Source organism: Pseudomonas sp. PSE14, from assembly GCF_029203285.1.
Taxonomy (GTDB): domain Bacteria; phylum Pseudomonadota; class Gammaproteobacteria; order Pseudomonadales; family Pseudomonadaceae; genus Pseudomonas.
Genome location: NZ_CP115669.1, coordinates 2,941,155 through 2,997,797, shown reverse-complemented (window position 1 = coordinate 2,997,797; position 56,643 = coordinate 2,941,155). Strand labels below are relative to the sequence as shown.

Genomic DNA, 56,643 nt, shown 5'->3' with positions numbered 1-56,643 from the left:
GCCCCATTGGGCAGAACCAGGGGGTGCAGTTCCCCATCGCCGAAGCGCACATCGAAGTGGAAGCCGCCGACCTGATGCGCTGGAAGGCCTGCGCGGACTACGACGCCGGTCGCAATGCTGGGGCCGCGGCAAACATGGCCAAGTACCTGGCGGCCAAGGCCAGCTGGGAGGCGGCCAATGCCTGCCTGCAGACCCACGGTGGCTTCGGCTTCGCCTGCGAGTACGACGTCGAGCGCAAGTTCCGCGAGACGCGCCTCTACCAGGTGGCGCCCATCTCCACCAACCTGATCCTGTCCTACGTGGCCGAGCACCTGCTCGAACTGCCGCGTTCCTTCTGATGCCGGCGTGCCCGAGAGCGAGAACACCATGAACAATACCCACGCCCTGGCCGAGTTCCTTGCCGGCCTGCGCTTTGAGGACCTGCCGCAGGCAGTGGTCGAGCGCACCGAAGACCTGTTCCTCGACTGGCTGGGTTCGGCCCTGGCCAGCCAGGGTCGTCACCCGATCCCGCTGTTCCAGCGCTACGCCCGCCAGATGGGCCCGGCGGACGGCAACAGCCGCATCCTCGTCGATGGCACCAGCAGCAGCGCCTATTTCGCCTCCCTGGTGAACGGCGCCAGCTCCCACCTGGTGGAGCAGGACGACCTGCACAACAGCTCCGTGCTGCACCCGGCTACCGTAGTCTTCCCGGCGGCCCTGGCCGCCGCCCAGGATCTGGGCAAGTCCGGCCGCGAGCTGATCCTTGCCAGCGTCGCCGGCTACGAGGCCGGTATCCGCATCGGCGAATTCCTCGGTCGCTCGCACTACCGCATCTTCCACACCACTGCCACGGTCGGCACCCTGGCCGCAGCGGTGGCAGTGGGCAAGCTGCTGGGCTTCGACAGCCGCCAGTTCGTGCATTGCCTGGGCAGCGCCGGGACCCAGGCTGCCGGGCTCTGGGAATTCCTGCGCGACGCCGCCGACTCCAAGCAGTTGCACACTGCCAAGGCCGCCGCCGATGGCCTGCTGGCCGCCTACCTGACCGCCGAGGGTCTGACCGGTGCGCAGAACATCCTTGAAGGCGAGCAGGGCATGGCCGCCGGGATGTCCAGCGACGCCGACCCTCGCTGGTTGGTGGACGGTCTGGGCACGCGCTGGGCGTTGGCCGAAACCTCCTTCAAGTTCCACGCCTCCTGCCGCCATACGCACCCGGCCGCCGACGCGCTGCTCGCGTTGATGCAGCGCGAAGGCCTGGGTCATGAAGACATCGCACATGTCACCACTCGCGTGCACCAGGGCGCCATCGACGTGCTCGGTCGCGTGGTGGTGCCGCAGAGCGTGCACCAGGCGAAGTTCTCCATGGGCACCGTGCTGGGCCTGATCGCGGTGCACGGCAAGGCCGGGCTGGTGGAGTTCGAGGAGTTCGCCCTGCAGGACGCGCGCGTCGCGGCCTTCCGCGACAAGGTCTCCATGCAGCTCGACCCCGAGGTCGACGGCGCCTACCCGCAACGCTGGCTGGGCCGGGTCGAGGTGCTGGCCACCGACGGCCGCCGTCTCGAAGGAGCCATCGATGAGCCCAAGGGCGACCCGGGCAACACGCTGACCCGCGGGGAACTCGAGGACAAGTTCCGCCGCCTGCTGACCTTCGCCGGCGCTCGTGGCGACGCCGAGGCTACGCGGCTGATCGACGCCACCTGGCGCCTGCATGGACTCCAGCAGGTCAACGTCTTCGCCTGAGTTCGTCCCGGGCGGCGATGCCGCCCGGATCTTCCGAATCATCGTGCCGGCCAATGGCCCGGCGCCTGGAGTTGTCCATGAGTTCGCGTCCCCTTGACGGGATCACCGTCATCAGCCTGGAACACGCCATCGCCGCGCCGTTCTGTACCCGCCAACTGGCCGACCTCGGCGCGCGGGTGATCAAGGTCGAACGCCCCGGCGTCGGCGACTTCGCCCGTGGCTACGACGAACGCGTGCGCGGCATGGCCTCGCACTTCGTCTGGACCAATCGCTCCAAGGAAAGCCTGGCCCTGGACCTCAAGCAGGAGCCGGCGCAAGCCGTGCTGGAGCAGTTGCTGGAGCGTGCCGACGTACTGGTGCAGAACCTCGCGCCGGGCGCCGCCGCGCGCATGGGGTTGTCGTTCGAGGCCCTGCACGAACGCTTTCCGCGACTGATCGTCTGCGACATTTCCGGCTATGGCGAGGGCGGACCTTACGAGCAGAAGAAGGCCTATGACCTGCTGATCCAGAGTGAAAGCGGCTTCCTCTCGGTCACCGGTGGTCCCGGTGCCGACGGAATGGCCAAGGCCGGCTGCTCCATCGCGGACATCTCCGCCGGCATGTACGCCTACAGCGGCATCCTCTCGGCACTGCTGCTGCGCGGACGCACGGGGCAGGGCAGCCGGGTCGAGGTGTCCATGCTGGAGAGCATGGCCGAGTGGATGGGCTTCCCGATGTACTACGCCTTCGAGGGCCAGAACCCGCCGCCGCGCGCCGGCGCCGCCCACGCCACCATCTATCCCTACGGCCCGTTCCCGGTGGGCGATGGTGGCAGCGTGATGCTCGGCGTGCAGAACGAACGTGAGTGGAAAGCCTTCTGTGACATCGTGCTGCAGCGGCCGGAACTGGCCGACGATGTCCGCTTCACCGCCACCAGCCTGCGGGTCGCCAACCGCGATGCATTGCGCGCGCTGATCGTCGAGGCCTTCGCCGGCCTGACGGCGGAGCAGGTGGTCGAGCGTCTCGAACAGGCGCAGATCGCCAATGCCCATGTCAACGACATGCGCGGCCTGTGGCAGCACCCGCAGCTTGCCGCTCGCGACGGCTGGCGCGAGATCGACAGTCCGGTCGGCCGTTTGCCGGCGTTGTTGCCGCCCGCTCGAAGCAGCGCCTTCGCCGCGCGCATGGACCCGGTGCCGGCCCTTGGCGAGCACACCGACAGTCTGCTGCAGGAACTGGGCTATACCGCCAGTGACATCCAGCGCCTGCATGAGCAGGGTGCGGCATGAACCAGGAGAACCTGATGAATTCGATTGTCCGAACCGCCCTGTTCGTACCCGGCAGTCGCCCGGAGCGCTTTGCCAAGGCCCTGGCCTGTGGCGCGGACGCGGTGATCATCGACCTTGAGGATGCCGTGGAGTCCGCGCTCAAGGCCAAGGCGCGGGACAATCTGGCGGCGTTCCTTGCCGCCGAGCCGGCCGCGCGGGTGTTGGTGCGGGTGAATGCCGCCGGCGATCCCGAGCAGGCCGCCGACCTCGAACTTTGCGGGCGTCTGCCGGGCGTCGCCGGCATTCTTCTGCCCAAGGCCGAGCGTGCCGCCCAGGTCCGCGTGGCGGTGGCCTGCGGCAAGCCGGTCTGGCCCCTGATCGAGAGTGCGCGGGGGCTGCTCGCGCTGGGGGAAATCGCCGCCTGTGAAGGCGTGGAGCGCCTGACCTTCGGCGGGCTCGACCTCGCCCTGGACATCGGCATGAGCAATGGCACACCGGCCGCCGACAGCGTCTACGACCAGGTGCGCCTGAGCCTGTTGCTGCACTCCCGGGTCAACGACCTGCAGCCGCCACTGGATACGGTCTACCCGGCGTTCGACGACGCCGAAGGGTTGGCGGCGACCATTCGCCATGGTCGCGATCTCGGTCTGGTGGGCGCGCTGTGCATCCATCCGAAGCAGGTCGGTGTCGTCCATGCGGCGCTGGCGCCCAGTGCCGAGGAGCTTGACTGGGCCCGGCGCGTACTGCAGGCCGCGCAGGGTGGTGCGGCGGCGTTCCAGGTCGATGGGCAGATGGTCGACGCTCCGGTGCTGGGGCGGGCCCGGCGCCTGCTGGCCAACGCTGGCGGCTGATTCGCCGTTCGCGCTGGCCGGCCCGGCGCGCCCGATCCGGGACGCGCCGGGTGGCGCAAGCCTATCGACTAGACCGGCGACCGGTCAGAAGCCGCCTCGGCCGCCACCGCAGATGATGGTTTGCCCGGAAACGAAGTTGGATTCGGGAATGCAGAACATGAACACCGATCCGGCGGCTTCCTCTGCGGTTCCGAAGCGACCCAGCGGCGTGTCGCGATAGACCGCGGCAATGCGATCGGGGTGTACGCCGACCTTGATGTCGCGACCTTCCACGGCCACAGTCTTTTCTTCGGTGGTCGGCTGGGTGAGCCGAGTCTCGATGGCGCCAAAGGCAACGCAGTTCACATTGATGTTCATGCGCCCCCATTCCTTGGCCATGGTCTTGGTCAGGCCCATGATGCCGGCCTTGGCCGCGGCGTAATTGATCTGGCCGGCGTTGCCCTGGGTGCCGGAAACGGAAGAAATGTTGACCACCTTGCGGTACACCACTTCGCCCGCTTCGGCCTCGGCCCTGGAGGCTTCGCGGAAGTAGGGGTAGGCCGCTTTCAACAGCAGGAATGGAGCTTTCAGGTGGCAGTCGACGACCGCATCCCACTGCTCTTCCGACATCTTCTGGATCACGTTGTCCCAGGTGAAACCGGCGTTGTTGATGATGATGTCGAGACGGCCGAAGGTATCCAGGGCAGTTTTCACGCAGCGCTCGCCGAAGTCCGCGGCTGTCACGTTGCCACAACAGGCGACCGCCTCGCCGCCGAGGGCGCGGATCTCCGCGACCACCTCGTCGGCCGGCTCCTGGTCGAGGTCATTGATCACGACCTTCGCCCCTTCACTGACGAATTTCAGCGCGATGGCGCGGCCGATGCCTCGACCGGAACCAGTAACGATGGCGACTTTGCCTGAGAGTTTCTTGCTCACGGGATTCTCCTGGGTAAAAAGGCCGTGATCGACACGGCCGTGCTATGGGTCAGTTCTTGCCGAACAGGGTGACGACGCAGGCGCCGCCCAGGCCGAGGTTGTGCTGCAGGGCGATGTTCAGCCCTTCGACCTGGCGCGCCCCGGCGCTGCCGCGCAGCTGGTGGGTCAGCTCGTAGCACTGCGCGAGGCCCGTGGCGCCCAGCGGGTGGCCTTTGGACAGGAGGCCGCCGGAGGGATTGGTGACCACACGCCCACCGTAGGTGTTGTCGCCGTCGAGGATGAACTTCTCCGCGCCGCCGATCGGGCACAGGCCAAGGGCCTCATAAGTGAGCAGTTCGTTGTGCGCGAAACAGTCGTGCAGTTCGACTGCGCGGATGTCCTTGGGCCCATAGCCGGATTCCTCGTAGACCTTTTGCGCCGCGGCCTGGGCCATGTGGAAACCGACATAGCTGATCATTGACGGTGGATCGAAGGACTCGACCGGGTCGGTGGTCAGCGCCTGGGCGAGGATCGCCACGTCGCTGCGCAGGCCATGCTTCTTCGCGAAGGCCTCGGAGCAGACGATCGCTGCAGCGGCGCCGCAGGTGGGCGGGCAGGCCATCAGGCGGGTCATCACGCCCGGCCACATGACCTGGTCGTTCAGGACGTCTTCGGTGGTGACCACCTTGCGGAATAGCGCCAGCGGGTTGTTGGCCGCGTGGCGACTGGCCTTGGCGCGGATCGCCGCGAAGGTCGACAGCTGGGTGCCGTACTTGAGCATGTGTTCGCGGCCGGCGCCGCCGAAAGTGCGCAGGGTGCCCGGCAAGTCGCCGGCGTCACTGGTCAGCGTATCGACGATGGGCAGGAAACGCTCGCGGGTCACCGGACGGTCGTCCCAGTTGGACTTGAGCGCGCCCGGACGCATCTGTTCGAAGCCCAGCGCCAGCACGCAGTCGGCCTGGCCGCTTTGTACCGCCGCCCGCGCGAGGTACAGCGCGGTCGAGCCGGTGGAGCAGTTGTTGTTGACGTTGACGATCGGAATGCCGCTGCGACCCACTTCGTAGATGGCGGTCTGACCGCAGGTGGAGTCGCCGTAGACATAGCCGGCGAAGGCCATCTGCACCTTGTCGTACTCGATGCCGGCATCCTTGAGCGCCAGGCGCAACGCCTCGGCGCCCATCTCGGTGTAGCTGGGGCTCGCGCCCGGCTTGGTGAAGGGGATCATGCCGACGCCGGCCACGATGACTTTATCGCTCATGGGGAAAGGCTCCTGTGCGGAATGCCCGCTGGGCTTGGGAAAGCGGAGCGCCTCGGGGCGCTCCGGAGAATGGTTCAGAGGCTGCGTTCGCAGAGGCCGTTCCAGAAGCCGGCGGAGCCGGCGTCTATCGCCGCTTCGCCGAGCTGGAGGGCCCATTGGCTGTCGCTGCCGAATTCGTCGCGCCAGGACCACAGCCGGCGGGTCGCCTGGTGCAGGCTGTGCTCGCGGGTGAAGCCGATGGCGCCGAACACCTGGTGCGCCACCGAGCAGGCCAGGGTCGCCGCTTCACCGGCGCAGACCTTGGCCACCGCGACGTCGAACCGCAGGCGGTGGGCGCCGCCGGGCTCGCCGGCAAATGCCGCGTCGGCGCTGTCCAGGGCCACCTGGCAGGCCATGCGCGCGGCGCCGATGGCCCCGGCCAGTTGCGCCAGGTATTGCTGCAGGGCCTGCTGGCGGCCAATGGGCTTGCCGAACTGGACTCGCTGGTTGGCGTACTCCACGGTCTTGTCCAGGGTCGCTTCCAGAGCGCCCCAGAGCATGCAGGCACGCGCCAGGGCGCCGAGGGTCCAGAGTGGCGCGTCGATTTCGCCGAGCGGTTGTGGCGCCAGCGCTGCGATCTCGGCGCCTTCGAAGTGCAGGCGGTCGAGAGGTTCGGCGGCGAAATTGCTGCCCCTATCCAGGCGGATCGCCGCCTGCCGCAGGTCGACCAACGCCAGTTGCCGGTCCAGACTGCTGACCACCAGCCAGCGGCAGTCGCGGGCCCATGGCACGCGCGCGAGAACGCCGTTCAGACGCTGGCTGTCAGGGCACAACCGCAATTCGCCGTGGCGACCGGTCTCGGCAATGGTCAGCGGACCGTCTGGCAGCGCCAGCCCGGCGCGGTCCAGCAAGGCCCCGGCCAGCATGCTTTCCGCCAGCGGCAACGGCGCCTGCCAGTAGCCGATGGCCCGCAGCAACGGGCCGATTTCGCTCCAGCGGGCGCCGCTGCCACCGGCGCTTTCGCCGACCAGTGCGGCAGGCAGACCCTGTTCGGCCACGCGCTGCCAGAGTTCGGGGTCATGGTCGCCGGCCTCGAAGGCTGCCAGGTGTTCGGCGTCGATCAGGTCGGCGAACAGGCCCTCGACGCTGTCAGCGATCAGGCGTTGCAGTTCGGACGGCTCGCCAGCGGCGGCCTCCGGTTTCACGGGAGTCGGATTCATCGCAGTCCAAGGCCTCTGGCAATGATGCCGCGGAGGATTTCGCGGGTGCCGCCGCGCAGGGAGAAAGAGGGCGCCACCTGGGTGACGTAGCGCATCACCTGTTCCAGGTTGGAGCCGGGTTCGCAACGGCCGCCGAACAGGTCGTGGGCAAGGTCCGGCAGCGACTGTTCCAGCAGCGCCCCTTGGTCCTTGACCAGCGCCGCCGCGACCGCCGGGTTGTCGCCACGGGCGAGCATGCCGGCGATGCCCAGGGACATCTGCCGCAATGCCGCGTAGCGCGCGACCACGCGGCCCAACCCGATGCTCTGGTGGCTGTCGCCCTGGGCGGCGGCGTCGAGCATTTCCAGGTACAGCTGGGTGCTGCTCAGGTAGCGCTCCGGGCCGCTGCGCTCCAGGGCCAGCTCCGCGCCGACCTGACGCCAGCCATCACCGGGCTGGCCGATGACGAAGTCGTTGGGCACGAAGACGTCCTCGAGGAAGACCTCGTTGAAGTCGTGTTCGCCGAGTAGGTTGTAGATCGGCCGCACCGTCACGCCGGGCGAGCTCATGTCGATCAGCAACTGGGACAGTCCGGCATGCCGGTTCGCTTCGTCGCGCGGTGCGGTGCGTAGCAGGGTCACCATGTACTGGCAGCGTTGCGCACCGGTGGTCCACACCTTGCTGCCGTTGACGATCCAGCCGCCGGTGGTCTTCACCGCGCGGGTGCGCACCGCCGCCAGGTCCGAGCCGACGTCCGGCTCGCTCATGCCGATACCGATGTAGATTTCACCGCGCGCGATACCGGGGCAGATGCGCGGTGCCAGCACTTCAGGGGAGAAGCGCATCAGCAGTGGCCCACTCTGGCGCTCGGCGATCCAGTGGGCGTTCACCGGCGCGCCGGCGGCGAGCAGTTCCTCCAGCACCACGTAGCGCTCCAGGGCGCTGCGCTCGTGGCCGCCGTAGCGCCGCGGCCAGGTCATGCCGAGCCAGCCGCGCTCGCCCAGCCTGCGGCTGAAGGCGGGGCAGGCGCCGTTCCAGTTCTTGGCGCGCTCCGCCGGCGGCATATCCTGCAACGCCTCGGCGAGGAAGGTGCGAACCTGCTGGCGCAGTACCTCGCAGTCGGCATCCAGGCGGCAGGGACGTATGTCGAGTGCCTGCATCGTTGTCGTACTCCAGAAGAGGGGAGATGTATCTTCATTAAACTTGCTTGTTAGCAAGCAAGTAAATAACCTATCAGCAACTTTCATATCCGGGCAAGCTGTGTCCGGTCGTTACATCGTCGAGGAGAGCAAGATGCCAGTGACGCCAGGATTCACCCCGGGGCGCGGTCTGTCCCTGGAGTTGCAGGGCCATATCGCCGTGCTGGAGTTCAGCCGCCCGCCCTACAACTATTTCGACAAGGAGCTGATCGAGGACCTGGCCGCCGCCTTCGATTACCTCGATAACCTGGAGCAATGCCGGGTCACCGTGCTGCAGGCGCAGGGCAAGGTGTTCTGCGCCGGCGCCGACTTCTCCGGCGATGAACAGCGCGACCCGGAGTTCCCGCGACGCCTGTATCGCTTCGCGGTGCGGCTGTTCCGCGTGCGCAAGCCGGTGATCTGCGTGGTGGAGGGCGCGGCCGTCGGCGGTGGACTGGGCCTTGCGCTGTTCGCCGACTTCCGCGTGACCAGCGAACGGGCGCGCTTCTCGGCGAACTTCAATCGCCTGGGCATTCATCCCGGTTTCGGTCTTTCCGTCACACTGCCGCGCCTGCTCGGCCAGCAGCAGGCGGCCCTGCTGCTGGCAACCGGGCGTCGTATCGATGGTGCCGAAGCAGTGCGCATCGGGCTGGCCGACGTACTTGCGCCGGCCGGCGAGGAACGGCAAGCTGCGCTCGCCCTGGCGCGCGAGATCGCCCTGTGCGCGCCGCTGTCGCTGATGTCGACCCGGGAAACCCTGCGCCAGGGGCTGGCCGAGCAGGTCGAACGGGCGGTCGAGCGCGAGGCCGACGAGCAGGCTTGGCAGATCCGCAGCGATGACTTCGCCGAGGGCACCCTGGCCATGGCCGAACGGCGCGAGCCACGATTCACGGGCAGATGAGGTAGTTTTCCCCCATGCAAACCCCCGCAGCGAAACCGGCGCCGCAGCGGCGCACCCAGCAGGAGCGCCGCAGCGAAGCCGAGCAACGCATGCTCGAGGCGGCACGGCGCATCGTGGCGCGCAAGGGCTGGGCCGGCATGACCCTGGCCGAGGTGGGTATCGAGGCGGGCTACAGCCGTGGCCTGGCGACCCATCATTTCGGCACCAAGGCCGAGCTGTTGCGAGCCCTGGCGGGGCACGCCAATGCCTGCTTCATGGACCAGGTGCGCGCTGCGCCGCGCTTCGCTCGTGGCCTGCAGACGCTGATCGGCTTCGTGGGCGTCTATCTTTCGCCGGACGAGGACGAGTGGCTGAACAACCGCTGCCTGCTGGCACTGATGGCCGAGGCGGTGACCGAGGATTCGGACACCGCCGAAGTGCTCGGCGAGTACAACGCGCAGGTGGTCGACTATCTGGCCGGGCAGGTCCGGCATGGCATCGAGAAGGGCGAGATCCGCGCGCAGATCGACCCGGCCGCCGGGGCCGCGCTGGTCCTGGGTGCCATGCGCGGGGTGATGTTGCAGTACCTGCTCAACCCGGCGCACATTGACCTGGCGCTGGTCCGTCGCCAGTTGCAGGATTTCGTCGGTGCTGCGCTAGGCAACTGATCGGCTTCACACCAGGGCCGCGTGGTGTCGGGCCTTTCGCGGATAAGATCCGCTCCTACAAGATCAAGGGCCCCTCACCCTAACCCTCTCCCGCAAGCGGGAGAGGGGACTATTCGGTGCAGGATGAAACCGTAGTGTCAGCCGGCACGGACGGCTCCCTCTCCCTGAGGGAGAGGGCTGGGGTGAGGGGGAAGCGCAGGCAGGGATTAACCCGGTAGAAGACAGTTGCTCCTACGAGAGCAGCGATGGGAACGCAGGGCGCATGACGTTCTGCGTCATACGCCGTTTGACTTTGGTTCCGGCCAGACGGACTTCAAGCTGAGCATCTGTCTTCAGGCTCGGCCAATGCGCCAACTGATGGACCTGGCGTATCGGTGTACAACCGCGAACGGTTGTACACCCTACGACAGCGGCCTCAATCCAGTAGTCCCCGCGCCCGCGCAATTGCCACCGCTTCGGTTCGTCCCTGCGCCCCCAGCTTGGCGTTGATGTTGCGCAGGTGCGATTTCACGGTGAATTCGGAGAGGAACATCTTCTCGGCGATCACCTTGTTCCGATGGCCGGCGGCCAGCAGGCGGATTACCTGGATCTCGCGGCTGGTCAGGGCGTCACCGCCGGCCCCCGCTGCCGTGCCCGCCGTCTGGGTTTCGCCGGTGCCGGCGAAGCGTTGCAGCAGGGTCGCCAGGAAGCGCGGTTCGATGCCCAGGGCGCGGCTCTGCGCCTGGCAGGGTACGGCCCAGCGTTGCAGCAGGGCGCCCAGGCTCTGGCCTTCGTCGAGGAAGGTTCGCAGGAAGCCTTCGTGACTGGCGAAACGCAGTGCCTCGGTCAGTTCTTCGAACGCTGCCTCGCTCCGGCCAAGGCCGTCCAGCGCAAGGGCATGGAGCAGGCGCAGCTTGAGTTCGCGGCGATGCTGCTGACGCTGTTGGGCGGTGGCCATGGCTTCACTCAGCAGCCGCTCCGGCTCGGCGTAGTCACCCTGGGCGATGCGCAGGCGCAGGCGGGCGATACTCGGTGTGTCGACGTTGTTGCCGTTGAACAGGATGCCAGGGCGCTCCCAGTCGCCGTGCAGCTCGGCGTAGCGCAGCGACTGCGCGGCCGCGTCCAGGCGGTTCTCCAGGGTGGCGATGCGTGCGCGCTCCAGCCAGGCCGAGCAGATCGCCCGCGCCGAGCCGGCCTGTTGGCCGATCTGTTCCAGGTCGGCCAGATGGCGCAGCCAGCTGTCGCGGTCGCCGTGCAGCAGGGCGATGCGTGCCAGCAGCACGTGGGAGGAGATCAGCGAATCCGGCGGGCTGCTTTCCTTGGCGGTGGGCAGCACTTCGCCGAGCAGTTGTGCCACTTCTTCCAGTGCATCGGTTTCGTAGAGCGCCGTGGACAGCGTGATTTCCAGCGACGGGCGCCCGGCCAGGACTTTCTCCACTCCGCCTTCTGATTGCCGCTGCGCGGCCGCCTGGAGGCGCGCCACGGCATTGCCCAGGCGGCCCTGGATCATGTCCAGCACGCCTTCGATGCAACTGGCGACGCTGCCCATGGACTCGGTGCGGCTTTGCGAGCAGCGCAGGATGGCCCGCGACAGCAGGCGCCGCGCCTCCTCGTAGCGGCCGGTGGAAACCAGGCTGTAGGCCAGGGAGTTGGCGATCACGCCGTACTGGAATTGTTCGTCGTCAGGTATGCGCTGGATATGGGCGAGGCCCGCCTCGCAGCATTCCTCGACCTGGTCGGTGAGCGCCAGCAGCAGGCAGCGGATGGTCTCCGCTTCCAGCGCTACCGGCTGTTCGCCGTCGGCCGTATCGCGCTTGAGCAGGCCGATGCTGCGCAGGGCGTCGGCGTAGCGGCGGTGCAGGGCGAGGGTCCAGGAATAGCCCAGACACAGGGTCGGGTAGTCCTTGAGCACCTCGGCGGGTATCTGGTCCAGCCAGCGCAGCAGCAGGCGCGAGCGGCCGACGTCCATGAAGTCGGCGATATGCCGGGCCAGGTGGCGGGTGGCATCCTCGCGGGCGCCGGCGCGCAACAGATGGTCGATGGCCGGCACCGGACGTTGCTGGGCCAGGTACCACTGCGCCGCGGTACGGTGCAGTTCGATGGCTCGGCCCGGCTGGCGGCGTTCCAGGGCATCGCGCAGGTAACTGGAGAACAGGCTGTGGTAGCGGAACCACTGGTGCTCGTTGTCCGCCGGGAAGATGAACAGGTTGGCGCGTTCCAGATAGGCGAGCATGGCCTGCCCGTTGCCCTGGCCGGTGACGGCGTCGCACAGCGGCGCGCTGAGCTGGTCGAGCACGCTGGTCTGCAGGAGAAAGTCGCGGCATTCGTCATTCTGCCGGGCGAGGATGTCTTCGGCCAGGTATTCGGCCAGCTCCAGGTTGCTGCCGGAGAAGCTGGCGACGAACGCCGCGTGGTCGGTCCGACCTTGCAGTGACAGGCTCGCCAGGTAGATGGCGGTGATCCAGCCCTCGGTGCAGCGGTGCAGGGTGGCGATCTCGTTGTCGCGCAGCGGCAACTGGCGTTTGTCGCGGATGAAGCGGGTCGCCTCTTCGATGGAGAAGCGCAGCGCGGCAGGGTTTATCTCCAGCAGTTGGCCGCGGGCGCGGATGCGGCCCAGGCCGATGTCCGGCGTCGCCCGCGAAGCAATCAGCAGTACGCCGCAGGAGGGCAGGGCGTCGATCAGTTGCTGGACGAAGCTGAGCACCGCCGGGTTGTGCACGGCCTCGAACTCGTCGAACAGCAGGGCGAAGGGCAGGGTGCGGTCGGACAACTCTTCCAGCAGGTCCTGCATCGCTTGCGTGCGCCCCGGCTCCTCGATGGGCGCGGCACCGTCCAGCTGGCGCAGGCCGGTGGACAGGTGTGCGACGAAGCGCAGCAGGTCGTTGTCGGCGGCGTCGAGGTTGAGCCAGAGCGCCTGGCGGCCGGTGGCCAGGCAGCGCTCGCGGTACTGCTGCAGCAGGGTGGTCTTGCCGAAACCAGCGGCGGCACGGACGAGGATCAGGCGCGCGGCATCGGCCTGTTCCATCTGGTCCAGCAGGTGCTGTCGGAGCAGGTGGGTACTGGCAGCCACAGGTACGGCGAACTTGCTCGCCAGGATGCGCGGCGGATGGACTTGGGCAGACATGATGACTCCGCTGGCCGGTCGGTTGGCGGCTCTGGGGCGCCACCTCCGGCTTATTTGTTGTTCTCAAGTACGGCATCTTGCCACGGGCGGCGCAAGAGACGCAGTCGTCCATTCGAACTAAGCGAAGTTTGAGGCACGCCAGTCGCCCGAAGAACTAGCCGGGACTTTCGTCCCTTCGAACCATTGTTGGCTGATGGCGCGCCGCTACGCTGGGTAGCCGCCGGATGATCCGGTGATTGCGCAGCCAGACAGGAGCGATGCGATGGCGGGCCCGCTGACGGGAATGAAGTTAATCGAAATGGTTGGCCTGGGGCCCGCGCCGTTCTGCGCCATGCTGCTGGCCGACATGGGCGCCGAGGTCATCCGCGTGCAACGCCCCGGCCAGGCCTTGGGCGAGCGAGCGCGCTTCGACGTGCTTAGCCGTGGCCGCCGCGCCATATCCCTGGACCTGCGCCAGGCCGAAGGCGTCGAAACCCTGCTGCAACTGGTGGAAGGCACCGATGCCCTGATCGAGGGTTTCCGCCCCGGTGTGATGGAGCGCCTCGGCCTGGGTCCGGAGCCGTGCCTGCAGCGCAATCCGAAACTGGTCTACGGCCGCATGACCGGCTGGGGCCAGGAGGGTCCGCTGGCCCAGGCTGCGGGCCATGACATCAACTACATCGCCCTGGCCGGCGCGCTGCACGCCATCGGCCGGCCCGGCGAGAAGCCAGTGGTGCCGCATAACTACATCGGTGACTTCGGTGGTGGTGGCATGCTGCTCGCCTTCGGGCTGCTCTGCGCGCTGCTGGAAGCAAGGCAGTCCGGGCACGGCCAGGTGGTGGATGCGGCCATGACCGACGGCACCGCGCTGCTCTCGGCCATGATGTACGGCTTCCGCGCCGCCGGCCGGCTCAGTGACGAGCGTGGCGTCAGCCTGCTCGATGGTGGTGCGCATTTCTACGACACCTACCAGTGCGCCGACGGCCAGTACATCGCCCTGGGCGCCATCGAGCCGCAGTTCTATGCCGAGCTGCTGCAGCGCTGCGGCATCGACGATCCGCACTTCCAGCAGCAGATGGACAAGCGCCAGTGGCCGGAACTCAAGGCGAAGCTCACCGCGTTGTTCCTCCAGCGCAGCCGCGCCCAATGGTGCGAGCTGCTGGAAGGAAGCGATGCCTGCTTTGCCCCGGTGCTGGACTGGGCCGAGGCCGCCGAACACCCGCACAACCGAGCGCGCGGTACCTACCTGGAACTCGGTGGTGTGCTCCAGCCCGCGCCGGCTCCGCGCTTCAGCCGCACGCCGGCGGCAACCCCGACCCTGCCTCAGGGTGAGCCGCAGAGCGAAGCCGTGCTGCGTGACTGGGGCGTGCCGGACGCGCGCATTGCCAGTTTGAAGAGCGCCGGAATCATCTGACCCGCGCCCCGTCCTCAACAACAAGAAAGGTGAAAAAGATGGAACGGCTATTCGATTACATCGTGGTCGGCGCGGGCTCGGCCGGATGCGCCGTGGCGAGCCGCCTGGCGGACGCCGGCTGCACGGTGGCGCTGCTGGAAACCGGCGGCCATGATCACCACGGCAAGGTCACGGTGCCAGTGGGCCTGGCACTGACCATCCCGCGCAAGTGTGACTACAACTACGCCTACGAAAGCACCGCACAGCCGAGCCTGGCCGGGCGCGCGAGTTACCTCCCGCGCGGCCGGGGACTGGGCGGCAGCTCGTCGATCAACGGCATGCTGTACCTGCGCGGCACTCCGTCGGACTACGACGGCTGGGCGCGCCTGGGTTGCGAGGGCTGGAGCTGGAAGGAGGTGCTGCCGTACTTCAAGCGCGCCGAGAACAACGAGCGCGTCGCCGGCCGTGATGACGAACTGCACGGCGGCAGCGGCCCGCTGCATGTGACCGATCCCCGTTCGCCGTGCTCCTGGGCGCGGCACTTCATCGAGGCGGCGGCTACTGCCGGCCACCCGTACAACCACGACTTCAACGGACCGCGGCAGGAGGGGGTAGGGTACTTCCAGGTCACCCAGTTCAACGGCGAGCGCTGGAACGCGGCGCGTGCCTACCTGCACCGCGGCAAGGCCGACGATGCGGCGCACAGTGGCGGCCGCGCCAACCTGCATGTGCTTACGGGCACCCGGGCATTGCGCATCCTGTTTCAGGACAAGCGGGCAACCGGCGTGCTGGTGGAGCGAGAGGGCAAGGAACTGGCGCTGCACGCGTCGCAGGAAGTGATCGTCTGCGCCGGCTCCCTGATATCACCACAGCTGCTGATGGTCTCCGGAGTCGGCCCGGCCGCGCATCTGCGCCAGATGGGCATCACCCCGCTGCACGATGCGCCCGAGGTAGGGCAGAACCTGCAGGAACACCCGGACCTGATCCTGCACAAGCGCATCTTCAGCACCGACCTGTTCGGCGTGACCGTTCGCGGTGCGCTCAGCTACCTGTGGCAGTGGCGCAAGTACAAGCGCGAGCGCGGTGGCCTGTTCACCCGCACCTTCACCGAGGCCGGCGCCTTCCTCAAGACTGATCCCGCCCTGGCGGATCCGGACATCCAGTTGCACTTCGTGATGTCCTCCGGCGACAACCATGGGCGCACCTTCCACTACGGCAGCGGCTATTCCGTCCATGTCTGCGTGCTGCGTCCGCACAGTCGCGGGCAGATCCGCCTGGCCAGCGCCGACATGCGCGATGCCCCGCAGATCGAGCTGAACCTGCTGAAGGACGAGCGCGACATGGCCACCATGCTCAAGGGCGTCAAGCTGGTGCACGAGATACTCGAACAGCCGGTGCTCGCGCGCTTCGGTGGACGGCCGCTGTTCCATGGTCACCTGAAGTTCGACGGCAGCGACGACGAGGCGGTCAAGCAAATGATCCGCGAGCATTGCGACAACGTTTACCACCCGGTGGGTAGTTGCCGGATGGGCGGCGACGAGCACTCGGTGGTCGACCCGCAGCTGCGTGTGCGGGGTGTGCAGGGGCTGCGGGTGGCGGATGCTTCGGTAATCCCGCTGCAGGTGGGCGGCAACACCAACGCGCCGACCATCATGATCGGCGAGAAGTGCGCCGATCTGGTGCTGGCCGACCGGACCAGCATGGAGCCGGGCCGCGCGGCTTCGCTGGGGGAAGTGCTGGCGAGCTGAGACAGGGTTGTACGGGGGAGGGCCGGGCGGCTTCGGACGTCCGGCCCTTTTTCATTGCGCCGCTGGGGCGTTCGCTCCTACGAAAGCCGTGCAGAGCTAAACCCGTAGGAGTGGATTTTATCCGCGATCCGCCGACAAGGCCGACGTCATTGGCGGGTTCGCGAGCAAGCTCGCTCCTACAGGCATGCGCCGGGCCGCTCTTCGTAGGAGCGAGCTTGCTCGCGAACCACCCGACGCCGTCCGACTCCCAGCTTCTAGTTCATTCGAACCACCCGCCAAACCACCGCAGCTTCATCCCTTCGACCGACGCCGTCGCCGGCGGCGCTCCCTAGTATCGAACCCACAAGAACAACATCCATTGGAGACCTGCCATGTACCTCACCCAAGGCCTGCAGCGCATGCTGCAGCAGGACCCCGACCACGTCGCGACCATCTTCCGCGGTCGTACGAGGACCTTCCGCGAGCAGGGTGAACGCGTCTCGCGCCTGGCTGCGGCCTTGCAGGCGCTGGGTATGCGCAGCGGCGACCGGGTCGGCATGCTGGCCCTGAATTCCGACCGTTACCTGGAGTACATGCTGGCCACCTGGTGGGGTGGCGGCGTGCTCAACCCGGTGAACATCCGCTGGAGTGTGCCCGAGATCGTCTACTCCCTGGACGACTGCCAGACCGAGATCCTGCTGATCGACGACCATTTCCTGCACCTGGCCGAAGGCATTCGCGCCGGCGCCAAGTGCGCCCCACTGCTGGTCCACGTTGGTGACGGCGAGGCGCCCGAGGGCATGCACTCCTTCGAGGGCCTGATCGCCCGCCACGAGCCAGTCGCCGATGCCATGCGTGGTGGCAACGACCTGGCTTCGATCATGTACACCGGTGGCACCACCGGTTTGCCCAAGGGCGTGATGCAGTCGCACATGAACCTCTGGTCCTCCGCCGTGGCGCGTCTTGCCGAGTTTCCGACAGAGGAAAACTCCCGGACCCTGCACGCGGCCCCGATGTTCCACACCGCTGCGATGGCGCGCTGCCTCAGTCAGGTCATCAGCGGCGACGTCAACGTCTTCATCCCGATGTTCGATGCGCTGGAAGTGATCCAGACCATCGAGCGCGAACGCATCAACGAAATGCTGCTGGTGCCGACCATGTTGCAGGCGGTGATCAACCATCCGGATTTCGAACGCCATGACCTGAGCTGCCTCAAGCGCATGGCCTACGGCGCCTCGCCGATTTCCCTGCCCGTGCTGGAACAGGCACTGGCGAAACTTCCGGGCGTGGCATTCATGCAGGCCTATGGCATGACCGAGTCCTCGCCGGTGATCTCCATCAGCCCGGAGTGGACCCATGAGGCCGAAGGTATCGCCAGCGGGCTGGTGCGCAGCGCTGGGCGCGGCGGCTATGGCGGCCTGGTCAAGGTGGTGGACGAGGACGGCAACGAGGTGCCCCGCGGCACGGTCGGCGAGGTCATCGTCTGCGGGCCCAACGTCATGCTTGGCTACTGGAATCGCCCGGAAGAGACCGCCAGGACCTTGCGCAATGGCTGGCTGCACACCGGCGACGGTGCCTACATGGACGAGCGCGGCTTCCTGTTCATCGTCGATCGCCTGAAGGACATGATCGTCACCGGCGGCGAGAACGTGTATTCCGCCGAGGTCGAGAACGTGGTGGCCCGCCACCCGGCCGTGCAGAGCTGCGCGGTGATCGGCATCCCCCATGAGCGTTGGGGCGAGGCGGTGCACGCGGTAGTGGTGCTGCGCGAAGGCAGCGACGTCTGCGCCGACGACATCCGCGCCCACTGCACCCAGCACATCGCCGGCTACAAGTGCCCGAAAACCGTCGAGTTCGTGACTGCGCTACCGCTTTCGGCGGCCGGCAAGGTCCTCAAGCGCGACCTGCGCGCTCCCTACTGGAAAGACCAGAAACGTGCCGTCAACTGATGGCGCGCTGCACGAAGCATCCCCAAGGAGAACGACATGAATAACAAAGTAGTGGTGGCCGGGGTCGGCATGATCCCCTTCACCAAGCCTGGCGCCAGCGACGAATACCACATCATGGGCGCCAACGCGGCCAAGGCCGCGCTGGCCGATGCCGGCGTCGATTACGCCCTGGTGCAACAGGCCTACGTCGGCTATGTCTACGGCGATTCCACCTGCGGCCAGGCCGCGGTGTACGGCGTGGGCCTCACCGGCATCCCGGTGATCAACGTCAACAACAACTGCGCCACAGGCTCCACCGCACTGTTCCTGGCGCGCCAGGCGGTCGAGAGCGGGGCGGTGGAATGCGCTATCGCCGTGGGTTTCGAGCAGATGGTCCCCGGCGCGCTGAAAGGCGCCTATACCGACCGCACCGGTCCGATGGACCGCTTTGCCAAGACCATGCAGCAGGTGCAGGGCTTCGACGAGCAGGCGCCGCGTGCCGCACAGTTCTTCGGCGGCGCCGGGCGTGCCTACATGAAGGAGTACGGCATCAGCCGCGAGACCTTCGCCCGCATCCGCGTCAAGGCCAGCCAGCACGCCGCGCGCAACCCGCTGGCGGTATTCCGCAACGTGGTGAGCGTCGAGGAAGTCATGGCTTCGCCGATGATCTTCGATCCGCTGACTCGCCTGCAGTGCTGCCCGCCGACCTGCGGCGCGGCCGCCGCCATCGTCTGCTCCGAGGCCTTCGCGAAGAAGCATGGCCTGCGCACCGACGTGGTGATCGCCGCCCAGGCCATGACCACTGACCGCAACAGCACCTTCGACGAAGGTGACATGCGCAAGGTCGTTGGCTACGACATGACTCGCAACGCTGCTGCCGCCGTGTACGAAAAGGCCGGCGTGGGTCCGCAGGACATCCAGGTAGTGGAGCTGCACGACTGCTTCACCGCCAACGAACTGATCACCTACGAAGGGCTGATGCTGACCCCCGAAGGCACCGCCGAGAAGTTCATCCTCGACGGCGACAACACCTACGGTGGTCGCATCGTCACCAATCCCTCCGGCGGCCTGCTGTCCAAGGGCCATCCGCTGGGTGCCACCGGCCTCGCCCAGTGCTTCGAGCTGACCCGTCAGCTGCGCGGCACCGCTGACTCCACCCAGGTGGACGGCGCGCGCTTCGCCCTGCAGCACAACCTGGGCCTGGGCGGCGCCTGCGTCGTCACCCTGTTCCAGCGCCAGTGATCCGGGAGACGCGAGCATGATCGACAAGAGCCATATCGGCGCGGTGGTTTCCAGCCATACGCAATTGGTCGAGGCGGGGCGCCTGCGCTTCTTCGCCAAAGCCACCGGCCAGGCGGATGCGCGTTACAGCGACGAGACCGCCGCCCGTGACGCCGGCTACCCCGGCCTGCCCGTGCCGCCGACCTTTCTCTTCTGCCTGGACATGGAAGCCGGCGGTTCGGGTTCGGTGCTCAAGCGCCTGAACATCGACCTCGGTCGCATCCTGCATGCCGAGCAGAGCTTCACCTACCACCGCATGGCCTTTGCCGGCGAGCGCCTGTCCTTCGAGACAAAGATCGTCGACATCTACGACAAGAAGGGCGGCGCCCTGGAGTTCGTGGTGCGCGAGACCCGCGTCACCAACGGCGCAGGCGAGCTGGTGGCGGAACTGCGCAACAGCCTGGTCGTACGCAACTAACGAGGAGCCGAGCGTGAACCTGAATGCAATTGCCGTCGGCGACGAACTGCCGAGCTTCACCACCGAGCCGGTGAATCGCACCACCCTGGCGCTGTACTGCGGCGCCTCGGGGGACCACAACCCGATCCACGTCGACATCGACTTCGCGAAGAAGGCGGGCATGCCGGACGTGTTCGCCCACGGGATGCTGTCCATGGCCTACCTGGGCCGGCTACTGACCAACTGGGTGCCGCAGGAGCGCCTGCGCGGATTCTCCGTGCGCTTCGCCGCCATTACCCACCTGGGCGACGCCATCACCTGCTCCGGCCGCGTTCTGGAGAAGGACGAAGCCGCCGGCACCGTACGCGTGGAAATCACCACCCGCAACCAGGCGGGTGAAATCAAATTGTCCGGCGAAGCCGTAGTGGCCCTGGACGCCTGAAACAGGAGAACGCAATGAACAAGAAACTCGACGGCAAAGTCGCCCTGATCACCGGCTCCGGCCGCGGCATCGGCCGTGAAGTCGCGCTGCAGCTTGCCGCGCTGGGTGCACGGGTGGTCATCAATGACCTGGACCAGGAGCCGGCGGAACAAACCGTCGCCGACATCCGCGCCGCCGGTGGCGATGCGATCGCCTGCATCGGCAGCGTCACCGCAACCGATTTCGCCGATCGTTTCCTGAAAACCGCCATGGACAACTTCGGCAGCGTCGACATCATCGTCAACAACGCCGGTTTCACCTGGGACAACGTGATCCAGAAGATGTCCGACGAGCAGTGGGGCGCCATCATCGACTGCCACCTGACCGCACCGTTCCGCATCCTGCGCGCTGCCCAGCCGATCCTCAGCGAGCTGGCCAAGAAAGACGCCGCCGAGGGCCGCGAGGTCCTGCGCAAGGTGGTCAACATCTCCTCCGGCGCCGCCGGGGGCAACGCCGGGCAGGCCAACTACTCCTCGGCCAAGGCCGGCATCCTCGGCATGACCAAGGCGCTGGCCAAGGAGTGGGGCCGCTACAAGGTCAACGTCAACGCGGTGGCCTTCGGGGTGATCGATACCCGCCTGACCCAGGCGCTGGCCGGCGAAGACAGCAAGACCGTCAACATCGAGGGTCGCGAGATCCGGGTCGGCGTGCAGAAGGCCCGTCTCGACGCGCTCAGCACCACCATTCCCCTCGGCCGTCCGGGCAAGGCGGAAGAGGCTGCCGGTGCCGTGGTGCTGTTCTGCCTGCCGGAATCCAACTACTGCTCCGGCCAGACCATCTACTGCGGCGGCGGCCCCGGCGGCAACTTCTAAGCCCCTCCGTCAAGCGCCCTGCGGTACCTCCTCGGTATCGCACGGCTGCACGTCCGATACCCGATGCAAGCGTCTCCTGAGGAATGCCCCATGAGTGCCTACAAATCCCCCTGGATCACTGAAGACCTGAACATCTTCCAGGAATCCGTGCGGCGCTTCGTCGCCGAAGAACAGGTGCCCCACGAAGAGCGTTGGGCCAAGCAGCAGCACGTCGACCGTGAAACCTGGCTGCGCGCCGGCCAGTGCGGAATGCTGCTGTTGAGCATTCCCGAGGAGTACGGCGGCATGGGCGGCAACTTCGCCCACGACGCCATTCTGACCCTGGAGCAAAGCCGCCAGGTGACCGCCAGCCTGGGCACCAACGTGCACAGCGGCATCGTTGCCCACTACATCCTGCGCTATGCCAGCGAGGCGCAGAAGCTCAAGTGGCTGCCGAAGATGGCCAGCGGCGAGCTGGTCGGCGCCATCGCCATGTCCGAGCCGGGTGCCGGTTCCGACCTAAAGAGCATCAAGTGCCGCGCCGTGAAGGATGGCAGCGACTACGTCATCAACGGTTCGAAGACCTTCATCACCAACGGCTACCACGCCGACCTGATCCTGGTGGTGACCAAGACCGACCCGGAGAAGGGCGCCAAGGGCACCTCGATCATCGTGGTCGAGACCCAGGACCTGCCCGGATTCCGTCGTGGCCGGATCCTCGAGAAGATCGGCCAGAAGGCCCAGGACACCGCCGAGCTGTTCTTCGACGACGTGCGCGTACCGCAGGAAAACCTGCTGGGCCCGGAGGAGGGCAAGGGCTTCATCCAGCTCATGCAGCAGCTGCCGCAGGAGCGCATGATCATCGCCCTCGGCGCGCTGGGCAGCATGGAGCGCGCGCTGAACGACACCGTCGAGTACGTGCGCAACCGCAAGGTATTCGGCCAGTCGCTGCTGGATATGCAGAACACCCGCTTCAAGCTCGCCGAGATGCGGACCACCTACACCATCGCCCGTACCTTCATCGACGACTGCATGGTCAAGGTGCTCAACGGCGAACTGGATGCCGAAACGGCGGCCATGGCCAAGTGGTGGGCCACCCAGCGCAATTGCGAAATCATCGACGAGTGCCTGCAACTGCACGGTGGCTACGGCTACATGATCGAGTACCCGATCGCGCGTCAGTTCGTGAACTCGCGGGTGAGCAAGATCTTCGGCGGCTCCAACGAAATCATGAAGGAAATCATCGCCCGCACGCTGTAAGCGATCCGCCCGCCGCGGTCCCTCGGGGACTGCCGGCGCGTTCGACCACCGACCCACCGCCCCCTGGAAACGGAATGAGACCTGCCATGAATGCGTCGACCATCGACCTGTCCATCGACAACGGCCTGGCCACTCTGGTCATGGCCCGTCCCGAGCGCAAGAACGCCCTGATCCCGCAGATGTTTGCTGAGCTGCTCGACGCACTGACGGATCTGCGACGCAATCCTGAAGTGCGAGCCGTATTGCTCACTGGCGCTGGAAACGATTTCTGCTCCGGTGGCGACATTGGCAACATGCAGGGCGATTACATCGAGGCCGCGAATGTCCGGCGCCGCATGGAGGAAAACAATCGCCTCCTGATGGCCATGGTCGACTTTGACAAGCCGATCATCGCTGCGGTTGACGGTGCTGCCTACGGTGCCGGTTTCAGCATCGCGCTCGCGGCGGATTTTGTGATTGCCTCTGAGCGGGCGCGTTTCTGCATGTCCTTTGCCCGCCTTGGCCTGGGGCCGGATCTGGGGGCGTCCTATACGCTGCCGCGTATCGTCGGACTGCAGAAAGCCAGGGAAATCATCTTCTCCGCCCGCGAAGTTTCCGCGCAGGAAGCCCAGCAGTTGGGCATCGCCCTTGAAGTCCATCCGGCAGACAGCTTCCGCGCTCGCGCCCAAGAGCTGGCCCGAGCCATGGCCAACCTGTCGCCCACTGCCTTCAGCATGACCAAGCGTCTTCTTGGCGTCTCACTGGAGAGCGACCTGCTCACGATGCTCGATGCCGAAGCCAGTAACCAGGCGGTGAGCATGGCCTCTACCTACCTCAAGGAGGCTGCCGGGCGCTTTGCTCGCAAGGAGGCGCCGCTCTATCAGTGGCCCGCCGCCAAGCGCGATAACGCCTGAGCGGTGAAACCAGACACAACAACAATGAGGGGTTTGCAATGAGCGCGTATGACCACCCGAACGGCACGGAGATCCGTGCGCTTCTCGACAGGCAGCGCAGCGCCTTTCTCGCGGCCGGCCCGTCTTCGGCCGAGCAGCGTATCGAACTGATCGACCGCGCCATCGGCCTGCTGGTCGATCACCAGGAAGAGATCGTCGAGTCCGTGGCCGCCGATTTTGGCCATCGAAGCAAGGACTTCAGCCGCGTGACCGAGGTCCTGTCGCCGCTGATGACCTTGAAGCAGACGAAGGCCCAATTGGCCGAGTGGATGAAGCCGGAGCAACGTCACAGTGATCGTGGCGACGCCTGGGTGCAGTACCAGCCCCTGGGTGTGGTGGGTATCGTCAGTCCGTGGAACTTCCCGGTAAACCTGGCCTTCGGCGGCCTGGCCGGCGCCCTGGCGGCGGGCAACCGGGTGATGATCAAGCCCTCCGAGTTCACGCCCCGGACCTCGGCGCTGATGGCTCGGATGATTCGCTCGGTGTATGCCGAGGACGAGGTCGCGGTGGTCACTGGCGGAGCGGATGTCGGCCAGGCGTTCTGCACCCAGCCATTCGACCATCTGCTGTTTACCGGCGCCACCAGCATCGGCAGGCAAGTGATGCGCGCCGCCGCCGAGAACCTGGTACCGGTGACCCTGGAGCTGGGCGGCAAGTCGCCCACCATCATTTCCCGTTCGGCCGACTTCAAGGCCGCGGTGACCAAGGTCATCACCGGCAAGATGCACAACGCCGGGCAGATCTGCCTGGCCCCGGACTACGTCTTCGTTCCCGAGGAATCGCTGGAAGAGTTCATCGCCATCGCCAAGGCGGTACTGGCCGGTTACTTCCCGACACTCAAGGACAATCCGGATTACACCTCGGTGATCAATGCACGGCATTTCGAGCGCCTGCTGGGGTACTTGAGCGAGGCTCGGGAGGCCGGTGTCGAACTGGTCGAGCTGAATCCCGCTGGCGAAGACTTCAGCGACCAGGCCCATCACAAGATCGCGCCGACCCTGCTGATCGATCCGGTGGACGGGTTACGCGTCATGCAGGACGAAATCTTCGGTCCTCTGCTGCCGGTCAAGCCGTACAAGGAGATCGCCGACGTGGTCGCCTATGTCAACGCACATCCGCGTCCGCTCGGCCTGTATTACTTCGGTAGCGACGCGGCGGAGGAGGAGTACGTGCTCACCCGCACCACCTCGGGCGGCGTCACCCTCAACGACGTGCTCAAGCACGTCGCTGTCGAAAGCCTGCCATTCGGCGGCGTGGGGCCCAGCGGCATGGGCGCCTACCACGGCCGCGATGGCTTCCGCACCTTCAGCCATGCCAAGGCGATCTTCCGCCCGGCCGAGGGCCCGGACCTGATGCGCCCGCCCTACGTCGATCAGTTGAAACAGATCGTCGCTTCGCTCATCACCCGCTGATTCCGGCCCGGCCGCGCCGGACGGGTTCCGTCACGCCGGGCCGATCTCTTTTCGAGGTAGTCATGAAAGCAGCTGTATTGCGTCAACCGGGCACCCCGCTGGTCATCGAGGACGTCGCCATCAGCAAGCCGGGACCGCGCGAGGTGCTGATCCGCACCGTGGCCGTGGGTGTGTGCCATTCCGACCTGCACTTCGTCGATGGCACTTATCCGTTCCCCATGCCGGTGGTCCTCGGTCACGAGGCGGCCGGCATCGTCGAGCAGGTCGGTTCCGAGGTGCGCTCGGTGAAGCCGGGCGACCATGTGGTGACCTGCCTGTCGGCCTACTGCGGGCATTGCGAGCATTGCGTGACCGGCCACCTTTCGCTGTGCGTGTCACCCGACACCAAGCGCGGCAAGGACGACGAGCCGCGCCTGAGCGAGATCCAGAGCCTCAAGCCGGTCAACCAGTTCATGAACCTGTCGTCCTTCGCCGAGCAGATGCTGGTGCACGAGAATGCCTGCGTCTCGATCCGCAAGGACATGCCCTTGGACCGCGCGGCGCTGCTCGGCTGCGCGGTGATCACTGGCACGGGGGCGGTGTTCAACACCGCCAAGGTGCGCCCTGGCGAAACCGTGGCGGTGATTGGCTGCGGCGGCATCGGCCTGTCGGCGATCAATGGCGCCGTGCTGGCCGGGGCGGGGCGGATCATCGCCATCGACCGGCTCGACTCAAAGCTGGAGCTGGCCCGTCGTTTCGGCGCCACCGACGTGATCAACGCGAGCGAGGGCGACGTGGTCAAGCAGGTGCTCGAGCTGACCCGTGGTGGCGTGCACCATGCCTTCGAGTGCATCGGCCTCAAGCAGACCTTCGAGCAGGCCTTCGGCATGCTCGTCCGCGGCGGCAGCGCAACGGTGATCGGCATGATCAAACCGGGGCAGAAGATCGAGCTGCACGGCTTCGACATCCTCGGCGAGCGCCGCATCCAGGGCTCCTTCATGGGCTCCAATCGCTTCCCGGTGGACATGCCGCGGCTGGTCGACTTCTACATGCAGGGCCGCCTCAAGCTCGACGAGATGATTTCCCAGCGCCTGAAGCTGGAGCATATCAACGAAGCCTTCGATGAGCTGCGCCGTGGCGAACTGGCGCGCTCGGTCATCGTTTTCGACCAGTGATACGCGGAGAACTCCCATGAAGACACGCATTACCGAACTGCTCGGCATCCGCTATCCGATCATCCAGGGCGGCATGATGTGGGTTGGCCGTGCCGAGATGGCCGCCGCCGTCTCCAACGCCGGCGGCCTGGGCATCCTCACCGCGCTGACCCAGCCGACCCCGGAGGCGCTGGCCGCCGAGATCGAGCGTTGCCGCACGCTGACCGACCAGCCGTTCGGGGTCAACCTGACCCTGTTGCCGTCGATCAACCCGCCGCCCTACGAGCAATACCTGGACGTCATCATCGCCAGCGGTGTGAAGGTGCTGGAGACCGCCGGCAACAACCCCGGCGAGTACATCGCAAAGGCCAAGGCCGCCGGCATAACGGTGATCCACAAGTGCGTGGCCGTGCGCCATGCGCTGAAGGCGCAGAGCCTGGGGGTGGACGCGGTGTCCATCGACGGCTTCGAATGCGCCGGCCACCCCGGCGAGGACGACGTACCCGGCCTGGTGCTGATCCCGCTGGCCGCGCGCCGCCTGCAGGTGCCAGTGATCGCGTCGGGCGGCATCGCCGACGGCGACGGCATGGCCGCCGCCCTGACACTGGGGGCGGAAGGGGTGAACATGGGCACACGCTTCTGCGCCACCCGCGAGGCGCCGATCCACGAGAACATCAAGCGTGCCCTGGTCGGCGCTACCGAGCGCGATACCCGGCTGATCTTCCGCACCCTGCACAACACTGCACGGGTGCTGCGCAACCCGATCTCCGAGGAAGTGGTGAGCATCGAGCAGCGCGGCAACGCGAAATTCGAGGATATCCGCCACCTGGTGGCCGGCGCCCGTGGTCGTGCCGCGCTGGAGAGTGGGGCGTCCGACGACGGCATCGTCACCGCCGGCCAGTGCGTCGGCCTGATCGACGACATTCCGACCTGCGCCGAACTGCTCGAACGCATGGTCCGCGACTGCCGCGCCGCTCTCGAGCGTGCGCGGACACTGGCTTGCTGAGGTCGCCATGGACTTCGAACTGACGATGGAACAGAAACTGCTGCAGGACAGCCTGCAGCGGTTCCTCGACGAGCATTACGGCTTTGCCCAGCGCATGGAAGCGGTGAACTCCGCTGACGGTTGGCGGCCGCAATGCTGGGAAGCCCTGGCGGAGGACCTGGGGGTCCTGGGGGCATCCTTCGCCGAGGAACATGGCGGGCTCGGTGGCGGCCTGCTGGAGAACCTGCTGGTCATGCAGTCCTTCGGCGGCGCGCTGGTGGTCGAGCCGTACCTGTCCACCGTGGTGATTGGTGGCGGCCTGCTCCAGCGGGTGGGTGGGGCACAGGCGCAGCGACTGATCCCGCAGATCATCGCCGGTGACCTGCGTATCGCCCTTGCGCAGCGGGAAGAGCAGGGGAGCGACTGCCTGCACGATGTTGCCTGTCGCGCGCAGCGGGAGGCCGAGGGCTACCGTCTCAACGGCAAGAAGTGCCTGGTGCTGGGCGCACCCTGGGCCAGCCATCTGCTGGTCAGCGCGCGCACCGCGGGCACCTCGCGCGAGCGCGACGGTATCAGCCTGTTCCTCGTCGAGAACGATGCCAAGGGGCTGCGGCGCCTGGACTATCCGACAGTGGATGGCAGCCGCGCCGCCGATATTCATTTCGACAACCTGTGGGTGCCGCAAAGCGCCTTGCTGGGGCCGGAAGGTCAGGGCTTTGCCCTGTTGCAGGGCGTGCTCGACGAGGCCCGGCTGGCGCATTGCGCCGAGGCGGTCGGCTGCATGCAGCGGATGCTCGCCGACACCCTGGCCTATGCCCGCGAGCGGCGGCAGTTCGGCGTGCCCATCGGCAGCTTCCAGGTGCTCCAGCACCGCATGGTGGAGATGCATATCCAGATCGAGCAGACGCTGTCGCTGACCTATCTGGCGGCCATGCGCGCCCTGGCATCACCCGCCGATCTCGCGCTCGCTGCCTGCGCGGCAACGGCGCAGGCCATCAAGGCCCTGCGCTTCGTCGGCCAGGCCGCGGTGCAGATCCACGGCGGCATGGGCATTACCGAGGAGCTGGCGTTGGGGCACTACTTCAAGCGGGCCACGGTGATGGAGCAGCAGTTCGGCTCCCTCGACCACCACGTGCGCCGGTACGCCAGCCTGGCGCTACCGCGGAGGGCACAGGCATGAATCTGCAATTCGGCATCGAAGAACAACGTTTCCGCGAAGAAGTGCGAGCCTGGATCGACGAGGCCTTCGACGACGAGCTGCGCGCGCTGATGCGACGCTCGAAGAACGGCTTCCTCGACAAGCTTGGCCAGCAGTGCTGGCAGAAGAAACTCCACGCTCGCGGCTGGGCCGCGCCAGACTGGCCCGCCGAGCATGGCGGCCCGGGCTGGACGCCGACGCAGCGCTACCTGTTCCAGTGTGAAATCGCCGCTGCCGGCTGCCCGCCGATTTCGCCGATGGGCATCAAGATGGTGGCGCCGGTGATCATGCGTTTCGGCAGCGAAGCGCAGAAGGCGCGCTTCCTGCCGCCGACGCTGTCGTCCGATATCTTCTGGTGCCAGGGCTACTCCGAGCCAGGAGCGGGCTCCGATCTTTCGGCCCTGAAGATGCGCGCGGAGCGCGACGGCGACGACTACCTGCTCAATGGCTCGAAGATCTGGACCACCCACGCGCAGTGGGCGGACTGGATGTTCTGCCTGGTTCGCACCAGCCGGGAGGCGAAGCAGCAGGCCGGCATCTCGTTCCTGCTGGTGGACATGAAGAGCCCCGGCATCCGCGTGAGTCCGCTGCCTTTGCTGGATGGCCCCTACCCGGGGGAGCAGGAGGTCAACGAGGTGTTCTTCGACAATGTGCGGGTACCGCTGGCCAACCGCATCGGCGAGGAAGGTCAAGGCTGGACCTGCGCCAAGTACCTGCTCGAATTCGAACGCGGCAACAGCTACGGACCAGCACTGCGCTACCAGCTGGGGCAGGTACTGCAGCTGGCCGAACGCCTGCCCGGCGACGACGGCCGGCCGATGGCCGAGGACCTCGATTTCCAGCGGCGCTATTGCGAACTGGCGATTCGCGTCGAGGCCGTGGAGGCGACCGAACTGCGACTTTTTTCCGGGCAGCGCTCCGGCAGTTCGGTGGGTGCCGCCTCCAGCATGGTCAAGCTGGTCGGCACCGAAACCAAGCAGGCCATCAGCGAGCTGGCGATCGAGGTGGCCGGGCCACGGGGCTGGCCCTTCGTTCGTGACACCTGGGCCGAGAACCGTGGTCGCGACGTGGAGGCCAATCCCGGTTCGCCCGAGCTGGCGGCGTTGCTGCCGCGCTACTTCAACTACCGCAAGACATCCGTCTACGGCGGCACCAGCGAGATCCAGCGCAACATCATCGCCAAGCAGATACTCGGACTCTGAGCATTGCCATGAATCTTCCCGTGAATTCGCAAGACCCTGTCGAGCCCGGCTGCGAGCCGGAGCTGCCGCCTGGCTTCCAGCCGATGGCCCGTCCCGGCTTCGTCAACAACTGCGGTGGCATGTACGTGAACCTGGAACGCCGGATGGTCGCCGCGCGCATCCTGCCGGAACATCTCAACCCGCTGGGCATCGCCCATGGCGGCTTTCTCGCCACCCTGGCCGACACCGGCTTTGGCACCGCGATCAAGCTGACCGCAGGTTCCGAGCTGCCGCCGGCCACCATCAACCTCGACATGGACTACCTGAGCCCGGCGCTGCCCGGGCGCTGGATCGAGGTCCAGGTGCAGATCCACAAGCTTGGCCGCAGCATCAGCGTGGCCAGTTGCAGCCTGCTCGACGGCGACACCCTGGTGGCGCGGGGCAAGGGCACCTTCATCAACAACACGCGCAGCCTGCACGGCCGGACGCAGTGACCCAGGAGCCAGACATGGCCGAGACTTCCCAAGCCACCGCGCCCGTCGGGCCGGAGGCGCAGTACCAGCGGTTCCTCCAGCAGGGCCGCTTCATGCTGCAGCGCAGCGTCTCCAGTGGCCGCTACGTGTTCTACCCGCGGGTGGCCATCCCCGGCACCGGCGAGACCGACCTGGAATGGGTCGAAGCCGCCGGCACCGGACGCATCTACGCCATCACCGTGAACCGCTCGCGCAACGCCAGCCACAACGTGGCATTGATCGACCTGGACGAGGGCGTACGCATGATGTCGCGCATCGAAGGCCGCGAAACCGCGCCCATCGGCAGCCGCGTGAAGGCCCGGGTGATCGAGGAAGACGGGCAGGCGCTCGTGGTGTTCGACGTGATCGACGAGGTGCAGGCATGAATTCGTCCCTCCGCGGCAAGACCGCCATCGTCGGTATCGGCAGCGCCGGCATCGGCGAGGCCCACGGCTTCAGCGCCATGGAACTGCTCGGCGAGGCCTCGCTGAAGGCCATCGCCGATGCCGGGCTGAAACTCTCCGACGTCGACGCGGTATTCGCCGCCACCAGTTCCCATGCCTTCCCGACGCTGTCGGTGTGCGAATACCTCGGCATCAAACCCAAATTCGTCGATGGCACCAATGTCGGCGGCTCCAGCTTCGAATGGCACTTGCTGCAGGCGACCCTGGCGCTGCAGGCCGGGCTGTGCGACGTGGCGCTGATCTGCTACGGCTCCAACCAGCGCACCGCCGGCGGCAAGCTGGTGTCGATGAGCGAACCGCAGTGGCACGAGACGGCGTACAAGCCACGCCATCCGATCACTTCCTATGCGCTGGCGGCCAGCCGGTACATGCACCAGTACGGCACCACCCGCGAGCAACTGGCGGAAGTGGCGCTGGCCGCGCGGGGCTGGGCCAACCTCAATCCCGAGGCCTTCGCTCGCGGTCCGCTGACGATGGACGACGTCCTTGCCGCGCGGATGGTCAGCGATCCGTTGAGCGCCGCCGACTGCTGCCTGGTCACCGATGGCGCCGGCGCCTGCATCATGGTCCGCGCCGATCGCGCCCGAGATTTGCCGAACAAGCCGGCGTACTTCCTCGGCGCTGCCGGTGCGCAATGGCACCGCTCGGTGGTGTGCATGCCCGACCTGACCGTCACCGCCGCCTCGGAAAGCGGTCCGCGCGCCATGCAGATGGCCGGCGTGAGCCACGCCGATGTGGACCTGGTGATGCTCTATGACGCCTTCACCATCAACACCATCCTGTTCCTCGAAGACCTCGGTTTCTGCGCCAAGGGGGAGGGCGGCCACTTCGTCCAGGGTGGGCGTATCGCTCCCGGCGGCGAGCTGGCGGTGAATACCAACGGTGGCGGCCTGTCCTGCGTGCATCCGGGGATGTACGGGATGTTCCTGATCCTCGAAGCGGTAACGCAGATTCGTGGCCAGGCAGGCGCGCGACAGCTGAAGAAGGCCGATATCGCCCTGCTGCATGGCAATGGCGGCACGCTGTCGAGCCAGGTCACGGCCTTCCTGGGGAGTGAAGCGGTGCTCTGACCCCGCGTCGGGGTTGCAGGACGCACCTACGAAACGCAAAAGCCCGCTCGGCCCTGTGCCGCGCGGGCTTTCTGCTTTTTCGGCAGCCGAAAGATCCACCCCGAAATTGGTCCGAACGAACTACAGCCAGCTCCGCGCCGCATCCCGATACTCGACGGCAGAACCCAACCCGTCGCGCCTGCGCGGCCGACAAGAACAACAGGTCTGAGGAACACCTCGATGGACATCCACTACACGCCCGAAGAGCTGGCCTTCCGCGAGGAAGTGCGGGCCTTCCTGCGCGACAAGCTGCCGGCCGAGTTGGCCGCCAAGGTCAAGCTCGGCAAGCGCCTGAGCAAGGAAGACAACGTCTTCTGGATGCGCACCCTGAACGATCGCGGCTGGCACGCCTCCCTCTGGCCCGTGGAGTACGGCGGTACCGGCTGGAGCGTGGTGCAGAAGTACATCTTCGAGGAAGAATGCGCGATTGCCGGCGCGCCCCGTGTGCTGCCGTTCGGCGCAGTGATGGTCGGCCCGGTGATCATCAACTTCGGTACCGAGGAGCAGAAGGCCCATTACCTGCCGCGCATCCTCGACATGACCGATTGGTGGGCGCAGGGCTACTCCGAGCCGGGCTCCGGCTCCGACCTCGCCAGCCTGAAGACCCGCGCCGTGCGCGAGGGTGATCACTACATCGTCAACGGCCAGAAGACCTGGACCACCATGGGCCAGCATGCCGACTGGATTTTCTGCCTGGTGCGCACCGACCCGCAGGCCAAGGCCCAACGTGGCATCAGCTTCCTGCTGATCGACATGAAATCCCCAGGCATCACCGTGCGCCCGATCATCACCCTGGATGGCGAGCATGAGGTCAACGAAGTCTTCTTCGACAACGTAAAGGTGCCGGTGGCCAACCTGGTCGGCCAGGAGAACGACGGCTGGACCTGCGCCAAGTACCTGCTCACCCACGAGCGCACCGGCCTTGCCGGCATCGGCTTCTCCAAGCAGTTGCTGCGCCAGCTCAAGGCCATCGCCGCCCGTGAGCGCAAGGGGGGCAGGGCGCTGATCGACGATCCGCTGTTCCGTGCCCAGATCGCCGAGCTGGAGATGCAACTGATGGCCGCCGAGATGAGCAACCTGCGCATCCTTGCCGCTGCCCGTGAAGGCGGCGGCAGCGGCGCCGAAAGCTCGATCCTCAAGGTGCGCGGCACCGAGATCCGCCAGGCCATCACCCACCTGCTGCGCAAGGCCGTCGGCCCCTACGCACTACCGTTCCTCGAAGAGGAAATGGAAGCCTGCTCGGGCGACCTGCTGCACACCGACTACAGCGCCACCGCTGCCAGCCAGTATTTCATCATGCGCAAGCTCTCGATCTACGGCGGCTCCAACGAAATCCAGAAGAACATCGTTTCCAAAGTGAACCTCGGACTCTGAGAGGCAGCCGACCATGGACTTCAAACTCACTGAAGAGCAGCAGATGCTGCAAGACACGGCGGCGCGTCTGGTGCGTGATGCCTACGGATTCGAACAGCGCGAGGCCTATCGCCGTGGCGAGCTGGGCTTCAGCGCCGACTTCTGGCGCCAGCTCGGGGAGCTGGGCCTGACCGGCGTGTCCCTGCCCGAAGCCTACGGCGGTTTCGGCGGCGGCGTGGACAGCATGCTGGTGCACACCGAGCTGGGCCGTGGCCTGTGCCTGGAGCCCTACCTGCAGTCGGTGGTCTTTGCCGGCGGCCTGCTGGACCAACTCGGCAGCGACGCGCAGAAGGACCAGCTGCTCACTCAGGTTGCCAGTGGCGAGCTGCAGTTGGCGGTGGCCTTCGAGGAACCGCAGAGCCACTACGAACTGAACACCGTGGCGACCCGCGCCGAGCCGGTGAACGGCGGCTGGCGGCTGTCCGGGCGCAAGGTCGCGGTGATCGGCGGGCACAGCGCCGGGCTGATCCTGGTGTCCGCCCGCGTCGCCGGCGGCGAGCATGACCAGCAGGGCATCGGCCTGTTCCTCCTCGATCCGGCCGAAGCGGGCGTGAAGCGTCGCGTCTACCCGACCGCCGATGGCTTCAAGGCTTGCGAACTGTTCCTGGACGGTGCCTTCGTCTCCGCCGAGCACGTGCTGGGCGAGCCGGGGCAGGCTTTCGACGCGCTGCGTTACCAGCAGGGACGCGCCATCGCCGCCCAGTGCGCCGAGGCGGTGGGCGCCATGGAGGCGACCTGCGAGCTGACCCTGGAGTACCTGAAGACCCGCAAGCAGTTCGGTGTCACTATCGGCTCCTTCCAGGTGCTGCAACACCGCATGGTGGACATGCGCGCCGAACTTGACCAGGCCAGCAGCATGGCGATCCTCGCCGCCTGCGTCGCCGACCAGCCGGACAGCGCCGAACGCAGCCGCGCCCTGGCTGCCGCCAAGTACATCGTCACCCGCGCCGGACGCTTCATCGCCGAGCAATGCATCCAGCTGCACGGTGGCATCGGCCTGACCGACGAATACCTGGGTTCGCACTACGCCAAGCACCTGGTGATGATCAGCCACCAGTTCGGCGACGACGACCATCACCTGCAGACCTTCGTCCATTTGATGGATGTGGCCTGACACCATTCGCGAGCAAGCTCGCTCCTACAAAAAATCGCACCGGCGCAAGCCCGGATCTGTAGGAGCGAGCTTGCTCGCGAACCTCCCCAACCGCAGCGCCGATGCAAGCCGGCGTTAGCCGAGGAAATAACTGATGAAAGTACTGGTCGCGGTAAAGCGCGTGGTCGATTACAACGTCAAGGTCCGCGTCAAGGCGGACAACTCCGGCGTCGATCTCGCCAACGTCAAGATGTCCATGAACCCCTTCTGCGAAATCGCCGTGGAAGAAGCCGTTCGCCTGAAAGAGAAAGGCGTCGCCACCGAGATCGTTGCGGTCTCCGTCGGCCCGACTGCCGCCCAGGAGCAACTGCGTACCGCGCTGGCTCTGGGTGCTGATCGCGCCATCCTCGTTGAAACCAACGAAGAACTGAGCTCCCTGGCTATCGCCAAGTCGCTGAAAGCCCTGGTCGACAAAGAGCAGCCGCAGCTGGTCATCCTCGGCAAGCAGGCCATCGACAGCGACAACAACCAGACCGGCCAGATGCTGGCTGCGCTGTCCGGCTACGCCCAGGGCACCTTCGCCTCCAAGGTCATCGTTGCTGGCGACAAGGTCAACGTCACCCGTGAAATCGACGGCGGCCTGCAGACCGTTGCCCTGAACCTGCCGGCGATCGTCACCACCGACCTGCGCCTGAACGAGCCGCGCTATGCGTCGCTGCCGAACATCATGAAGGCGAAGAAGAAGCCGCTGGAAACCCTTACGCCCGAGGCATTGGGCATCTCCACGGCCTCGACGGTGAAGACGCTCAAGGTCGAAGCGCCTGCTGCACGCAGCGCCGGCATCAAGGTGAAATCGGTGGCCGAACTGGTCGAGAAACTGAAGAACGAAGCGAAGGTGATCTGATGGCTGTCCTGGTTGTTGCAGAACATTCGAATGGCGCGCTGGCCTCGGCGACGCTGAACACCGTTAGCGCCGCGCAGAAGATCGGTGGCGATATCGCCATCCTGGTCGCTGGCCAGAACGTCGGTGGCGTGGCCGAAACCGCTGCCAAGATCGCTGGTGTTTCCAAGGTGCTGGTCGCCGACAACGCTGCCTACGCTCACCAGCTGCCGGAGAACGTTGCTCCGCTGCTGGCGTCCATCGCCCGCGATTTCAGCCATGTGCTGGCCCCGGCGACCACCAATGGCAAGAACTTCCTGCCGCGCGTCGCCGCCCTGCTGGACGTCGACCAGATCTCCGAGATCATCGAAGTGGTCAGCGCCGACACCTTCAAGCGCCCGATCTACGCCGGTAACGCCATCGCTACCGTGCAGTCCTCGGCTGCCGTCAAGGTCATCACCGTACGTGGCACCGGCTTCGACGCCGCTGCTGCCGAAGGTGGTTCCGCTGCTGTTGAAGCGGTTTCCGGCCCGGCTGACGCCGGCAAGTCCGCCTTCGTGGGCGAAGAACTGGCCAAGTCCGACCGTCCGGAACTGACCGCTGCCAAGATCGTCGTTTCCGGCGGCCGCGGCATGGGCAATGGCGACAACTTCAAGATCCTCTACGCCCTGGCTGACAAGCTGGGCGCCGCTGTCGGTGCTTCCCGCGCCGCGGTCGACGCCGGCTTCGTGCCGAACGACATGCAGGTCGGCCAGACCGGCAAGATCGTTGCACCACAGCTGTACATCGCGGTGGGCATCTCCGGTGCCATCCAGCACCTGGCGGGCATGAAGGACTCCAAGGTGATCGTTGCGATCAACAAGGACGAAGAGGCGCCGATCTTCCAGGTTGCCGACTACGGTCTGGTGGGGGATCTTTTCGAGGCCGTGCCGAGCCTCGAAGCGGCCGTCTGAGGCGTGCCGCCGCTCCGGGACCTTGCGGCCCCGGAGCTTCGTTCTCTGTAGCTGCGGCTCCTCAGGCGCTCTTGAGGTAATGCCGGATGCGGATGTCCACGCCCTGGGTCTGGAACTGGCGCGCTGCCGCTTCGATCTTCAGTTCGCCGCGGGTGACCCGCTGGTGGTGGCGCAGGTGCTCCAGCCAGGACTCATCAATGAAGAATTCCAGCCAATGGCGCGGGTTCTCGCTGTCCTGCACCAGTTCCCAGGAAATCGCCCCGTTGCGCCGGCGCATGCCGCGCACATCCTTCATCGCCTGCTGGAAGGCGTCGGCCTTGGCCGGATCGATGTCGTATTCCAGGGTGATCAGCACCGGGCCGCGCTCCTGGTCCACGCCTTCGACGAGGATCGGCGCCGGCCAGTGTAGCGACGGCGCCAGGTCTTCCGCCTCGGTGACGGGCAGGCGGAAGCGCAGGCTGGCGAGCAGCCCCGCCAGCAGCACCGCGCTGGCGCACAGCAGCGCGAGGGTGATCGAGGCGCGGCTGGCGACGAAGCCCCACAGGGTGCCGCCGGCGGCCATGCTGCCGAAGAACACCAGGATGTACACGGCCAGCGCCCGTGCCCGGACCCACGCCGGCACCGAGGTCTGGGCCGCCACCTGCAGGCTGGAGAGCACGGCGATCCACGCCGCGCCGCTGAGCAGCATCACCGGCACCAGCAGGTACAGGTTGCGCAGCAGTGCCAGGGCGATCAGCACCAGCGCGTAGACTGCGCTGGAGAGCACCACCAGGCGGTCGCTGCCCAGGCGCTCGCGCAAGGCCGGCAGGAACGCTGCGCCCAGTACCGCGCCAACGCCGACGCTGCCCAGCAGCAGGCCGAAGTCCATGGCGCTGCCGTGCAGCTCGCCGCGGACGATCAACGGCAGCAGCGACATGCCGGCACTGGCGCCGAGGAAGAACGCCAGCGCGCGCACCAGCACCGCCTGCAAGGGGCGGGAACTTCGGCTGTAGCGCCAGCCGGCGCGCAGCGCGCCGAGCAGACGTTCGGCCGGCAGCACCGAAGGCCTGGTTTCGCGCTTCCAGGCCCAAAGCACGCCGATCACCGCGAAGAACGACAGGGCATTCAGGGCGAAGGTCAGCCAGGGACCGACGAGGCTGACCAGCACACCCGCGATGGCCGGGCCGACCGCCCGCGCCAGGTTGACCCCGACGCTGGACAGCGCCACCGCCGCCGGTAGTTCGCCCTTGTCCACCAACTCGGGAGTCGTCGCGCTCCAGGCCGGCATCATCAACGCGGTGCCGATGCCCATGCACAGGGTCAATCCCAGCAGCAGCCAGACCGTGGTCAGGCCGAGCAGGGTGAGTGCGGCCAGCAGCGTGGCGACCGCCGCCATCCACAGTTGCACGCCCAGCAGGTAGCGGCGTTTGTCGACGATATCGGCCAGGGCGCCGGCCGGCAGCGCGAGGAAGAACATCGGCAGGGAGCCGGCCACCTGCACCAGGGCCACGTTCAGGGGGCTGGCCGACAGTGACGTCATCAGCCAGCCGGCGCCCACTTCGTGCATCCAGGTGCCGATGTTCGAGGCGATGCTGGCCAGCCACAGCCAGCGGAAGGTGGTCTGGCGCAGCGGGCTCCAGGGAGACGAGGCGGTCGAGGATTGGGACATGTTCAGCGCCAGGGTTTCGGAAGGGATTCGTGAATCAGGTATAGGCGATCGCCGAGAAGGCGCTTCAGGACAGCCACGCAGGCACCGCCCGCTCTTTGGAGATTTTGCCGCTCAGGGAGAGTCCACCGGGCCCGGCAATGAGCAGGGTGACGAAGATGATCAACAGCAACCAGGCGAACTGCCCTTCGGCCACGCTCCATTCCGGATGCACGAAGACCAGCGCCACCAGCAGCACGCTGAGGATCGGCAGGCAGGCGAGACGGGTCAGCACGCCCAGCATGATCGGCAGGGGACAGATCACTTCGGCGAAGATCGCCAGGCTCAGCGTCGGCACGGGCCCCAGGTGGAACGGGTCCTCGATGACGGTCAGCTCATGGCTGAAATTCAGCAGCTTGGGCAGGCCATGGACCCAGAGCAGGAGCAGGCAGCCGGACACGCGCAGGTACAGCAGCGCCCAGTCGGTCGAGGAGCGGGGCATGGCGTCACCTTCCAGATCTGTTGAGGAATCTTGAGGATGGTCCATGCGCCGCCGGGTGTCTTGTATCGATGTGCCGGATTGGCAGTCAGATGGATAGCCTAGTCACCGGCCCGATGGGAACGTCGCCATCTCGACGGGGACGCGCCGGTGATCCTCTGGAATACCCGGGAAAAGTGCGATTGGTCCGAGAAACCGCAGTCCAGACCGATCTGCGACAGGTTCAGCGCCGTGTGCAACATCAGCTGCTTGGCCTTGTCCACGCGCATTTGCAGCAGCCATTCATGGGGCGTCATGCCGGTGCTGCGCTTGAAGGCGCGGGTGAAATAACTGCGCGAGAGCGCGCACTCCTGGGCCAGCTCGGCAACCGACAGGCCATCGGACAGGTGATGGGCGATCAGCTCCTTGGCGCGCCGTGCCTGCCAGTCGGACAGCCCCTTGGCCGGCTCGGGCCAATCCGCCGTATTCCCGTAGCGGGCGCTGATGTGCGTACAGAGCGCGAGCATGACCTGGTCGACGAACAGCCGGTTCACTTGGCCGGGCATCGTCAGGGCGGGCAGCAGGGATTGGGTGAGGTGGTAGACGACCGGGTCCAGGGTGCCGGGCGGGCAGTTCAGGGCGATGCGCCGGCTGAGACCTTCCTCGTAGAGCGCCTCTTCCAGCGGGGCGCGTGGCAGGTTGATGCGCAGGTTGTCGTAAGGCGCGAGGTGCTGGCATTTCACCTCGTCGCCCAGGTAGGCGATGGAGGTGCTCTCACGAACGTGGCCGCCCTTGTAGCTCAGCCGCCCGCCACGCCACAGGCGGTGGGAGGCGAAGTCTTCGAGCTGGACGATGACCGAGAAACTGTCGCTGCAGGGGATGTCCAGGATGCTGTTCGGATCGGGGTTGCGGTGGCTGTTGCGCAGGATCGAGTACTGGCCGGCGCTGAATGGCGGGGTGGCCGGGTGGGCTGCGGCACGGGCGTCGGTGGGCTTGTGCATGGGTACGCGGTCCTCGTGAACGGAATACAGGGGCCTGGCTACCGGTCGTGCAGTGCCGGCCCACCGCTTGGCATCACTGGGGTGCGGGGGCGACGGGGCGTTTCATGGCGCTGAATGGTCCCAGTACGGTGGATCGCCGAAGCGTTCGGTGAAGAAGTCGACGAATGCCCGGACCTTCTTCGAATTGCGTCGGTTCGGCAGGTAGACGGCATACACGCCGCTGTCCTCGCCGTTCACGCCCGCCCGCCATTCCGGCAGCAGGACCTGCAACCGGCCGGCCTCGATGTCCTCGCCCAGCAGCCAGCTGGGCATCAGGATCAGCCCCATGCCATCCAGCGCCGCCTGGCGCAGTACCTGTGAGCTGTTGGCGCGCAGCGGTCCACTGACCCGCACGCTTTCCTCGCTGTGTCCGCAGAAGTGCCATAGGCGGCTGCCCCGGGCATAGGCGAAGGTCAGGCACGCATGCTGGGCGAGCTCGGCCGGGGTGCGTGGGCTGCCGTGGCGCTGCAGGTAGTCCGGGCTGGCGCAGAGCAGGCGGCGGTGCGGCGCCATGCGGCGGGCAACCACGTGGGGCGAGTCGACGTTGCCCAGGCGAACGGCGAGGTCGAGGCGTTGCTCCACCAGGTCCGCCATCTCGTCGGACAGCACCAGGTCCAGGGTGATGCCGGGGTAACGCTCGGCGAAGTCCGAAAGCCCGGGGGCGATGTGCAGCTGCCCGAAGGCGACCGGCAGGCTGACGCGCAACTGACCGCGTGGCGGGCCCTCCGCCTCGCTGACTTCCAGGTTGGCGCTCTCCAGGTCCGCCAGCAGACGCACGGCGTGCTCGTAGTAGGTTTCCCCGGCCGCGGTCAGCGTGACCCGCCGGGTCGAGCGATTGAGCAGGCGTGTTCCCAGGTGCTGCTCCAGAGCATCCACCTGGCGGGTGACCGAGGAGGTCGCCAGGCCCATCTGCCGCCCGGCGGAGGCGAATCCGCCAGCTTCCACGGTGGTGATGAACGCGTTGAGTGCCGCGAAACTGTCCATGCTTTCACCATTGCGTTCTGTGCAACGAAGTTGCCTGAATCTTCCGGATTATCAATCTGGTTCGTCAAGCATAGATTGCTTCCCAACAGGAGGACGCAACCATGTCTGACACCCAAGCAACCTCGCAAACCCCACGCCGCGCACTGGTCATCGGCGGCTCCCTGGCCGGCCTGTTCGTCGGCAACCTGCTGCGGCGCATCGGCTGGAGCGTGGACATCTTCGAGCGCTCCGCCCATGACCTGGACAGCCGTGGCGGCGGAATCGTGCTGCAACCCGAAGTGGTGGCGGCGATCCGCGTCGCCGGCATCGACGCCAGCCACCTGGACCTCGGCGTGCCCTCGGTGCACCGCACCGTGCTGCGGCCCGACGGTTCGATCCGCAGCAAGCACCATTCCCCGCAGATGCAGACGTCCTGGTCGCTGATCTACACCACCTTGCGCAATGCCTTTGGCGACGAGCACTACCACCGTGGCCAGGCGCTGGTGAGTATCGAGCAGCCGGACGCCGGGCAGGTGATCGCGCATTTCGCCGACGGACACCAGGAGCGCGCCGACCTGCTGATCGGCGCGGACGGCGGCAACTCGGCGGTGCGTGCCCAGTTCTGGCCGGACGCCGAGCCGACCTATGCCGGCTACGTCGCCTGGCGCGGACTGCTGCCGGAGAACGACGTACCCGCCATCGCCCGCGACGTGCTGCTGGGTGACTTCGGTTTCGCCAACAACCAGCAGTCGCACATCCTGGGCTACCTCGTGCCCGGCGAGGGCAACGACACCCGGCCGGGGCACCGCTTCTACAACTGGGTCTGGTACCGCGTCGTCGATGCTGCGGTCCTGCCGGACGTAATGACCGATGCCGATGGCCGCCATCGGGGCTATTCGGTGCCCGAAGGCCAGCTCGCGCCGGCCTGGCGCGAACACCTCTACCGCGATGCCGATGCGTTGCTGCCGCCAGCCTTCCGCGCGACGGTCCGGGCCACGCCGGAGCCTTTCGTCCAGGCCATTCGCGACCTCGCCGTGCCGCACATGGTGGACCACCGCGTGGTGTTGATCGGCGATGCCGCCGCGATACCCCGGCCACACACCGCCGCCAGTACCTCGAAGGCCGCCAGCAACGCGCTGGCCCTGATGAACGCCCTGGCGCGCTACCCGAACGATCCCGATCGCGCGCTCGCACTCTGGGAAGGCCCGCAGCTCGCGCTGGGCCGCAGCCTCTACGACTACGGCCGGGAGATCGGCGATCACCTGTTGTTCCACCGTTTGCCGGCGCATCCGGCTGCCTGACCCCAACCCCGATACGGAGATTCCGACATGACTCAGAACCTTTTCCAGCCCATTGCCGTAGGTCCTTTCGACTTGCCCCACCGCGTGGTCATGGCACCGCTCACCCGCTCGCGGGCCGGCCAGCCAGGCGACGTCCCCACGGGCCTGAACATCGAGTACTACCGCCAGCGCGCCAGTGCCGCACTGATCATCACCGAGGCGACGCAGATTTCCCGCCAGGGCCAGGGCTATGCCTGGACTCCGGGCATCTACAGCCAGGCGCAGGTCGACGCCTGGCGCCAGGTCGCCGATGCCGTGCACGATGCCGACGGGCTGATCTTCATGCAGCTCTGGCACGTGGGCCGCGTTTCACACCCCAGCTTCCAGCCGGACGGCGCCTTGCCGGTGGCGCCCAGCGCCTTGCCGGTGCCGGGCAGGACCTTCATCGTCGATGCGAACGGCGAGGGCACCTGGGGTGAGATCCCGGTGCCCCAGGAACTGACGATCCAGGGCATCCAGGCCATCGTCGAGGATTACCGCCAGGCCGCCCGCAAGGCCCTGCAGGCCGGCATGGACGGGGTGGAGATCCACGCCGGGAATGGTTACCTGATCGACCAGTTCATCAATAGCCAGAGCAACCAGCGACAGGACGCCTACGGCGGCGACTACCGCAACCGCGCCCGGCTGCTGCTGGAGGTGGTCGAAGCGGTGGTCGAGGAGGTCGGGGCCGAGCGTGTCGGTGTGCGCCTCACACCCATGGGACGCTTCATGGGCATGGGCGACGACACCCCGGAGGCCACCTTCGGCTACATCGTCGAAGCGCTGAACCGCTACGGGCTGGCCTACCTGCACCTGGTCGAACCGATGATGGTCGGCACCGTGAAGGACGAGCAGGTCGACCCGCGCTGGGATCTCATCATCGGCCAACTTCGCGAGGCCTGGAGTGGCGTGCTGATCCTGGCCGGCGGGTACGACGCACAGACCGCGGAGACTGCGCTGGCCAATGGCCGGGCGGACCTGATCGCCTTCGGCCGGCCCTTCATCGCCAACCCAGACCTGCCGCGCCGGCTGCGCGAGGGGCTGCCGCTCAACCTGCCCGATGCCGCCAGCTTCTTCGGCGGCGACCATCGCGGCTACACCGACTACCCATTGCACGGCTGAACGAACCTGAAGGAGGAACGAGCCATGAGCACACTGCACTACCTCTACGATCCCTTCTGCGCCTGGTGCTATGGCGCGGCACCGATGATCGATGCCGCCCGCGGCGTGGCCGGCCTGGCCATCCAGCCCCATGGCGTGGGCATGCTGTCCGGCGACAAGGCCCGCTTCATGGGGGCCGACTGGCGCGACTTCGTCCGTCCTCATGAGGAACGGGTGACCCAACTGACCGGCCAGCCGTTCGGGGTGGCCTATACCGACGGTATCCAGGAGCGCGAGGACGTCCGTCTCGACTCCTCGGTGCCCATCGTCGCGATGCTGGTGGCCGAAGAGCTGGCCGGACGCGGCGTCGAACTGCTCGAACGGCTGCACAGCGCCTATTTCCAGGAAGGCCGCGAAGTTGCGGACCCGCAGGTGGCGATCGAGCTGGCAGCCGAGATCGGCCTGGATCGCCAGGCCTTCGCGGAGCGCTTCGCCGCCTTCACCGGCGACGAGCTGAAGGCGCACCTGCGCGACAGCCAGGGCTGGATGCAGCGCCTCCAGGCACGCGGCTTTCCGGCCTTCGCCCTGGAGCATGACGGTCGCCTGGAGGTGCTGCCGGTGGGGCATTACCTGTCCCACCCCGAGCGCTTCAAGGAAAAGTTGCAGAGCCTGCTGGCCTGAGGCTCCCGCGATCGCCCAGCGCCCGGGGCCTGGGCGATCGACTCAGCACACCGGTACAAGAGGCGCCGGTGGACTTGCCGGAGGATGGACCTCCCACTTCCCACGGAGATTCGCCCATCATGCCGGCACTACTTTCCAGGAGCGGGTCCAGGCACGGACTCACCCTGCTGGCCAGCCTCTCGCTATTGGCAGCCGCTCACGCACAGGCCCAGGCACCGGCCGCACCGAGGACGCAGGTGCCGGGCTACTACCGCCTGGCGGTGGGTGACTACGAAGTGACGGCGCTCTTCGATGGCTTCAACGACCTGTCCCCCGGTCTGTTGCTGGGCATGAGCCCCGAGCGCATCCAGGCGCTGCTGGCACGGCAGGCCATGGCCGGCGATCGGGTGCAGACCAGTTTCAACGCCTTCCTGGTCAATACCGGCCAGCACCTGGTGCTGGTGGACAGCGGCGCCGGGCAGTGCCTCGGCGGCACCGCCGGGCATCTGCTGGAGAACATGAAGGCGGCCGGCTACAGCCCCGAACAGGTCGACACCGTGCTGGTGACCCATATGCACCTGGACCACGTCTGCGGCCTGGTGGACGGGCAGGACGGGGCGCTGTTCCCCAATGCCACGGTGTATGCCGCCCGCGCGGAGGCCGATTACTGGCTCGATGCGAAGCGCCTGGAGCAGGCGCCGAAAGAAGCGCGCGGGTTCTTCGAGGTCGCGCAGAAGTCCCTGGCGCCGTACCAGTCCGCCGGCCGCTTGCAGACCTTCGTGCCGCCGGCCTCGCCGATCCCCGAGCTGAAGACCGAGAGCACCGTCGGCCATACGCCGGGCAGCACCAGCTACCGCTTCGAGTCCAAGGGGCAGTCCATCGTGTTCATCGGCGACCTGATCCACAACGTGGCGGTGCAGTTCGCCCACCCGGAAGTGGCGATCCGCTTCGATGTCGATCCGAAACAGGCGATCAAGACCCGCGACGCCGAGTTCACGGCCCTGGCCAAGGGCGGTACCTGGGTCGCCGCCGCGCACTTGCCGTTCCCGGGCATCGGCCATGTCAGCCGCGAAGGCAAGGCCTTCGACTGGGCGCCGGTGAACTACGGGCCTTACCAGCGTCCCGCGCAGGTACCGCTGATTCAGTGAGAGCAGGGCGTACAACCGTTCGGGGTTGTACGCCCTACGCGGTGACCTCGCCGAAGGCCGCCGCGATCGCATCGATCACCGCCCGCACCCGCGCGGTGTGGCGCACGTCCTTGTGGGTCACCAACCACACGTCATAGGGCAGGGTGCGCTCGGGCCAGAGGCGCACCAGCCCCTCCGATGCTCCCAGCGGCAACGGCAATTCACCCACGCCCAGGCCACCGAGCAGGGCGCGGCGGACCATGAAGCCGGAGGTGCAGGTCATGGCGATGCGGCCGTGGATGATCGGCTCCGAGGCCAGGAGCACGTCCTTGCCGCTGTCCAGATAGGGCTGATAGACCACCAGGTCGTGCCCGGCGAAGGCACTGCCCGGCTCGGGCACGCCGCGCTCCTCGATGTACCCGCGTGAGGCGAACAGCCCGCTGTCCCAGCGCGCCAGGCGGCGCACGATCAGGTCGGGGTTCTCCGGCTGGTGGGTGCGCACGGCGATGTCCGCCTCGCGCTTGCTCAGGTTGAGCATCTGCGTCGAGGTCTGCAGCTGAACCTCGATGCCCGGCTCCTGGCGGTGCAGCGTGGCGATGGCGGGGATGATGAAATCGGTGGCGAATGCATCGGTGGTGGTGATCCGCACCACGCCGCTCATGCGGTCGTCCATGCCGAGGATCTGCCGTTGCAGCTCGGCAGCGGAAGATTCCATGTTCAGCGCCGCGCTCATGGCGATCTCGCCGGCCGCGGTCAGGCTGTAGCCGGCGGAGGTGCGCAGGAACAGGGTGGCGTCCAGCGAACGCTCCAGCGAGGCCAGGCGCCGGCCCACCGTGGCCTGGTCCACCGCCAGCACGCGGGCAGCACCGCGCAGGGTCTGCTCGCGGCACAGGGCGAGGAATACCCGCGCATCGTCCCAGTTCATCATGGCGACTCCTTGTTGATGCATAAATGCAGCTCAGGGAAGGAAACTCGCTGCATTATTTCATTTCCCGGCAACTTTATGATTTCCCCCATCACCACTCAACGGCGCCGCCTGACGGCGCGATAGGGGTCGTCATGAATGCCGATGCTTCCCGCCTCGCCAGCCGAGGCTCCCTCTGGTTGCCGATCTGGGCCGGACTTTGCGCCAGCCTGGTCGGCATCGGTCTTGCGCGCTTCGCCTACACGCCGCTGATTCCGGCGCTGATCGAGGCGCACTGGTTCTCCGCCTCCGCCGTGGTCTACCTCGGTGCGGCCAATCTCGCCGGCTATCTGCTCGGTGCACTGGCCGGGCGTCCGCTGGCCGCGCGCTGGTCCAGCACGGCGGTGCTGCGGGCGATGATGCTGCTGGTCACGCTGTCGTTCTTCGCCTGCGCCTGGCCGCTGAACCAGGCCTGGTTCTTCTTCTGGCGCCTGGTGTCGGGGATTTCCGGCGGGGTGATCATGGTGCTGGCCGCCAGCACCATCCTCCCGCACGTGGCCGCCCACCGTCGCGGGCTGGCCAGTGGCGCGATCTTCCTCGGCATCGGCCTGGGCATCGCCGCGTCCGGCACCCTGGTGCCACTGTTGCTGTCGCTGGGCCTGCTGCAAACCTGGCTCGGCCTCGGTGCGCTGGCCCTGGCGCTGAGCCTGAGCAGCTGGTTCGGCTGGCCGCAGGAGCAGCCCCATGCCCAGGCGCACCCGGTCGAGGCGCCGCGCGCCACGGCGGGCATCCATGTGCTGTTCGCCCAATACGCGCTGATGGCGACTGCGCTGGTGGCGCCGATGATGTTCCTGGTGGACTACGTGACGCGCGGACTCGGCGCCGGCACCCATGGCGGCGCGCTGATCTGGACGCTCTACGGCGTCGGCGCCATCGTCGGGCCAGTGATCTACGGCTTCCTCGCCGACCACCTCGGTGCGCGGGCGGCGATTCGCCTGGTACTGGCGGCGCAACTGATCGCCCTTGGGCTGCTGCTGGAAACCACCGACCTGCGCCTGCTTGGCCTGGCCAGCCTGGCTATTGGCTCGTTCCCGCCGGGCATCGTGCCGTTGGCCCTGGCACGGGTGCATCAACTGGTGCCCGGTCACGCTGCGCAGAACGCCACCTGGAGCCGTGCCACGGTGTCCTTCGCCAGCTTCCAGGCCATTGCCGGCTACGCCTATTCGGCGCTGTTCAGCGCGAGCCACGGTCATTACACCCTGCTGTTCGCCATGGCCGCCGGCGCCATTGCGCTGGCCCTGGTGATGGAGACGGCGCTGCTGTTCCGGGCTGAAGCGGAGGCGGGAGAGGCTGTCGATGGCGAGTTCAGAGCACAGCCTTGAGCGGGTATTCGATGACCCGGTAAAGGAAAGGGAGCGGCAGTGCCGCTCCCTGTTCAGGCTCAGTGGCCTTCGCTGGCGTTGAACATGGTCTTGGCGTAGATCAGGCCCAGGCCGTAGGCGCCGCCGTGGGCGATGGAGGTCTTCACGGTCTGGTCGTAGGTTTCGCCACGGGCCCAGTCGCGCTGCAGTTCGAGCAGGTATTGCAGGGACGTCATGGGGCGAGCGCCCAGTTGGATCATGCGCTGCAGGGCCATCTCGTGGGCCTCGGTGGACACGTCGCCACAGGCGTCGGCGATCACGTACACCTCGAAGCCCTGGTCGATGGCCGAGAGCGCCGGGCCGACGATGCACACCGAGGTCCAGAGGCCGGCGAGGACGATCTTCTGCTTGCCGTGCTTGTTCACCTCGACGGCGATGCGCGGGTCTTCCCAGGTGTTCATGCTGGTGCGGTCGATGACCTTGTAGTCGGGGAATACCGACTTGATCTCGTCGAAGATCGGGCCGGAGAAGCTCTTCTCGGCAACGGTGGTGAGGATGGTGGAGACGCCGAATTCCTTCGCCGCCTTGGCCACCAGCGCCGCGTTGTTGCGCAGGGTTACCGCGTCGATGGACTTGGTCGCGAAGGACATCTGCGACTGGTGGTCGATCATGATCAGGGTGTGGTCGGTTGGGTTCAGCAGGGTTTTGCCGGGAACGGCCGAGGCGGTGGGCATGAGCGGATCTCCTAGGGTGGTGCGCACGGTTTCTGCGCAGGATTCGCCGGCCCGAGGCCGGCGTGGCGATCAAACTATGGAGTCCGCTGCCCTGGTATTTCTTGGATCGATGTGCTCGGCGCTTTCGCAGCGCCAGGGCGCAAATGTTCTATTCGACCTAGCATTGGCTAGGTAGATTGTCGGCTACACGACACATAAGGCGTATCTCAGCCAAGGAGCCCGAAGAGATTGATCGCAACCAAGGTAGTTCGATGAAGACGGTGGCAATGGTGCTGTACCCTGATGTCCTGGCGCTCGATGTGTCGGGGCCGATGGAAGTGTTTGCCGTGGCCAACCGCTATCTGCCGCCGGCGCGCCATTACCGCTTGCTGACGGTGGCGGCCCACGACGGAGCGGTGCGCGCCTCCAGCGGGCTGAGCCTGCAGGCGGACCTGCGGCTGGGTGACCTGCCGCCCGCTGTGGACCTGCTGCTGGTGCCCGGTGGCCCAGGGGCCTACAACACGCCCTGCGAGGTGCTCACCGCCTGGTTGCCCGAGGCGGCGCGTGGCGCGCGGCGTTACGGCGCGATCTGTACCGGCGCCTTCCTGCTCGGTGCGGCCGGGTTGCTCGACGGGTATCGCTGTACCACCCATTGGAACTACCTGGAACGCCTGGCCCAGCGCTTTCCGGCGACGCGGGTCGAGGATGAGCAGATCTACGTCGCGGATCGCAACCTGATCACCTCGGGCGGCGTGACCGCCGGTATCGACATGGCCCTGGCGGTGGTCGCCGAGGATCACGGCAAGGACGTGGCGCTGGAAGTGGCCAAGGTGCTGCTGGTGGTGATGCGCCGCCAGGGTGGCCAGAACGCCTACAAACCGCTGCTGGCGGCGGTGGTGCGCAACGGTTCGGCGATTGCCCAGGCCCAGGCCTACGTAGTGGATCACATCGACGAACCGCTGTCGGTGGACCGCCTGGCCGAGTTGGTGGCGATGAGCCCGCGCAACTTCTCGCGGGCGTTCCAGCGGGAGGTGAACCTGACGCCCATGCAGTACGTGCAGAACGCGCGCATCGACCATGCGCGCAAGCTGCTCGAAGGCAGCGAGCTGCCCTTGAAAGTGGTAGCCCGCCGCAGTGGTTTCGGCAGTCCACGGCACATGCGGACGGTGTTCGGCGAGCGCATCGGCATGACGCCGACCCAGTACCGCCAGCACTTCAATTGCGATTGACCGTTTTGCGCATCCAGATTGGCCGTATCAGGCCCCCTGGTCGAATTGCGTGGTCACCTGCACGGCACCAGTATTTCCAGTACCTCGACACGAAGCATCCGCCCGACTGTTGCGGTATCGCTCCGGCGCCTGGCCCCGGAGCGATGTACCGACTCAAGAGATGAATGGCAGATGAGCGCAAACACAGACTCCAGCACCGATACCGTCCTGCAGTTCGGGCGCTTCCGCTTCCATCCCTACAAGCGCCAGCTGCTGCAGGACGACCGCCCCGTACGCATCGGCAGCCGCGCACTGGACATCCTCCAGGTGCTGATCGAACACCCGGGCGAAATCATCGGCAAGGACGCCATCATTGCCCAGGTCTGGGGCTCGACCGTGGTCGAGGAAATCAACCTGCGGGTGCACATCGCCGCACTGCGCCGCGCGCTCGGCGAGGGGCGGACCGGTGAGCGCTACATCGCCAACGTGCCTCTGCGCGGTTACGGCTTCGTCGGCGTGGTCGAGACCCTGCGGGAGTCGGCGACGCTGCCGGTTCGCGAAGCTCCGCTGTGCAACCTGCCGGTCATGCTGATGGGGCTGGTGGGGCGCGACGAGCTGATCCAGCAGTTGCTCACGCAACTGCCCCGCGTCCGTCTGCTGACGCTGGTCGGGCCCGGCGGCATGGGCAAGACTTCCACGGCGATCCGTGCCGCCGAGCTGGCGCGCACGCAGTTCGCCCAGACCCACTTCCTCGATTTGTCGTCGGACCCCGACGGCGTATCGCTGCACCATACCCTGGCGCGGATGCTTGGCGAGCCCAGCGAGCAACCCACCCTGCTGCTGCTCGACAACTGCGAGCACCTGGTCGACGTCTGCGCCGAAGCCATCGAGCACCTGCTGCGCCTGCACCGGGGGCTGCACGTGCTGGCCACCAGCCGCGAGCCGTTGCGGGCCGAGGGCGAGCACCTGCTGCGCCTGCCGGCGCTGGAAGTGCCCGAGCGGGACGATCTGCCCATGGCGCAGGTTCTGGCCTGTTCGGCCGTGCAGCTGTTCATCCAGCGGGCGCGTGAAGTCTCGCCGCGCTTGCAACTGCGCCGGCCACAGGTGCAGTCGATCGTCGATATCTGCCGGTGCCTGGATGGCATCCCATTGGCCATCGAGATGGCGGCGCGGCAGGTGGGCGTACTCGGCCTCACTGAGCTGGCGGCGCTGCTCGACACCCCCTATCCGCTGCAGATGCCCGGGCGGCGTACGGCGCCGGCGCGTCAACAGAGCCTGCGGGCGACCTACGACTGGAGCTTCGGCCAGCTCAGCACCAGCGAGCAGCTTTGCCTGCGCCTGCTGGCGCGCAAGAAGGACAGGTTCACCCTCGAGGCGGCGGTGGCCATGCTCGATGGCTCCCGGCTGCGCCCCGAATGCATCTTCGCCGCGGTGCGCCAACTGGCGGACAAGTCGCTGCTGATGGTGGAGCAGGGCGAGGGCGGGCTGGCCTACCGGATTCCCAACACCGCCCGCGCTTACGTGCTCAGCCCGCCAGGCGCCGCCAGCTCAGCGGCGTGATCCCTTCCATGCGGGTGAAGATCCGGCAGAAGTGAGCCTGGTCGCAGAACCCGCACTCCAGTCCTATTTCCGCCAGCGGAAGGCGCGCCTCGGCCAGCAGTCGCTTGGCTTTCTCCACCCGCTGCCGACGCAACCACGCCTGTGGCGAATCCCCGGTGCTGACCTTGAACTTGCGGCTGAAGTCGCTGCGCGACAGGGCGCAGGCGTTGGCCACGGTGGAGACGTCGATGCCTTCGTCCAGATGCTCCAGCAACAGTTCCAGGGCGCGCTTGCATTGCCAGGGGGCAAGCCCCCGTACCGATTGCCCGACAGTGGCCTGCGTGGTGGCGGTCTGCAGCATCATCGTTCTCCCTAATCCAATTGCCATGAGCAGATGGTTGGGGAGGCGGGCGCGGGCGGCCAGTTAAAGCGGGTTAATCCTGGTTAACGCGGGTAATTGCGGGGTCATGCGGGCGCAGCACATGCGTCCAATCCCGGCATGACGGGCCACGACATAGTGAGCCCATCGACGGACGCGCCCACGGTACGCACATGAGCACCAATGCTATCGACCTGAACAGCGTGGTGACGCTGGTGATCCAGCACAAGGTGCGCGGCGAGTCGCTGCCCGAGTACGAAGCCTGGTTGCGCCGGACGGTCAAGGCTGCGCAACGCTGGCCCGGCCACCTGGGCGTCAACGTGATCCGCCCGGACGGCTGCGATTCCCTGTTCACCACCGTGGTGCGCTTCGCCCGGGCCGATCAGCTACAGGCCTGGATCGATTCGACCGAGCGTGCTGCACTGATCGGTGAAGTGCAGGCGTTGCTGGAGGAGGGCGACCATCCGCTGATCCAGAACGACGCCGAGTTCTGGTTCACCCCACGCCAGGCGCCCCCATCGCCGCGCTGGAAGCAGGCCTGCGTGACCTTTCTGGTGATCCTGCCGCTGTCGCTGCTGGTGCCGCTGCTCTGGCGTCCGCTGTTCAGGCTGCAGCCCTGGTTGGGCGGTTACCTGGCCAGCAACGTCGTGATCACCGCCAGCATCGTGCTGCTGGTGGTTTACCTGTTCATGCCGGCAGCGACGCGCCTGTTCGCCAACTGGCTGAGTGCCGGAGGAACGCAATGAACGAAGACCCTACCAGCAAGAGCCGTCGCCGCTTCCTGGCCTCCAGTTCCGTACTGGGCGCGGCGGGCGTTCTCTGGTCCGCCCTGCCGGGTACATCCTTCGCCAACCCATCGAGAAACGCCATGAAAGCCGATCTGATCCTGTTCAACGGCCGCTTCCACACGGTCGACCGTGAGAAACCCACGGCCACCGCCGTGGCCATCACCGACGGCAAATTCATTGCCGTGGGCAGCGATGCCGAAATCATGAGCCTGCGCAGCGACGCCACCCAGGCCATCGACCTCAAGCAGCGCACGGTCATCCCCGGCCTCAACGACTCGCACCTGCACCTGATCCGTGGCGGTTTGAACTACAACCTGGAACTGCGCTGGGAAGGCGTGCCGTCCCTGGCCGACGCCCTGCGCATGCTCAAGGACCAGGCCGAGCGCACGCCCACGCCGCAGTGGGTGCGGGTGGTGGGCGGCTGGAACGAATTCCAGTTCGCCGAGAAGCGCATGCCCACTTTGGAAGAGATCAACCGCGCGGCGCCGGACACCCCGGTGTTCATCCTCCACCTCTACGACCGCGCGCTGCTCAACCGCGCCGCGCTCAAGGCCGTGGGCTACACCAGGGACACGCCGAACCCGCCCGGCGGCGAGATCGTCCGCGACGGCAACGGCGAACCCACCGGCATGCTGATCGCCCGGCCCAACGCGACCATCCTCTATGCGACCCTGGCCAAGGGACCGAAGCTGCCGCTGGAATACCAGGTCAATTCCACCCGCCAGTTCATGCGCGAGCTGAACCGCCTCGGGCTGACCAGTGCCATCGACGCCGGTGGCGGCTACCAGAACTACCCGGACGACTACCAGGTGATCCAGGAACTGGCCAAGCAGGGCCAGCTCACCGTGCGTATCGCCTACAACCTGTTCACCCAGAAGCCCAAGGAAGAACTCCAGGACTTCCAGAACTGGAGCAAGATCGTCAAGCCGGGCGACGGCAGCGACTTCTTCCGCCACAACGGTGCCGGCGAGATGCTGGTGTTCTCCGCCGCCGACTTCGAGGACTTCCTCGAACCGCGCCCGGACCTGCCGCAGACCATGGAACAGGAGCTGGAGCCGGTGGTGCGCCACCTGGCCGAACAGCGCTGGCCGTTCCGCCTGCATGCGACCTACAACGAATCCATCTCGCGCATGCTCGACGTGTTCGAGAAGGTCAACCGCGACATTCCGTTCAATGGCCTGCACTGGTTCTTCGACCACTGCGAGACCATCACGCCGCAGAACATCGAGCGCGTTCGGGCGCTGGGCGGCGGCATCGCCATCCAGGACCGCATGGCCTTCCAGGGCGAATACTTCGTCGACCGTTACGGCAAGCAGGCCGCCCAGGCCACGCCGCCGATCCAGCGCATGCTCAGCGAAGGCGTCCCGGTAGGCGCCGGCACCGATGCCACCCGCGTCTCCAGCTACAACCCCTGGACCTCGCTGTACTGGATGGTCAGCGGCAAGACCGTAGGTGGCATGGAGCTGTACCCGCAGGGCCTGCCGCGCGCCACTGCGCTGGAGCTGTTCACCCACGGCAGCGCCTGGTTCTCCACCGAACAGGGCAAGAAGGGCCAGATCAAGGTGGGCCAGCTGGCCGATCTGGTGGCGCTGTCGGAGGACTTCTTCAGCGTCGAGGAGGAAGCCATCAAGTGGATCGAGTCGGTGCTGACCGTGGTCGATGGCAAGGTGGTGTATGCCGCCGCCGAGTTCGAAAAACTCGGCCCGCCGCAATTGCCGGTGCTGCCGGACTGGTCGCCGGTAAGCCGGGTACCGGGTCACTGGAAGCCCGCCGCGCCGCTCACCGCCCAGGTGCACCAATGCGTCGGCGCCTGCGCCGTGCATGCGCACAGCCACGAGCGGGCGCGCCAGTCCAACGTGCCGGTGAGTGACTTCCAGGGCTTCTGGGGCGCCTTCGGCTGCTCCTGCTTCGCCTTCTGACCTGCTGCCCCATCTGAGCGGCACCCGCACCCCGTGATGGCGGGGCGCGGGTGCCGTTTCAGACTGCCGTTTCCCTGCGCGCGAGGGGAAGGCGCAAGGGCCGCTGCCCGGTGGCATCGGCCACGGCGTTGCCCAGCGCGGCAGCCATCGGCCCCTGGACGATCTCGGCGGCACCGAGGAAGGGCTGGCCGGGCTGGTCGAGCAGATGGACCTCGACCTGCTGGGGCAACTGCGGGAAACGCAGGATGGGATAGCCGCTCCAGTCGTAGCTGCGAACCCCTTCCGAGTCATAGTCCACCGCTTCGAACAGGCTCCAGCTGGTTGACTGCACGATGCCGCCCTCTACCTGGTTGCGCAGGCCGTCCGGGTTGACGATCTGTCCGACGTCGACGGCCGTCACCACCCGGTCCACCCGTATGTCTCCGGTCTGCGGATGCACCCGCAGCTGCACGGCGATCGCGCAGTAACCCATGATGTTCTTGTAGCGGGCAAAGGCGAAACCGATGCCCGTCCCCGGCACGCTGGCCTTGCGCGGCCAGCCGAAGGCATCGCGCACGCGCTCCACCACGGCGCGGGCACGCGGGTCGTCCAGGTGCGCCAGGCGGAAGCTGACCGGGTCGCTCCCGGCACGCTTGGCCAGTTCATCGATGCAGGCCTCGATGGTGAACACGTTGATGTGCGCGCCCAGGGAGCGCATGGCCGAGGTGCGGAAGGGCATCTGGGTGACGAAGTGCATGTCGATGCGCGTGGAAGCCAGGCGATACAACGGCACCGCATTGCGGTCGCCGTCGCCCTCCGGTTGCGCGATGGGTACCGAGGGTGCCGAGGCGAAGGGTTTGGCCAGCAGGCGTGCGGGGATCAGCCGGCCCGCGTTGACGATGCGTTCGTTGTGCGGCGTGGTCCACAGCTCGTAGTTCCAGTCCTGCAGCCGGCCATCGGCATCCAGGCTGGCCTGCACCTGGGTGAGCATCGCCGAGCTGTAAGGCTCCCAGAGATTTTCCTGTTCGCGCATCCACTGCACCCGGACCGGCTGGCCGGGCACCTGCATGGCGATCAGCGCGGCGTCGGCAGCCGCATCGTCGGCGCCGTTGTGGCCGTAGCAACCGGCGCCTTCGCTATGGATGCAGCGCACTCGCCCAGGGGGCAGGCCGAGCATCTCGGCGATGCCGGCACGCAATGGATAGACGCCCTGGGTGTGGGTCCAGACCGTCAACAGCCCGTCCTTGAACCAGGCCACTGCGCAGGACGGGCCGATGGAGCCGTGCATCAGGTACTGCTTGGTGACCCGTGCCTTGAAGCCCTGGCCCGGTTGCGCGGCAAGGCTGCCGGTTTGGCGGATCGGGTAGAGCCGCGACGGCAGGCGGGTGAGCAGTTCGTGGATATGGCGCGCCTCCGGCAGGGTGTCGCCACCGCTCCAGGCCGCCTGCTCATACCCGGCGCGCATGGCCTTGACTGCTTGCCACTCGTCGCGTGCGACCACCGCCAGGTAGTTGCCGTCGCGCACCACCTTCACTACTCCGGGCAGGGCCTGTACGGCGTCGGCGTCGAAGCGCTCCAGACGGCAGCTGGGGCGGGGCGGGCGGATCACCCGAGCATGCAGCATGCCCGGCAGGCGCAGGTCATGGACGAACGCCGCGCCGCCGCTGACCTTGGCCGGAATGTCCAGGCGCGCCAGGGATTGCCCGATCACCTGGAAGCTGTCGGCCGATTTCGGCGGCGACTTCGGTTGGGCATAGCGATGCAGGTCGACCCCGGCCACGGCCTCGAAGTACTCCATGCGTTGTCCCGTTGGGCCGATGATCTGCGCGTCACGGGTGATCAGGCTGCCGGGCTCGACGCTCCAGTGCCGGGCCGCCGACTCCAGCAACAACTGCCGGACCTGGGCCGCCGCGTTGAACAGCGCCGTGCCGCTGTCGAAGATGCTGTGGCTGCCGGCGGTATAGCCTTCGTTGGGGGTGAGGGCGGTATCCGCGGTGAGCAGGCGGATCGCCGTTGGCGCAACCTCCAGGCGCTCGGCGGCGATCTGCAAGAGGGCGGTCTTGACCCCCGTACCCAGCTCGACCTTGCCGGTGTAGACGGTGATGCCCTGGGCATCCACGCGAATCCAGGCATCGAGAAAGGGATTGGTGCGCAGGCTGCCGGGGAGGTCCGGCGCCAGCACCTGGGTGCCGAGGGTATCCACCTCGGTGTCGGCCAGCGCATGGCGCGCGCCCGGAAGCAGTGAGAACGCCACCAGCAGGGCTCCGTCGCGCAGGAAGGCGCGGCGGCCGGGATCGATTTCGGCATCGGCTTTCATGCTGCGCCCCCTTGGCCGGCGACGGCACGAATGGCCTGGATGATCCGCAGATGCGTGCCGCAGCGGCACAGGTTGCTGGCCATGTGCGCACGAATCGTCGCCTCGTCAGGGTGCGGCTCGCGCTCCAGCAGGGCCTGGGCGCGCATCAGCATGCCGGCGATGCAGTAACCGCACTGCGCCGCCTGGGCGTCGATGAAGGCCCGCTGCAGCGGCCCCGGATGCTCGGCACTGCCCAGACTTTCCACAGTGCGAATGCGCTTGTCCTCCAGGCCGAGGCAGGGTGTCAGGCATGAAAACACCGGCTTGTCGTCGACCAGTACGGTGCAAGCGCCGCACTGGCCCAGGCCGCAGCCGTACTTGGCACCGTTGAGGCCGAGCTGGTTGCGCAAGGCGTAGAGCAGCGGCATGTCGGGGTCGATGTCGAGTTTGTGCAGCGTGCCATTCACGTTCAGGGTCAGAAGGGTCATGGCGCCTCCTGGCGCAGGGCGTCGATGGTCGTGGCAAGATCGGCCCAGGGCTGGCCAGGCTCGGCGCCTGCGCGCAGGTAGGCGGCGAGTTCGGCGAGCTGGCGGTTGTCGAGGCTGTCGGCGAACGGGGGCATCTGCGGGCCGGGCTGCCCCGGGATGGGGGGAAGACCTTCGAGTACGGTCTTGAGGAAGTTGCGCGGGCTCGCCGCGCGCAGCGCCGAGGTTCGGGCCAGCGCCGGGCGGGCGTCGATGGCGCGCATCGGCGCGGCCTCGCCATGACAGCCGGCGCAGGACGCCTGGAACAGTGCCGCGCCAGGCGCCTTCGAGTCCGGCTCGGCAGCCGCTTGCGCATTGCCGGCGGGGAGGGCGGCAGTGGCTCCCTCCAGGCTCAGCAGATAATCGGCGATGGCCTCCACGTCGCTTGCGGGCAGATTGCCCAACCCCTCGCTGACCGGACGCATGGGGCCGGCAGCCGCGCCGTGTCCCGCCGCCACGTCGCCGCGCAGATAAGCGATCAATTGCGGGCTGCTCCAGGGATTGCGCGCCTTGGCCATTCCCAGCAACGACGGAGCTTCCCAGCCATCCACGATGCCACCGGCCATGCGCTGCGCGGATTTCTCCGCGCCCAGCAGGTTCAGCGGGGAGTGGCAGGCTGCGCAGTGCCCGGCGCCTTCCACCAGATAACGGCCACGGTTCCACTGCGCCGAACGGCTGGCGTCGGTCGGCGCGGGTTCGCCGCGCAGGAACAGCAGGTTCCAGAAGGACACCAGGGGCCGCAGATTCATCGGGAAATTCATCTGGTTCTCCCTGGCCGGTGCATCCACCGGCGGCCCGCTCATCAGGTAGGCGTAGGCATCGCGCAGGTCGTCGTCGCTCATCCGCCGGTAGTGCACGTAGGGGAAGGCGGGATAAAGGAAATGGCCATCGCGGGCAATGCCTTTGCGCATGGCGCGCTCGAAGGCGTCGTACGACCACTGGCCGATGCCGGTCTGCGGATCGGGGGTGATGTTGGTGCTGTAGAGGGTGCCGAAGGGCGTGACCAACGGCAGACCGCCGGCCAGATAGGCGCCACCGGGGCGGGTATGGCAGACGGCGCAGTCCCCGGCCTCTACGACCTGCGCGCCTCGGCGGATCTGTTCCGGGGCGGCGACTGCCAGCTGGGCGAGGGGAGCGATGGCGGGCCGCCACATGAGCACGCCGGCGCAGGCCGCTCCAATGACGGCTACGGCCAGGGCGCCGCTCCAGAGCGTCTTGCGCTTCATTCGCGACACCTCCAACCCGC

At 66.9% G+C, this 56,643-nt stretch carries 51 protein-coding genes (1 of these 51 cut by a window edge); 36 read left to right on the top strand and 15 right to left on the bottom strand.

The genetic code is table 11. The annotated features are described in order from the left end of the window. From O6P39_RS13765 to O6P39_RS13750, 4 genes are all read left to right on the top strand, one after another. A protein-coding gene (locus O6P39_RS13765) for an acyl-CoA dehydrogenase family protein (RefSeq protein ID WP_275607068.1) crosses the window boundary here: on the top strand, window positions 1–338 show its 3' portion. It extends 823 nt beyond the left edge of the window; the window shows 338 of its 1,161 coding nt (coding positions 824–1,161); its start codon lies beyond the left edge, outside the window; its stop codon occupies window positions 336–338. 28 nt (window positions 339–366) lie between these two features. After that, complete coding sequence (locus tag O6P39_RS13760) at window positions 367–1,716, top strand: MmgE/PrpD family protein (RefSeq protein ID WP_275607067.1); 1,350 nt, start codon at window positions 367–369, stop codon at window positions 1,714–1,716. A gap of 77 nt (window positions 1,717–1,793) precedes the next feature. Next, complete coding sequence (locus O6P39_RS13755) at window positions 1,794–2,984, top strand: CaiB/BaiF CoA-transferase family protein (RefSeq protein WP_275607066.1); 1,191 nt, start codon at window positions 1,794–1,796, stop codon at window positions 2,982–2,984. Between the two features lie 11 nt (window positions 2,985–2,995). Beyond that, window positions 2,996–3,814 (top strand): CoA ester lyase, encoded by an 819-nt coding sequence (locus tag O6P39_RS13750; RefSeq protein ID WP_275611949.1) that lies wholly within the window; start codon window positions 2,996–2,998, stop codon window positions 3,812–3,814. Between the two features lie 84 nt (window positions 3,815–3,898). Here the strand turns inward: O6P39_RS13750 and O6P39_RS13745 are convergent, their stop codons facing one another. The 4 genes from O6P39_RS13745 to O6P39_RS13730 form a co-directional block, all read right to left on the bottom strand. Further along, window positions 3,899–4,729, bottom strand: a complete 831-nt coding sequence (locus tag O6P39_RS13745) for an SDR family NAD(P)-dependent oxidoreductase (RefSeq protein ID WP_275607065.1) — start codon at window positions 4,727–4,729, stop codon at window positions 3,899–3,901. Window positions 4,730–4,778: 49 nt separating this feature from the next. Beyond that, window positions 4,779–5,966, bottom strand: coding sequence for a lipid-transfer protein (locus O6P39_RS13740; RefSeq protein ID WP_275607064.1), 1,188 nt, complete (start codon window positions 5,964–5,966; stop codon window positions 4,779–4,781). Between the two features lie 74 nt (window positions 5,967–6,040). Further along, entirely contained in the window at window positions 6,041–7,165 is a 1,125-nt protein-coding gene (locus O6P39_RS13735) for an acyl-CoA dehydrogenase family protein (RefSeq protein ID WP_275607063.1), read from the bottom strand. Further along, on the bottom strand, window positions 7,162–8,304 hold the full coding sequence (locus O6P39_RS13730; protein WP_275607062.1) for an acyl-CoA dehydrogenase family protein: 1,143 nt from the start codon (window positions 8,302–8,304) through the stop codon (window positions 7,162–7,164). Before O6P39_RS13730 ends, O6P39_RS13735 begins: the two co-directional genes overlap by 4 nt. Before the next feature lie 133 nt (window positions 8,305–8,437). Here O6P39_RS13730 and O6P39_RS13725 point away from each other — a divergent pair, with 133 nt between their 5' ends. Together O6P39_RS13725 and O6P39_RS13720 are read left to right on the top strand one after the other, a co-directional pair. Continuing rightward, window positions 8,438–9,223, top strand: coding sequence for an enoyl-CoA hydratase/isomerase family protein (locus O6P39_RS13725; protein ID WP_275611865.1), 786 nt, complete (start codon window positions 8,438–8,440; stop codon window positions 9,221–9,223). A 14-nt stretch (window positions 9,224–9,237) separates the two neighbouring features. Then, on the top strand, window positions 9,238–9,870 hold the full coding sequence (locus O6P39_RS13720; RefSeq protein WP_275611864.1) for a TetR/AcrR family transcriptional regulator: 633 nt from the start codon (window positions 9,238–9,240) through the stop codon (window positions 9,868–9,870). Between the two features lie 415 nt (window positions 9,871–10,285). On the opposite strand, the gene O6P39_RS13715 is transcribed toward O6P39_RS13720, so the two are convergent. Then, window positions 10,286–12,973, bottom strand: a complete 2,688-nt coding sequence (locus O6P39_RS13715) for a LuxR C-terminal-related transcriptional regulator (protein ID WP_275611863.1) — start codon at window positions 12,971–12,973, stop codon at window positions 10,286–10,288. Between the two features lie 283 nt (window positions 12,974–13,256). On the opposite strand from O6P39_RS13715, the gene O6P39_RS13710 reads away from it, so the two are divergent. The 21 genes from O6P39_RS13710 (at window position 13,257) to O6P39_RS13610 (ending at window position 35,475) form a co-directional block, all read left to right on the top strand. Further along, window positions 13,257–14,366, top strand: coding sequence for a CaiB/BaiF CoA-transferase family protein (locus O6P39_RS13710; protein ID WP_345774673.1), 1,110 nt, complete (start codon window positions 13,257–13,259; stop codon window positions 14,364–14,366). A 38-nt stretch (window positions 14,367–14,404) separates the two neighbouring features. Further along, on the top strand, window positions 14,405–16,093 hold the full coding sequence (locus O6P39_RS13705; protein ID WP_275611861.1) for a GMC family oxidoreductase N-terminal domain-containing protein: 1,689 nt from the start codon (window positions 14,405–14,407) through the stop codon (window positions 16,091–16,093). Between the two features lie 371 nt (window positions 16,094–16,464). After that, the gene (locus O6P39_RS13700; protein ID WP_275611860.1) at window positions 16,465–18,021 is read left to right on the top strand and encodes a long-chain fatty acid--CoA ligase; all 1,557 of its coding nucleotides are present in this window, start codon (window positions 16,465–16,467) and stop codon (window positions 18,019–18,021) included. A gap of 36 nt (window positions 18,022–18,057) precedes the next feature. Continuing rightward, window positions 18,058–19,242 (top strand): lipid-transfer protein, encoded by a 1,185-nt coding sequence (locus O6P39_RS13695; protein ID WP_275611859.1) that lies wholly within the window; start codon window positions 18,058–18,060, stop codon window positions 19,240–19,242. Window positions 19,243–19,258: 16 nt separating this feature from the next. Then, window positions 19,259–19,699: a MaoC family dehydratase N-terminal domain-containing protein gene (locus O6P39_RS13690; protein WP_275611858.1), complete on the top strand. Its 441-nt coding sequence runs from the start codon at window positions 19,259–19,261 to the stop codon at window positions 19,697–19,699. Between the two features lie 13 nt (window positions 19,700–19,712). Then, window positions 19,713–20,120: a MaoC family dehydratase gene (locus O6P39_RS13685; protein WP_275611857.1), complete on the top strand. Its 408-nt coding sequence runs from the start codon at window positions 19,713–19,715 to the stop codon at window positions 20,118–20,120. 14 nt (window positions 20,121–20,134) lie between these two features. Beyond that, window positions 20,135–20,971 carry an SDR family NAD(P)-dependent oxidoreductase gene (locus tag O6P39_RS13680; RefSeq protein ID WP_275611856.1) on the top strand — a complete coding sequence of 279 codons (837 nt, stop codon included), beginning with the start codon at window positions 20,135–20,137 and terminating at the stop codon, window positions 20,969–20,971. Window positions 20,972–21,061: 90 nt separating this feature from the next. Continuing rightward, a complete protein-coding gene (locus tag O6P39_RS13675; RefSeq protein WP_275611855.1) occupies window positions 21,062–22,210 on the top strand; it encodes an acyl-CoA dehydrogenase family protein in 1,149 nt (382 codons plus the stop codon). A gap of 86 nt (window positions 22,211–22,296) precedes the next feature. After that, window positions 22,297–23,103 carry an enoyl-CoA hydratase/isomerase family protein gene (locus O6P39_RS13670; RefSeq protein WP_275611854.1) on the top strand — a complete coding sequence of 269 codons (807 nt, stop codon included), beginning with the start codon at window positions 22,297–22,299 and terminating at the stop codon, window positions 23,101–23,103. A gap of 38 nt (window positions 23,104–23,141) precedes the next feature. After that, window positions 23,142–24,554: a coniferyl aldehyde dehydrogenase gene (locus O6P39_RS13665; protein ID WP_275611853.1), complete on the top strand. Its 1,413-nt coding sequence runs from the start codon at window positions 23,142–23,144 to the stop codon at window positions 24,552–24,554. Window positions 24,555–24,616: 62 nt separating this feature from the next. Further along, entirely contained in the window at window positions 24,617–25,708 is a 1,092-nt protein-coding gene (locus tag O6P39_RS13660) for a Zn-dependent alcohol dehydrogenase (protein ID WP_275611852.1), read from the top strand. Window positions 25,709–25,724: 16 nt separating this feature from the next. Further along, window positions 25,725–26,693: a nitronate monooxygenase family protein gene (locus O6P39_RS13655; protein ID WP_275611851.1), complete on the top strand. Its 969-nt coding sequence runs from the start codon at window positions 25,725–25,727 to the stop codon at window positions 26,691–26,693. 7 nt (window positions 26,694–26,700) lie between these two features. Continuing rightward, window positions 26,701–27,852 carry an acyl-CoA dehydrogenase family protein gene (locus O6P39_RS13650; protein WP_275611850.1) on the top strand — a complete coding sequence of 384 codons (1,152 nt, stop codon included), beginning with the start codon at window positions 26,701–26,703 and terminating at the stop codon, window positions 27,850–27,852. Continuing rightward, complete coding sequence (locus O6P39_RS13645; protein ID WP_275611849.1) at window positions 27,849–29,072, top strand: acyl-CoA dehydrogenase family protein; 1,224 nt, start codon at window positions 27,849–27,851, stop codon at window positions 29,070–29,072. The genes O6P39_RS13650 and O6P39_RS13645 overlap by 4 nt, the downstream gene beginning before the upstream one ends. A gap of 20 nt (window positions 29,073–29,092) precedes the next feature. After that, window positions 29,093–29,545, top strand: coding sequence for a PaaI family thioesterase (locus O6P39_RS13640; protein ID WP_275611848.1), 453 nt, complete (start codon window positions 29,093–29,095; stop codon window positions 29,543–29,545). A gap of 14 nt (window positions 29,546–29,559) precedes the next feature. Then, entirely contained in the window at window positions 29,560–29,949 is a 390-nt protein-coding gene (locus tag O6P39_RS13635; protein WP_275611847.1) for an OB-fold domain-containing protein, read from the top strand. Next, window positions 29,946–31,097 carry a thiolase gene (locus tag O6P39_RS13630; RefSeq protein WP_275611846.1) on the top strand — a complete coding sequence of 384 codons (1,152 nt, stop codon included), beginning with the start codon at window positions 29,946–29,948 and terminating at the stop codon, window positions 31,095–31,097. Before O6P39_RS13635 ends, O6P39_RS13630 begins: the two co-directional genes overlap by 4 nt. A 219-nt stretch (window positions 31,098–31,316) precedes the next feature. Beyond that, a complete protein-coding gene (locus tag O6P39_RS13625) occupies window positions 31,317–32,510 on the top strand; it encodes an acyl-CoA dehydrogenase family protein (RefSeq protein WP_275611845.1) in 1,194 nt (397 codons plus the stop codon). A 13-nt stretch (window positions 32,511–32,523) separates the two neighbouring features. Beyond that, on the top strand, window positions 32,524–33,663 hold the full coding sequence (locus O6P39_RS13620) for an acyl-CoA dehydrogenase (RefSeq protein WP_275611844.1): 1,140 nt from the start codon (window positions 32,524–32,526) through the stop codon (window positions 33,661–33,663). Between the two features lie 133 nt (window positions 33,664–33,796). Next, window positions 33,797–34,546, top strand: a complete 750-nt coding sequence (locus O6P39_RS13615) for an electron transfer flavoprotein subunit beta/FixA family protein (protein WP_275611843.1) — start codon at window positions 33,797–33,799, stop codon at window positions 34,544–34,546. Then, entirely contained in the window at window positions 34,546–35,475 is a 930-nt protein-coding gene (locus tag O6P39_RS13610; RefSeq protein WP_275611842.1) for an FAD-binding protein, read from the top strand. The genes O6P39_RS13615 and O6P39_RS13610 overlap by 1 nt, the downstream gene beginning before the upstream one ends. Before the next feature lie 61 nt (window positions 35,476–35,536). On the opposite strand, the gene O6P39_RS13605 is transcribed toward O6P39_RS13610, so the two are convergent. The 4 genes from O6P39_RS13605 to O6P39_RS13590 form a co-directional block, all read right to left on the bottom strand. Next, window positions 35,537–37,123 (bottom strand): MFS transporter, encoded by a 1,587-nt coding sequence (locus O6P39_RS13605; protein ID WP_275611841.1) that lies wholly within the window; start codon window positions 37,121–37,123, stop codon window positions 35,537–35,539. Between the two features lie 64 nt (window positions 37,124–37,187). Continuing rightward, a complete protein-coding gene (locus O6P39_RS13600; RefSeq protein WP_275611840.1) occupies window positions 37,188–37,601 on the bottom strand; it encodes a DoxX family protein in 414 nt (137 codons plus the stop codon). Window positions 37,602–37,699: 98 nt separating this feature from the next. Continuing rightward, window positions 37,700–38,578 carry an AraC family transcriptional regulator gene (locus O6P39_RS13595; protein WP_275611839.1) on the bottom strand — a complete coding sequence of 293 codons (879 nt, stop codon included), beginning with the start codon at window positions 38,576–38,578 and terminating at the stop codon, window positions 37,700–37,702. A 102-nt stretch (window positions 38,579–38,680) separates the two neighbouring features. Continuing rightward, window positions 38,681–39,601: a LysR family transcriptional regulator gene (locus O6P39_RS13590; protein ID WP_275611838.1), complete on the bottom strand. Its 921-nt coding sequence runs from the start codon at window positions 39,599–39,601 to the stop codon at window positions 38,681–38,683. Window positions 39,602–39,702: 101 nt separating this feature from the next. Between O6P39_RS13590 and O6P39_RS13585 the strand changes: the two genes are divergently transcribed. The 4 genes from O6P39_RS13585 to O6P39_RS13570 all read left to right on the top strand — a co-directional run bounded on the left by O6P39_RS13585 (window position 39,703) and on the right by O6P39_RS13570 (window position 43,808). Next, window positions 39,703–40,881 carry an FAD binding domain-containing protein gene (locus tag O6P39_RS13585; protein WP_275611837.1) on the top strand — a complete coding sequence of 393 codons (1,179 nt, stop codon included), beginning with the start codon at window positions 39,703–39,705 and terminating at the stop codon, window positions 40,879–40,881. A gap of 27 nt (window positions 40,882–40,908) precedes the next feature. Continuing rightward, window positions 40,909–42,021 (top strand): alkene reductase, encoded by a 1,113-nt coding sequence (locus O6P39_RS13580; RefSeq protein ID WP_275611836.1) that lies wholly within the window; start codon window positions 40,909–40,911, stop codon window positions 42,019–42,021. Between the two features lie 24 nt (window positions 42,022–42,045). Further along, window positions 42,046–42,681, top strand: coding sequence for a DsbA family protein (locus O6P39_RS13575; protein ID WP_275611835.1), 636 nt, complete (start codon window positions 42,046–42,048; stop codon window positions 42,679–42,681). A gap of 119 nt (window positions 42,682–42,800) precedes the next feature. Continuing rightward, window positions 42,801–43,808, top strand: coding sequence for an MBL fold metallo-hydrolase (locus O6P39_RS13570; RefSeq protein ID WP_275611834.1), 1,008 nt, complete (start codon window positions 42,801–42,803; stop codon window positions 43,806–43,808). A 34-nt stretch (window positions 43,809–43,842) separates the two neighbouring features. Here the strand turns inward: O6P39_RS13570 and O6P39_RS13565 are convergent, their stop codons facing one another. Beyond that, on the bottom strand, window positions 43,843–44,712 hold the full coding sequence (locus O6P39_RS13565; protein ID WP_275611948.1) for a LysR family transcriptional regulator: 870 nt from the start codon (window positions 44,710–44,712) through the stop codon (window positions 43,843–43,845). 134 nt (window positions 44,713–44,846) lie between these two features. On the opposite strand from O6P39_RS13565, the gene O6P39_RS13560 reads away from it, so the two are divergent. Next, the gene (locus tag O6P39_RS13560) at window positions 44,847–46,073 is read left to right on the top strand and encodes a YbfB/YjiJ family MFS transporter (protein WP_275611833.1); all 1,227 of its coding nucleotides are present in this window, start codon (window positions 44,847–44,849) and stop codon (window positions 46,071–46,073) included. 59 nt (window positions 46,074–46,132) lie between these two features. On the opposite strand, the gene O6P39_RS13555 is transcribed toward O6P39_RS13560, so the two are convergent. Further along, window positions 46,133–46,786 carry a hydrolase gene (locus O6P39_RS13555; protein ID WP_275611832.1) on the bottom strand — a complete coding sequence of 218 codons (654 nt, stop codon included), beginning with the start codon at window positions 46,784–46,786 and terminating at the stop codon, window positions 46,133–46,135. 251 nt (window positions 46,787–47,037) lie between these two features. On the opposite strand from O6P39_RS13555, the gene O6P39_RS13550 reads away from it, so the two are divergent. Both O6P39_RS13550 and O6P39_RS13545 read left to right on the top strand, forming a co-directional pair. Continuing rightward, the gene (locus O6P39_RS13550; protein WP_275611831.1) at window positions 47,038–47,994 is read left to right on the top strand and encodes a GlxA family transcriptional regulator; all 957 of its coding nucleotides are present in this window, start codon (window positions 47,038–47,040) and stop codon (window positions 47,992–47,994) included. Window positions 47,995–48,165: 171 nt separating this feature from the next. After that, on the top strand, window positions 48,166–49,533 hold the full coding sequence (locus O6P39_RS13545; RefSeq protein ID WP_275611830.1) for a winged helix-turn-helix domain-containing protein: 1,368 nt from the start codon (window positions 48,166–48,168) through the stop codon (window positions 49,531–49,533). On the opposite strand, the gene O6P39_RS13540 is transcribed toward O6P39_RS13545, so the two are convergent. Next, entirely contained in the window at window positions 49,499–49,873 is a 375-nt protein-coding gene (locus tag O6P39_RS13540; protein ID WP_275611829.1) for a helix-turn-helix transcriptional regulator, read from the bottom strand. The two genes, O6P39_RS13545 and O6P39_RS13540, sit on opposite strands and share 35 nt — an antisense overlap. Before the next feature lie 191 nt (window positions 49,874–50,064). Between O6P39_RS13540 and O6P39_RS13535 the strand changes: the two genes are divergently transcribed. Next, the gene (locus O6P39_RS13535; protein WP_275611828.1) at window positions 50,065–50,637 is read left to right on the top strand and encodes an antibiotic biosynthesis monooxygenase; all 573 of its coding nucleotides are present in this window, start codon (window positions 50,065–50,067) and stop codon (window positions 50,635–50,637) included. 122 nt (window positions 50,638–50,759) lie between these two features. Then, window positions 50,760–52,598: an amidohydrolase gene (locus tag O6P39_RS13530; RefSeq protein WP_275611947.1), complete on the top strand. Its 1,839-nt coding sequence runs from the start codon at window positions 50,760–50,762 to the stop codon at window positions 52,596–52,598. A 58-nt stretch (window positions 52,599–52,656) separates the two neighbouring features. Here the strand turns inward: O6P39_RS13530 and O6P39_RS13525 are convergent, their stop codons facing one another. The 3 genes from O6P39_RS13525 to O6P39_RS13515 are packed head-to-tail and all read right to left on the bottom strand — an operon-like array spanning window position 52,657 to window position 56,623. Then, window positions 52,657–54,894, bottom strand: coding sequence for a molybdopterin cofactor-binding domain-containing protein (locus tag O6P39_RS13525; protein ID WP_275611827.1), 2,238 nt, complete (start codon window positions 54,892–54,894; stop codon window positions 52,657–52,659). Next, window positions 54,891–55,361, bottom strand: a complete 471-nt coding sequence (locus O6P39_RS13520; protein ID WP_275611826.1) for a (2Fe-2S)-binding protein — start codon at window positions 55,359–55,361, stop codon at window positions 54,891–54,893. Before O6P39_RS13520 ends, O6P39_RS13525 begins: the two co-directional genes overlap by 4 nt. Next, window positions 55,358–56,623 (bottom strand): c-type cytochrome, encoded by a 1,266-nt coding sequence (locus O6P39_RS13515; protein WP_275611825.1) that lies wholly within the window; start codon window positions 56,621–56,623, stop codon window positions 55,358–55,360. Before O6P39_RS13515 ends, O6P39_RS13520 begins: the two co-directional genes overlap by 4 nt. Between the last annotated feature and the right edge of the window lie 20 nt (window positions 56,624–56,643).

Bases quoted from the DNA above. Each gene is read 5' to 3' on its own strand.
- O6P39_RS13760 (WP_275607067.1), top strand. From the start codon at position 367: ATGAACAATACCCACGCCCTGGCCGAGTTCCTTGCCGGCCTGCGCTTT.
- O6P39_RS13755 (WP_275607066.1), top strand. From the start codon at position 1,794: ATGAGTTCGCGTCCCCTTGACGGGATCACCGTCATCAGCCTGGAACAC.
- O6P39_RS13740 (WP_275607064.1), bottom strand. From the start codon at position 5,966: ATGAGCGATAAAGTCATCGTGGCCGGCGTCGGCATGATCCCCTTCACC.
- O6P39_RS13735 (WP_275607063.1), bottom strand. From the start codon at position 7,165: ATGAATCCGACTCCCGTGAAACCGGAGGCCGCCGCTGGCGAGCCGTCC.
- O6P39_RS13730 (WP_275607062.1), bottom strand. From the start codon at position 8,304: ATGCAGGCACTCGACATACGTCCCTGCCGCCTGGATGCCGACTGCGAG.
- O6P39_RS13725 (WP_275611865.1), top strand. From the start codon at position 8,438: ATGCCAGTGACGCCAGGATTCACCCCGGGGCGCGGTCTGTCCCTGGAG.
- O6P39_RS13720 (WP_275611864.1), top strand. From the start codon at position 9,238: ATGCAAACCCCCGCAGCGAAACCGGCGCCGCAGCGGCGCACCCAGCAG.
- O6P39_RS13715 (WP_275611863.1), bottom strand. From the start codon at position 12,973: ATGTCTGCCCAAGTCCATCCGCCGCGCATCCTGGCGAGCAAGTTCGCC.
- O6P39_RS13710 (WP_345774673.1), top strand. From the start codon at position 13,257: ATGAAGTTAATCGAAATGGTTGGCCTGGGGCCCGCGCCGTTCTGCGCC.
- O6P39_RS13705 (WP_275611861.1), top strand. From the start codon at position 14,405: ATGGAACGGCTATTCGATTACATCGTGGTCGGCGCGGGCTCGGCCGGA.
- O6P39_RS13700 (WP_275611860.1), top strand. From the start codon at position 16,465: ATGTACCTCACCCAAGGCCTGCAGCGCATGCTGCAGCAGGACCCCGAC.
- O6P39_RS13695 (WP_275611859.1), top strand. From the start codon at position 18,058: ATGAATAACAAAGTAGTGGTGGCCGGGGTCGGCATGATCCCCTTCACC.
- O6P39_RS13690 (WP_275611858.1), top strand. From the start codon at position 19,259: ATGATCGACAAGAGCCATATCGGCGCGGTGGTTTCCAGCCATACGCAA.
- O6P39_RS13680 (WP_275611856.1), top strand. From the start codon at position 20,135: ATGAACAAGAAACTCGACGGCAAAGTCGCCCTGATCACCGGCTCCGGC.
- O6P39_RS13675 (WP_275611855.1), top strand. From the start codon at position 21,062: ATGAGTGCCTACAAATCCCCCTGGATCACTGAAGACCTGAACATCTTC.
- O6P39_RS13670 (WP_275611854.1), top strand. From the start codon at position 22,297: ATGAATGCGTCGACCATCGACCTGTCCATCGACAACGGCCTGGCCACT.
- O6P39_RS13665 (WP_275611853.1), top strand. From the start codon at position 23,142: ATGAGCGCGTATGACCACCCGAACGGCACGGAGATCCGTGCGCTTCTC.
- O6P39_RS13660 (WP_275611852.1), top strand. From the start codon at position 24,617: ATGAAAGCAGCTGTATTGCGTCAACCGGGCACCCCGCTGGTCATCGAG.
- O6P39_RS13655 (WP_275611851.1), top strand. From the start codon at position 25,725: ATGAAGACACGCATTACCGAACTGCTCGGCATCCGCTATCCGATCATC.
- O6P39_RS13650 (WP_275611850.1), top strand. From the start codon at position 26,701: ATGGACTTCGAACTGACGATGGAACAGAAACTGCTGCAGGACAGCCTG.
- O6P39_RS13645 (WP_275611849.1), top strand. From the start codon at position 27,849: ATGAATCTGCAATTCGGCATCGAAGAACAACGTTTCCGCGAAGAAGTG.
- O6P39_RS13635 (WP_275611847.1), top strand. From the start codon at position 29,560: ATGGCCGAGACTTCCCAAGCCACCGCGCCCGTCGGGCCGGAGGCGCAG.
- O6P39_RS13630 (WP_275611846.1), top strand. From the start codon at position 29,946: ATGAATTCGTCCCTCCGCGGCAAGACCGCCATCGTCGGTATCGGCAGC.
- O6P39_RS13625 (WP_275611845.1), top strand. From the start codon at position 31,317: ATGGACATCCACTACACGCCCGAAGAGCTGGCCTTCCGCGAGGAAGTG.
- O6P39_RS13620 (WP_275611844.1), top strand. From the start codon at position 32,524: ATGGACTTCAAACTCACTGAAGAGCAGCAGATGCTGCAAGACACGGCG.
- O6P39_RS13615 (WP_275611843.1), top strand. From the start codon at position 33,797: ATGAAAGTACTGGTCGCGGTAAAGCGCGTGGTCGATTACAACGTCAAG.
- O6P39_RS13610 (WP_275611842.1), top strand. From the start codon at position 34,546: ATGGCTGTCCTGGTTGTTGCAGAACATTCGAATGGCGCGCTGGCCTCG.
- O6P39_RS13605 (WP_275611841.1), bottom strand. From the start codon at position 37,123: ATGTCCCAATCCTCGACCGCCTCGTCTCCCTGGAGCCCGCTGCGCCAG.
- O6P39_RS13600 (WP_275611840.1), bottom strand. From the start codon at position 37,601: ATGCCCCGCTCCTCGACCGACTGGGCGCTGCTGTACCTGCGCGTGTCC.
- O6P39_RS13595 (WP_275611839.1), bottom strand. From the start codon at position 38,578: ATGCACAAGCCCACCGACGCCCGTGCCGCAGCCCACCCGGCCACCCCG.
- O6P39_RS13590 (WP_275611838.1), bottom strand. From the start codon at position 39,601: ATGGACAGTTTCGCGGCACTCAACGCGTTCATCACCACCGTGGAAGCT.
- O6P39_RS13585 (WP_275611837.1), top strand. From the start codon at position 39,703: ATGTCTGACACCCAAGCAACCTCGCAAACCCCACGCCGCGCACTGGTC.
- O6P39_RS13580 (WP_275611836.1), top strand. From the start codon at position 40,909: ATGACTCAGAACCTTTTCCAGCCCATTGCCGTAGGTCCTTTCGACTTG.
- O6P39_RS13575 (WP_275611835.1), top strand. From the start codon at position 42,046: ATGAGCACACTGCACTACCTCTACGATCCCTTCTGCGCCTGGTGCTAT.
- O6P39_RS13570 (WP_275611834.1), top strand. From the start codon at position 42,801: ATGCCGGCACTACTTTCCAGGAGCGGGTCCAGGCACGGACTCACCCTG.
- O6P39_RS13565 (WP_275611948.1), bottom strand. From the start codon at position 44,712: ATGAACTGGGACGATGCGCGGGTATTCCTCGCCCTGTGCCGCGAGCAG.
- O6P39_RS13560 (WP_275611833.1), top strand. From the start codon at position 44,847: ATGAATGCCGATGCTTCCCGCCTCGCCAGCCGAGGCTCCCTCTGGTTG.
- O6P39_RS13555 (WP_275611832.1), bottom strand. From the start codon at position 46,786: ATGCCCACCGCCTCGGCCGTTCCCGGCAAAACCCTGCTGAACCCAACC.
- O6P39_RS13550 (WP_275611831.1), top strand. From the start codon at position 47,038: ATGAAGACGGTGGCAATGGTGCTGTACCCTGATGTCCTGGCGCTCGAT.
- O6P39_RS13545 (WP_275611830.1), top strand. From the start codon at position 48,166: ATGAGCGCAAACACAGACTCCAGCACCGATACCGTCCTGCAGTTCGGG.
- O6P39_RS13540 (WP_275611829.1), bottom strand. From the start codon at position 49,873: ATGCTGCAGACCGCCACCACGCAGGCCACTGTCGGGCAATCGGTACGG.
- O6P39_RS13535 (WP_275611828.1), top strand. From the start codon at position 50,065: ATGAGCACCAATGCTATCGACCTGAACAGCGTGGTGACGCTGGTGATC.
- O6P39_RS13530 (WP_275611947.1), top strand. From the start codon at position 50,760: ATGAAAGCCGATCTGATCCTGTTCAACGGCCGCTTCCACACGGTCGAC.
- O6P39_RS13525 (WP_275611827.1), bottom strand. From the start codon at position 54,894: ATGAAAGCCGATGCCGAAATCGATCCCGGCCGCCGCGCCTTCCTGCGC.
- O6P39_RS13520 (WP_275611826.1), bottom strand. From the start codon at position 55,361: ATGACCCTTCTGACCCTGAACGTGAATGGCACGCTGCACAAACTCGAC.
- O6P39_RS13515 (WP_275611825.1), bottom strand. From the start codon at position 56,623: ATGAAGCGCAAGACGCTCTGGAGCGGCGCCCTGGCCGTAGCCGTCATT.